Raw genomic sequence first — 56,460 nt, 5'->3', positions numbered from 1 at the left:
ACCCAAGGTAACCTATATCTCCACCCTGGCCCCTGATCGCAGCGACGAGGAAATCCTCGCCTCGAACCTCGCCAATCAGCAGCGGCAGGATGAACGCCGGACGCAGATCGAAGCGGCCGAGCAACGCAAGCGCGAACTTTACCGCGCATTGGGTGCAGCGAGCGGCATGGATGTCGAGGCGATGGAGCGCCAGGCTGCGGCAGATCGCGCGCGAGAGAAGGCCAAAGCCGAAGCTTTCCGCAAGAATGTGCTGAACAATCGCGTGGTGCCCGGCGCGGCTGACGCTGCTTTTCGCGGTTCGGACTGAACAGCATTGCCGGTTGACGCGCGATGGATGGCGGCGGCAGCGCGGGCCGCCGCGCGTGCCCGCCCGATCAGTCGCCCCAACCCCGCTGTCGGTTGCCTGATCCTGCGTGACGGCGTGGTGCTCGCGCGCGGCTGGACCCAGGCTGGCGGGCGCCCGCATGCAGAGGCGCATGCATTGGCCCAACTGCCTTCAGGCGGCGCGTGGGGTGCCACAATATATGTCACGCTCGAGCCCTGCGCGCACCAGTCCGAACGCGGCCCGCCCTGCGCCGAAATCCTCACCCTGGCTGCGCCGGCGCGCGTAGTGATCGGCGTCAAAGACCCTGATCCCCGCACCAGCGGCAAAGGTATCGCACAGCTCGATGCAGCAGGGATCACGGTGAGCGTACTGGATGATCCTGCTGCGCGGGAAAGCCTGGCCGGGTTCCTTACCCGTGAAGAAAAACACCGCCCCTTCGTGACGCTCAAGCTCGCCATGTCGGCAGACGGCTTCATTGCGCGCGAACCGGGCAAGGAGCAGTGGATCACCGGCGAGATTGCCCGTGCGCATGTGCATGCCCGGCGGGCGCAGCAGGATGCGATCCTGGTTGGCGGCGGCACCTGGCGCGCCGACGAACCCCGGCTCGACGTGCGCCTGGAGGGGATCGAACACCTTTCACCCGAACGCTTTGTGCTGACGCGGGGGTCGGCGCCCGCTGGCACGCAGGCGCTTGCCTCATCTGAAGCGATCTTCAACCTTGAAGGTGTGCAATATCTCTATGTCGAAGGCGGCGCCGCGACCGCCGAAGCCTTCCTTGATGCTGGCCTGGTCGACCGGCTCGAGATCTACACCGCCCCTATCACGATCGGCGCCGGCGTGAAGGCACCTGAAAGCCTTGCGTCGGAAATGCTCGCCGCCGAAAATGGCCCATGGCGCCTTGTCGAACAGTGCCAGCTTGGCAGCGACACTTTCGCCGCCTACAGCCGCGTCAGCGCATAGGAGATAGCATGTTTACCGGCATCGTCACCGCCATTGGCACCATCGCGAAGGCTGAGCAGCGCGGCGATCTGCGCCTGCGCATCACCGCCCCGCTTGATCCCGCGCGGATCGAGATTGGCGCTTCGATCGCCTGTTCCGGCGTCTGCCTGACGGTCGTCGATCGCGGGCTTCGACAGGCTCAGTCTGAGCGGGATATGGCATGGTTCGATGTCGATGTTTCGGGCGAAACCACTTCGCGCACCGTGCCCGGCATGTGGGAGGAAGGCGCGCAGCTCAATATCGAGCCGTCCTTGCGCATGGGTGACGAGTTGGGCGGCCATATCGTGACCGGCCATGTCGATGCCGTGGGCGAAGTGACCCGCGCCGAGGCGCAAGGTGGCAGCGTGCAGATCGATATCCGCGCGCCCGCTTCGCTGGCCCCTTTTATCGCGCCCAAGGGGTCGATCACTGTTCATGGCGTGTCGCTGACGGTCAATGACCTCACCGATGAAAGCGATGGAGGCTGCACCTTCATGCTCAACATCATTCCACACACCAGCGAAGTTACCACGCTGGGCGCGCTCAAGCCGGGCGACAGGGTCAATCTCGAGATCGACGTTCTGGCGCGCTACCTCAAGCGGATGCAGGCGCTGACAGGTTAGCGCGCGGTTTTTTTGGGGCCATGCGCGAGTGCGATTGCCCACGAGCGGCCATCGCACTGCCCCGCATTACTGTGTTATGGCTGATCGCATGGCTTCAGACAGCAAGCGCATATCAGCCAGCACCCTCATCCTGCTTCTCTCGGGGATGGCGCTGTTCGGCACTGCCACCCCGCTCAGCAAGATCATCGGCCAGAACTTCCCGATATTCACTGCATCCTTCCTGCGCATGGCGATCGCAAGCCTAGTGCTGGCACCTTTCGTTTGGGCAGCCACCTCGCGCTTCAAGAAGGCCAAGCGAGCCGACATTGCTGTCATCGCCGCGATTGCCGCATTCGGAATGGTCGGGTTCACCGCCACGATGTTGTTCGGCATGCGCATGACCACCGGCGTGATCGGCTCGACCATCATGAGCGCCACGCCTGCCGTTACTGCATTGGCAGCGGTCCTCTTCCTGGGCGCTGCCATGAACTGGCGCAATGCGGGCGCGCTGGCGCTGGCAGTGGCCGGGATCGCAGCCATCAACCTGCTGAACGGCAACGATGGCGGAGGCGGCAACGCGATCGTGCTCGGTGCCGCGCTGGTTGTCGTCGCGGTGTGTTTCGAGGCAGCCTATACGTTGCTATCGCGCAAGCTCTCTATCGGCATTACCTCGATCGAGGCGACACTGGCCGCATCACTGATGGCGGCACCAGTCTTCATTCTGCTGGCGTGGCAGTTCGACCCCGAACCATTCGCGTTCGCCGAGGCAAGCCAGGAAGCCTGGGCGGCACTGATTTTCTGGGGCGCAATGACAGGGGGGCTGGCGCCTGTGCTGTGGTACAAGGGAGTACGCAAGGCACCGGCGGTGCTCTCTGCCGGTGCCATGTCCGTCATGCCGGTGACTTCGCTCGTAACCTCATATCTGCTGCTTGGCGAAACCTTCCAGTGGTCACATCTGATCGGCTTCGGGCTTGTGTTTCTCGGGCTGATCCTGATGATATTCGAGCATGCCGGAGCGCAGGACTAGATCGACGCAGCAGGTAACAAGCCTACCGCGTTGACTCCATTGGCGTTCTGAATCGAGGTGATCTGCGATGCCAGCCTGTCTGCCGCCGCTTCGTGTTGATGCCGCTCCCACACACGGTCCGCGGCAGCCGCCTGGATAAGCATCGCGTTGATGCAGTGAATATAACTCGTTCAAATGCATGGTGATTTAACTTTAGCATATCTGACGCAGCAAAGCATGTCACTTGTCGCCGGCCGGCAACGCTTCACCCCGCGCACGTCGGCAGGGCTTGCGATGTGGGACAGCCTCCCCCTGTCCCGGACCCAACTCGCGCTTCGCTCGTTACTTTCAAGGAGAGGAGAGTGAAGATGATTGTGAAGATACTCGCCCTCGGTGCGCTGGGCCTGCTCGGCTACAGCTTTTTCAGGCACAAGCGCATCGCGGGTAACGCAGCCTATGCCGAGGGCCAACCGCAGCGCAGCCATACCGATGTTCGCGATGCCGGCCCTTCGGCCATGCGCGACAAGACCCAGCGCGAATGGACAGAAACCGACGAAGATCTGGACGAAAGCTTCCCGGCAAGCGATCCGCCCGGAGGCTATTGAGCGTGCCGCATCAGCTTAGCTGGTTACTGCCGCCACCGCACCGATGAACTTGTCGATATTGCCCGCCGTCAAACCGGCAATATTGATGCGGCCAGAACCCGCCATGTAGATGGCGTGCTCTTCGCGTAGCTGCACCACCTGCTCGGGCGAAACCGGAAACGCCGAAAACAGCCCGTCCTACTTGCTCGGTGCTTAGGCCTGGTCGGCCAACGGTCCCTTGGCAAAGTCCGCCCGTTCGATCGAATAGACGACATGCTTCAAGGTCTGGCCCTGATAGATGACGACCTCTTCAAATGTGGTCAGGACCCCGCCGATCTTCTCCATCGCCTTGCGGCTGCGCCAATTGGTGTCACCTACCCGGAATAACACGCGCGGCACACTTTGCAGGGCATGAGCCAGCATGAGCCGCTTCATCCGTGCGTTGATCCCTGTGCCCCACATGGAGGGTGTAAGGAAGGTCCATCCGATCTCCATCGCCACCGGATCGAGCCCTGTTGGCCGGTACTGCGATGACCCGATAATAGCACCGCTGGCCTGTTCGATCACCGCCAACGCCCCGCCTTCATGCAGTGCTTCTTCGAAGAAAGCTGCGAAGACATCCGGCTTCCAGCGGTCGCGCATCGGATGTTGTTCCCAGATCCGGCGATCTCCGGCGATGGCGAAGATCTCCTCGCGGTCAGCCTCGGCCAGTGGCCTCAGCTCGATGCGATCGTCGGCAAGTTGCGGCTGCCGGTCCATGTCAGCTGGTTGCTCCGCCTGTCACATCGGCCACCGCGCCGATGAACTTGTCGATATTGCCCGCCGTCAAACCGGCAATATTGATGCGGCCAGAACCCGCCATGTAGATGGCGTGCTCTTCGCGTAGCTGCACCACCTGCTCGGGCGTGACCGGAAGCGCCGAAAACAGCCCGTTCTGGTGCGCCAGCGGCGCCAAGTTCACGCTGCCCGCGATGCCCGCCTCGCCCAGCCTTTCGCGCACCTGCCGCATGCGCTCGCGCATCTGGGTAAGCTCATCGAGCCAAAGCTCGGTCAGCGCATGATCACGTAACACGATTCGCGCTACCGCGCCGCCGTGATCCGGCGGCATCGACCATACTGCACGCGCCAGCGCATTGGCATTGGAAAACACCTTGTCGAGGTCCCCTGATTCTCGGACCATGGCGTAGAAGGCGCCCACGCGGTCGCGGTAGACGCCGAAATTCTTGTCGCAGCTATAGCCAACGAACGCCTCTGGCACCGCGCCCAGCACGCGGCGCATGCCATAGGCATCTTCTTCCATTCCGTGGCCCAGCCCCTGATAGGCAAGGTCGATGATCGGGAAGGCGCCGCTGGCGACAAAAGCCTCGGCGATCGCGTCCCACTGCTGGGGCGTGTAGTCGATCCCGGTCGGATTGTGGCAGGCACCGTGGAGCAGCACCGCAGCATTCGGCCCGGCGCCGCTGATCGTGTCCAGCACAGCTTCGAGATTGGCGGTGCCATCACTGCGCGCATGTTCGAACCACACGATATCAAGCCCGATATCATTGAGGATCTGCGCGTGGTTGGGCCAGCTCGGCTTGCCCAGGTGCAGCTTCTCCACGCCGGCACGCTGCGCCAGCGCGACTGCAAGCCGCACAGCTCCGGTACCGCCGGGCGTCTGCATTCCGCTGATCCGCCCGCCCATGGTCGCATTCGCGCCGAAGATATGCGGCATCAGCGCATTGACGAAGCCCATATCGCCCTCGGGGCCGAGGTATGACTTGCTGTCCTGCTCGTCCAGCAGCCGCTGTTCGGCCTGCTTGACCGCCGCAAAGATCGGCGTGTCGCCCTGGCCCGTGCGATAAACGCCTACACCAAGGTCGATCTTGTCCGGCCGGGGATCGGCGGCATAGAGCTTGATCAGCGCGAGCAGCGCATCGGGGGCTTGCGGAGTGAGTCGTTCGAGCATGGGCGCGCCATGCAACGGGACGGGAAAGCCCGCAACAGGGAATTCCCTGCCGCAAGCGATTGCATACTTATGCGCCGATTGCGCCGGACAGGATCAGAACGGCAACCAGCGCTGCTTCTTCGAGAATTTCATGTAGCCTGCATTGATGCCCAGCCGCAGGCCGGCACCAACCCGGATCGGGATCAGCACCACATCCTTCCTGCGCATATAGCTGACATGCATGCCGCCCACGAAATAAGCCTGGCCTTCTCCAGCCGGGAAGCGCTCATAAAGTTCCTCGGTATCATAGAGGTTATAGACCAGCACAAAGGTATTCGCGGCATTGGCACCGGCATCGAAACCGATCGAGGGGCCGGTCCAGTAGACTGGCTGGCTGCCTTCAACCTTGTGGTAAAGCGTGCCCGAACCATAGCGCACGCCGATGCCTAGCGCGCCGCCGCCTTCGCGCCCCACGATATAGGCATTGGGTTCGCCCTGTTCGCGCAGCAGGTCTTCGATCACGCCGGCAAGTCCCTTGGCGCCCTTGCCGAACACCCCCTCGGCTGCGCCGATAAGGTCATCCTCGCCATAGGTTGTTTCGCTTCCTGCGAAGGTTGGCTCTCCGGTTTCCGTGGCCGATCCGGCAGCAGCGGTTTCGGCGGGGGCAGGAACGGCGGCGGGTTGTTCGCCTTCCGTTTGCGGAGCCTCCGAACCGAAGGCGACCAGATCATTGCCAGTGTCGGCAGCAGGCGCGGGGGCAGGCGCGGGGGCGGGCGCCGCAAGGTCACCGTCGATCGCGCCGCTTTGCGCTGTATCATAAGCGCTGTCAGGATCGATTGCCTCCAGCTCCTGCGCATGGGCGATGCCCGCGCCCATCGCAAGCGCGGCGCCAAGGGCCAGGGCGGCGTTTCTCAAACGGTATGTGAATGGCGTCATCATGATAGGTTCCCGGTCCGGATGCGGACCCATGCAGTGTTCATCTGAATCGCTTGATCGCGCAGCCACAATTGCGCGGCGGTGAACCGAATCGAAAATGCGGTGAACCGAGTCGCCCGGCCGACCAATCGAGGCAGAGTCGCTTTTTTCTCGTGGTGGGTTGATGCGCGAACGCGGCCCCATTATAGCGCGCCTCTCGCAGCCAGAGGTGCATGCCCGATCAGCGTGTGTCTTGCGGAGACGTGGGTGAGTGGCTGAAACCAGTTCCCTGCTAAGGAACCATACCCGTACCGGGTATCGAGGGTTCGAATCCCTCCGTCTCCGCCACTGTGCCCCGGCGCTAAATCCATCCCGTATTGACTTGAGTTTGCCCGGCGCCTGGCCGCGCCGCTTTGCCCCCGCGCAAACCGCCCCCGATTCCTGCAAGATGGAACACATGGAACACGGTCAAAGGGAAAGAAAATCGCCTGATGCGCAGCGCTGATTTGCACGGGGGCGGCGGAATGTTGCGAGTGGCTGGTCATGCCGCGAGGATAGAGCCGCGCGGCACAGTAGGAAATCGGTGTGATTTGGGTGATCTGGTTAGTCGCTGCCGGATCTGTGCAGTTCTACCATGCGACCTATTGAATATACTGTCCCCGGAATTGCGTTGCTCTGTCCCCGGAATTCGGGCACCCACAGCCGCCCAGCAAGGTTGAAAAGCAGGGTGGCGGACCAAATGCAAATGGGCAGGCGAGCCCTGATTTCGGCTGTGACCCTAGTTCCAGTCGATTGCGGTCCAGCTCGACGGTTTTCCGTAGATTGAGAAGCTCGCCCACATTTTCGGATTGTTGAGATAGGGTTTTCGCCCTTGCTCATCGGTGTAGTTCATCGTCTCGATCTGCGCCTTCTGCAGCGCGATTTCGGGCGCGTCGCCATTTTTCAGATGGTGCATGAAGCGGCTCATCTGCAGCTTGGTTGCATCGTCGCTGACATTCCACAGGCTCGCTACGACCTGCCCCGCGCCCGCCACGGTCCAGCTTTGTGCGACACCGAAGCCGCCGCCATCGAACACCCGCCCAAGTGCGGTCTGGCACGCGCTCATCACCACCAGTGGTTGGCTATCCTCCCATCCCGGGAACCGCTCCTGGCGGATATGGCCGGCGTAGTAATGCCCCCCGGTCATTGCTGCGAAGCCCCTGGTCAGCGGGTTCTTCGGATCGGCCACCGCATGGGTCGCCATATAGACGAGGCCGATATCCTCGGTCCGATTGATCGCCCTGCGCAGCGAAGGCGTGGTCGCCTCTACGCCGATCAGCACCCGTGACGGATGAGCGCCGAGCAGCCGGGCAACTTCGACCGCTTCCGCGCGCGCACCGGGCAGCGGCTCCCAGTCATATTGCGGATCTCTGGACAAATCGGGATCGCCCACGATCACCGCATTGGACAGATCAATATCGTGGTAGTCGAACCGCCCGACGACAGAGCTGATCGTATCGATATCGGGTACCGACACGAACGACCAATTTAGCAGCGCGCGACCATTGCGGAGGAACATTGCGGCATAGGGCGCGGTCGCCGTATCCCGAGTGCCGACAATCAGCAGACGGCCCGAATGCGTGCCCAGTGCATCCTGCACCGCGCCGGGAAGCAACTGATCGCGGGCTTCCGCCAGGCTGGCGAGCCGCTTGGCGACCGCTTCCTTGCTTTGGTCGCGAGCCAGCATTGCCTCGCTCTCGGCGGCGGAGATTGCAGGCACGCCTTCGGCGCGCGGTGCGCGGGCAGAGGCAAGCGCGGTCACGCCAAGCCCGTCGGTCAGGAAACCGGTCCCGTCATAAGGTTTGCTGGAGATGCCCGCGGCGATCCGCTCTCCCGGCGCGATCAGCCAGCTTTTCAGGCGGCCGTCGCCAAGTATTGTGTGGACCAGCACGTAGGTTTCCGGGCCGCCTTCGGACAATTCGGCGAGCGAGCGGTTGATTGCCCGCAAGCGGGTAGCGGCACTCTGGTAATCGAACTCGCCCGTAGCTTCGGTTGCTTCGCCGGTCTCTCCCTTGCGCTGCAACACTGCGGCGATCACGCGCTCTTTCGCGATTGCCCGAAGCAGGTCCGTGTATTCCTCCTGCGGCAGATCTTCCTGGTTGATGAAAGAAGCGGGCGCGGCCTCGGGCAGAGCAACCGAGCTTTCGAACAATTGCTGGCCTGAGGACGTGTCCTCAGTGCTGTCACTACATCCGGCGGCGAACAGGACCAGTGGCGCGAGCAGTAAAACTGCCGTACGGACTGAAACATCAGCCGGATATTGCGATGCCATACCGCCCCCTTGCTACCGATTAAAGCAAAGCCAATAGCACAAGCGGGTCAATTGTTGTAGATGATGGTCTTGCGTGGCCACTGGCTGGCATAATTCGTTGAAAAATGTCAGCATACCGGCGGCCAGGCGGATTTGTTGGGGAACGGATTTTGGACAGCGCAGCGACCGACGATCCATCCCGCGAAGACAAGGCCGCTGCGTCGATTTTTCTCAGCTATTCGCGGGAAGACCGGGCGCAAGTGCTGCCGCTTATCGAGCGGCTGCGCGCTGCCGGCCATGATGTCTGGTGGGACGGTTTGCTGGAAGGCGGCGACCGCTTTTCCCAAGTGACCGAGACTGCTCTCGAAACAAGTAATGTGGTGCTGGTGGTATGGACCGCCCGTTCGATCGATTCCCATTGGGTCCGCGATGAGGCGACCCGCGGCCGGGACCGCGGAAGGATGCTGTCGATTTCGCTCGATGGCACTCAGCCGCCGCTGGGGTTCCGCCAGATTCAATATATTGACCTGTCGCACCGCGGGAATCCAGCGAAGGGGAGTGCTTTTGACGAGGTGCTGGCTGCGCTCGCAAAAATCGATGGAAAGGCTGGAACGCGCCTCACTTTTGCGGATGGGGGAGTGGGGCCGCAGGGCAAGCATCCTATACTCTCGCGCCGGTCGGCGCTGATCCTTGGCGGTGCTGGTGTGCTGGCCGCCTCAGGCGGAGTTGCGATGTGGTGGAGTGAATTGTTCACCGCCGCCCTGTCGAACAGCGTTGCAGTAATGACGTTTGAAAATCTGAGCAATGATCCCGAGCAGGAATATTTCAGCGCCGGATTGTCTGAGGAATTGCGCAGCATCCTCAGCCTCAATCAGCAGCTATTGGTGGCGGCGCAAACATCATCCGACAAGTTCAGCGATGGCAGCGAGACCGCGTCCGCAATCGCTGACGCATTGGGCGTAGCCTACATCCTCGAAGGCAGTGTCCGGCGCTCTGGCGCGACCCTGCGCACGGCGGCGCGGTTGATCGACGGAGCCACCAATCTCAATGTATGGTCGGATGTGTTCGAACGCAAAGCGGACGACATCCTGATCGTGCAGTCGCAGATCGCCACGGCGGTTGTCGACGCGCTGATCGCCAATTTTACGCGGTCGTCCGATGCCGGGACCGTGCGGGTCGGGGGAACCGATAATCCCGATGCGCTTGATCATTATCTGCGCGGAGTGGCTCTTTATGGTCAGGCTTCGGCACAGGAAGGGAAAGACCGCGCCGCGCTGGCCGAGCTGGAATTGGCGATCGGGCGCGATGCCAAATATGCCGCCGCTCATGCCGCGCGCTCGCGGGTGCTGACGGCAATCGGCAATCGCCACGCAACGGGCGAGGAATTGCGCGGGTATTACCAGCGAGCGATGGACGCGGCGCGGACCGCAATCGATCTTGCGCCCGATCTTGCGGAAGGACATGCCGCGCTCGGTTTCGTGCTCACCAATGGCACGCTCGACATCGCGGCAGCTCGCCAGCCCTATGATCAGGCGTTCAAACTTGGCTATGGCAACGCTGAGATTCTGATGGGCTACACCCTGTTTGCCTCGTTTGTCGGGCTGTTCGATGAAGGGCGTGAGGCCATCGCCCGGGCAGAACGGCTCGATCCGCTCAGCGGGCCGGTGCTGCGCGCCGCGGCGGTGCTGGAATTTGCCGCGCGCGATTATGGCCGTGCCGCCGCCGCCGCGCGCCGCGCGATTGCGCTCAAGGATGGTACCAGCATCGTACACCGCATACTTGGCGACATCGCCCGGCTGGATGGCAGGTTTGACGATGCCCGCGCGGCTTATGCGGCCGAACCGAGCGTGCTTTCCCGCATTACCGAGCTGGCAATCCTGGAGGCGAAGGCCGGTCGGCCCGATGCCGCGCAAGGCCACTTTGACGAACTGCTGGAGAATTTCGGTGACAACAGCCTGTACCAGCAAGCGCAGATTTTCGCGCAATGGGGCCGCTCCGAGGACGCGCTCGAAACGCTTGAACGCGCATTTGCCGTCGGCGATTCCGGGCTCGTCCTGTCACATACCGACCACAACCTCGACCCCATTCGACAGGACCCAAGATTTCAGGCATTACAAAGCCGTCTCGGTTTCGTCTGAGACATTTCTGAGGAGGAAAAATATGAGGAAATTTGTTGCTATTGCTGCCGGGATGGGCACCGCCTTGGGTTTGGCTGCATGTACCCCCCCCGCCGAAGAGGCTGCAGAAGCTCCGGCGGAAGCAGCGGTAGAAGCTGCCCCCGCACCGGAAGAAGATCTGCAGGCTATGGACGGCGTGCAAGACGACGGCATGGCGAGCGAAGCGCCGGTTGAAGAAGATGAACGCGGAAATCCTGTCGATCAGTAAAGTTAAGATCATTCTTGCCTCGCATCGAAATCCGGCTTCGGCCTCTTCCATGAAGCGAGCGGGAAACACGAACAGGCACAGGACAGGGGCGATTGCCGCTCTGGGCCTGTGCCTTTTCCCTGTGCCGGTTGCCGCCAACGGGCCTATCACGCTTGCTCCCACCGCCGGGTCCGCTGCCTTTGAGCAGATTTCGGGCGAGCTTTATGACGATGAAGCGGGGCGCTTTCGGGATTTTTACGATTCGCTGAGCGAAGCCGGCAAGGTGATACTGGCCGAAGTAACCGGCCGCCTCGGCGAGGGTCAGCGCGGCACGTTCGTGCTGATGCTGATGGATATGGATACCGGATTGGCGCGCCGGATGCTCGCATTGTTCGCCAGCTTCGACAGTTCGCAGCTAGATTTTGTGGCCGGCCATATGAGCGAGCGCACATACGAAAAATGGCAGTTGATCCCTGAATTGCTCGAGGCCGAGCGGGAAGAAACCGTTCGTGCCGAACTGCTCGGCGATGCAGACCTGAATGCTTGCTATGCAGACGATACTTCGAACGCCGAGATTGCTGATGATCTGGACCCGGCCCAAGCCGCGGAGGGGCAGATATGCAGCGAAGCAGTACTCGGTTTCCGTGGTCAATACTGGCGCACCCCTTACCGCGTGGTCAGAGGCGTTCATGCGGAACCCGATGAGGCGCATTGGCAGGCGCAACTGGCGCTTCACGGGGCGAGCACGAAAGCCTTTCATTCGGCATCCGCGCGCGAATCTCAGCGCGAACAATTCGGCAGAGACCTGCATGATTGGGAAATCAACCACATCTGCGGCGCGGTTTATATTGGCGGACGTTTCCTGCTGACCGCAGCGCATTGTATCGACAGCAACCGGGATGCGGTGTTCTTCGCCGGGCGACGTATGCGGCTCGGGACGCAGCGGATCGACGGGAACCACAATTTGTTGCAGATCAGAACGGTATTTCGCCACAAGGGATACGACAGCCAGACGCACCAGAACGATATCGCGCTGATCGAATTGAAGGATACCCCAAGCTTCAAAAATCTCACCGAGGCGAAATTGCCGCAATCGAGCCGCGCCGGGTTGGACAACGGGGCCCCGCTCCTGCTGACGGGTTGGGGTTATCAGCGTGCTACCGAAAGCGCCGGGAATATCCGCGCGCAGGACGGCCAATATCAGGAACGAGCGATAGCGCGATTGCTCAAAGGCTCAGTGACCCTGCGGCCTGACCCGGAATGCAACAACAATCGCAATTTCCGCATCAGGAAGTACCGGCTGCGCCCGGGGCAATTCTGCGCCGGATCACAATCGGGGATCGACAGTTGCCGCGGCGACAGCGGCGGGCCGCTGGTCGACCGCAGCACCGGAACTCTGGTCGGACTGGTGTCTTTCGGCCCTGGCTGCGGGCTGGCGAAAACTCCCGGCGTCTATGTCGATGTCGGGTATTACACCGACTGGATCGTCCGCGCCAAAGCCGCTGCGAAGCGGGGCCGGGCGAACACGAAATATCTGTTCGAATGAGCGCACAGGGGCGGGCGGGCATGGGTGAGGTTCACCCCGGCTTGTGGATCGGCGCGGGTCTGCCTATCCGGGATGCGGTAACCGAAGCGAAAGGGGCACTGCGCGATTGCTACAACCGTACATGAATTGACCCGTACTGTCCCCGCGCCGCCGCTGCCGCGTCCGTGTTTTGCGTTGGGCGTAACCGGTCACCGCAGTTCACACCCGTCGTTTCCGAGCGATCCCGGGGCACTCGATAATGTCCTCGGTCAAATATTCGATACCGTCGAGCAGGCGCTCGAAAATATCCACGGACAGAGCGGGGCACCAGAAGCCTGCGCGCCGCGTCTGAATACGCTGCTGGCGGACGGGACCGATCACCACGCCGCCCGCCTGGCCCTGGCGCGCGGCTGGGAATTGGTAATCCCGCTGCCCTTCGGCAAGGCGCTCAATGCCGCGATCAATGGCGGAGCGGCGACCCCTGTCGATGCGCGCGCGATACTGGCGGGCGACCCGATCGCTGACCGCGAACTAGCCGAGCGGGTCGAGGCAATCTCTGCCTTGGCGCAGAAAGCGCGGCTGTTCGAACTGGCGGATGACGATCAGCGAGTGCAGCAATTGTTCCTCACCATGCTCAAGCGCCCCGGGGACACTCAGGCGCTCGGCAGCTTCGCCGCGGAGGCGGGCAAGCGCTCGGCGCTCGCCGGTAGAATCCTGATCGAGCAGTCGGATATCGTGGTCGCTGTGTGGGACGGCAATTCGGTCGCCAATGTCGGCGGCACCGGGCACACCGCGCTGATTGCACTCGAAATGGGTTCGCCGGTGTTGTGGATCGACCCCGCGCGGCCCGCCGAGTGGCAGATATTGCTCTCGCCCGAGGCGCTGGCCGGCGTGCACCGCGACAATGCCGGTGACGGTGCAGGGGCTTCGCCGATTGCGCGGGGCGCGGCGCTGAACCGGTTGGTCACCGACGCTGTTGCTCTGGCTCCACCCGAAACCGGCGGCGGGTTTGCGGGTCTGGACGCAATCGGGGCCAACAGTTGGCGCAGCGCAAGCACGCTTCGCGGCCACGCGTTTCGCCGCGTCGAGGCGTTGTTTGGGGAGACGGGACTGGCACGGCGCTTCCGCTCGGTCCGGCAAACCTATGAGCGCCCGGACGAGATCGCTGGAGGAAGTGGCAGGCCGCTGCTCGGTGCGATTGCCTCTCTGCCGCAGGGCGACCCGCGCCTGCGCTCCGCTGTGGAAGCTGAAATCCTCCGCCGCTTTGCCTGGCTGGACGGGATTTCCTCATACCTTTCCGACCATTATCGTTCGGGGATGATCGTCAATTTCCTGCTCGGCGCCATGGCGATCATCGCGGGCATCCTCTATCTGCCGCTGGTCGATGCGGAGCGCAAATGGGTCTTTGCCGCAATCGAGCTGGCCTTGCTGCTGGCGATCGTCGCGAACACCGCCTTCGGGCAAAAATTCCGCCTGCACAGGCGCTGGTTCGAGACCCGGCGGGCGGCGGAATATCTGCGGCATAGCCCGCTGCTCGCCGTGCTTGGCGTTGCCAGACCTCCGGGTGCGTGGCCGCGCGGCACGGACAATTGGTGGCCGGAATGGTATGTCCGGCATGCGCTGCGCGAGATCGGTCTGCCGCAGATGCGGGTCGACAAGCCCTATCTACGGGAGCTGCTGGCGGCATTGCGCGATCATCATGTCGATCCGCAGCGGCACTATCATCGCGAGAAATCCGCACGTCTTGCCCGCGTACATCACCGGATTGACCGGCTCTCGGAACGACTGTTCGTTGCCGCTGTATTGCTGGTGGCGATGTTCCTTGCGCTCGCTGGCTTCTCTGCACTGGGCATGGTCGATCCCGGCTGGGTCGCGGCGAGCGCCAAATGGTTCACCGTCCTCGCGGTCGCCTTGCCGACACTCGGCGGTGCGTTTGCCGGCATTCGCTATTTCGGCGATTTCGAACGCTTTGCCGAGATATCCCAAGTCACCGCAGAAAAGCTCGACAGGGTGGCCCAGCGGATCGCGCTGATCCTTGATGCGCCGCACGAAGCGGTCGATTACAGCTTCGCCGCCGACATCGTCCATGCCGCCGACGAGATCGTGTTTGCCGAAATCCAGAATTGGCAGGCAGTGTTCAGCGCCAAGCGCACGGCGGTCCCTGCATGATCGTGGGGTTTGCCCTGTCGCTGGTGCTGATTGCAGCCACCATCCTGATCCATTACGAGGCGCTCCGCCTGACCTCGCTCGGCCTGGTCGAACTGGCCATCCCGGTGCATGCGCGCATTCTGGTCGTGCTCACGACTTCGATCGCCTCGCATTGCATCCATATCACGCTGTATGCGCTCGCTTATATGGCGCTGCACTGGATCGGAGGATACGGTACGATCGGCGGGGCCGAGCAGCTCAGCTTCCTCGATGCGTTCTACTTCTCGATAACCTCCTACACCACGCTCGGCATTGGCGATTTGTTTCCGCACGGGGCGCTGCGGATCATCTCCGGCTTCGAAGCGCTGAACGGGTTGGTGATGGTGGGCTGGACTGCCTCGATGACCTATCTCGCCATGGAAAAGTTCTGGCGCCTACCCCCGCGAAGATGAGGCGGGACATGAGTGCCCCGTGCTGCCGTTTTCAGTGACAGGCGGGGTTGCTGGTTTGGTCTGAAGCGAAGGCGCATTACTGACATAAAATTGTTCGCAAAATGTCGGGGTACAAAGTGGGGTAAATTTGCAGATAGGCTGACAAATTATTGAGATATTGAAATATTTATAAACGTAAGCTCGCATCCCACCGTCTCCGCCACTGTGCCCCGCCGATAAATCCATCCCGTATTGACTTGAGTTTGCCCGGCGCCTGGCTGCGCCGCTTTGGCCCCGCGCAAGCCGCCCTCGATTCCTGCAAGATGGAACACATGGAACACAGTCAAAGGTAAAGAAAACAGCCTGATCGCAGCAAGCACGGCGAGCCGCTATAGACCATGTTTTCAGCGAGATATATCGAGCAGCCGGCGACATGGTTGCGATTGTAACGAAAGGCCAGCGTGTAGGAAAGCGTCAGGCCTGACTCGCCTCCGAGGCACTAACTCCCGCGTCCGGTACCGCGACAGGCAAGACCGGTAATGCTCGCAAGCGGGCGCGCTATTTCAGGCTGGCGGGACCAAACGCCCTGGGCAGCAGCTTGGACAGGCGCATCTCCACCACCTCGTCCTCGCCCGCGCACCACACCACCGGGTCAGTATCGCCCAGTTCGGCGAGCTCGTTCAGCACCTGGCGGCAGCGGCCACAGGGCGTAACCGGCGCGGCGGTATCTCCGATCACCGCCACTTCCTCCAGCCCGCCGCGATGGCCGTCATCCATCGCTTTGGCCACGGCCACAGTTTCCGCGCACAGCGCGAGGCCATAGCTGGCATTCTCCACATTGGTGCCGGTCACCACCGTGCCATCGGCAAAGCGCAGCGCCGCGCCGACGCGGAAGTTCGAATAGGGCGAATAGCTGTTCTCGAGCGCGCGCCGGGCCGCGGCGATCAGGCTGTCCCGGTTGTTGTCCTCGCTCATCACGCTCTCCCCTTCACGGCTGCACCACCACCCATTCGACCGGCTCGGTCGCCGCTTCGGTATGCCGCGCGCGGTTGGCGGTCCACAGCAGCCACGGGCGCCCGCCGTAACGCGGCACGAACCGGTCACGCGCCAGCCACAGGTCACGCTCGATCCGTGCGGCGATGCCATAGCGTTCTTCGAACTCTTCCGACAGCTTGAGGACCACCGGTTTGCCCGTGTGCATCTCTACCTGGTTGATGAAGGTCAACAATTCGCTTTCGACCGCGGCATCGCTGACGCGCTCAGCGCAGGCATCCGCCGTGACCTCAAGCGCGATCGCGAGCGGCAGCGATGCCTGATCGCGCGGCACCAGGGTGACGAAATTGGCCGATTGCGCATCGGCACCGCTGCAGGGGTCGAATTGATGGACCGCCCCCACCATCAGCCCGGCCCGGCGCGCAGCGGCAAGATTGCGGCCAAAGTGAGCATCCTGTCCCTGTGCACCTGCGCTGGCATAGAGATAGGCAAAGCTTCCGCCCAGCGCGCGGACAGTTTCGAAACCGACCAGGCCGCTATGCTCGCCCACTGCCACGCCCTGCTCTGGAAAGGCATCCTCGTCGGGGGCGAATTGCTGGATATCCCACCAATACCATGCTGCGCCCAGCAGGGCGGCGAGCAGCACCAGCGCCAGCAATCGCAAGCGCCATGGGCGGCGCACCCGCTTTCGTTTGGCGACCACCCCCGTCAGCCCTTGATATGAAGCACGCAGATCAGCGTGAACAGCCGGCGCGCGGTGGGAAAATCGGTTTCGACCTTGCCGTCAAGCCGTTCGAGCAGCAGTTCTGCCGCATGATCATGGATGCCGCGGCGGGCCATGTCGATCGTCTCGATCTCGGACGGTGTGGCCTTGCGGATGGCCTGGTAATAGCTGTCGCAGATGGCAAAATATTCGCGAATCGGACGGCGGAAACGCGCCAGCCCGATAATCAGCGTTTCAAGCAACTGCTCATCATTGTCGCGAATTTCCATCGCCAGCCGCCCGTCCTGCACCGCAAGATGCAAGCGATAAGGGCCTTTCGCACCGCGCTCTACGCTGCGCAGCGGCTTGAAACTGTTTTCTTCGATAAGGTCGAAAATCGCGACGCGTCGCTCCTGCTCGACATCGGCATTGCGCCAGATGATCGTCTCCTCGTCGAGCGAGATGTGGGCAATGCGAAATTCTTCGGCCATGGTCATGGTGCCTTTCGCAGATGCAGCAGGGCCGTTTCAAGCATTTCCATGCGCCATCCCCGCTATCCACAGCCAAGTGCGCCAAATTTGCCAGCATTGGCCCTTGGCTTCAGCCTGTCCGGCGCGCAATAGAGGCGCATGTCCGAAACCAATGTGATTGCCCGGCCCCAGGCGGAAGCCGAAGCTGCAAAGGCCGCAAGGCTACCGTCCAATGTCGAAGCCGAGGCCGCCTTCCTTGGCGCGGTCCTGATCGACAATCGCGTGATCGAGGAATTGCGCACGCCGCTGCGCGCGGAACATTTTTTCGAGCCGCTCCACCAGCGCATCTATGAGCGCATTCTCAAGCTTTTGGAACGCAATGCCACCGCCAGCCCGGTTACGCTGAAGCCCTATTTCGAAAGCGATCAGGCGCTGGGCGAGCTGGGCGGCACCAGCTATCTGGCGCAGTTGACGCAGGACGGCACCGGGCTGCTCGCAGCGGGTGAACTGGCGCAGCAGATCTATGACCTGGCGCTGCTGCGTGAATTGATCAGCGTAGGGCGGCAGCTGGTCCAAGGCGCGCTTGATACCAGCGATGAAGTCTCGCCGATGGACCGCATCGCCGAGGCCGAGGCGCAGCTTTACCAGGTGGCCGATGGCGCCACCACCGGCAGCGAGGCGGAAAGCTTCCGCAGCGCGGCGATGACCGCGATCAAGATGGCCGAAGCGGCGATGAATTCGGGCGGCGGCCTGTCAGGCAAGACCACCGGGCTTGACGTGATCGACCGCAAGACTTCGGGGCTGCATAATTCGGACCTTGTGATCCTGGCCGGGCGGCCGGGCATGGGCAAGACTTCGCTGGCCACCAATATCGCCTTCAATTGCGCCGAAGAGCATCTCAAATGGCAACGCGACGGTGGCGAGTTCAACTATGGCGCGCCGGTGGCTTTCTTCAGCCTGGAAATGAGCGCAGACCAGCTCGCCACGCGTATTCTGGCCGAACAGGCAGAGATCAGTTCAGAGGCGCTGCGCAGCGGCAAGCTGACACGTGACGAGTTTCAGAAACTGTCCTTCGCCAGCCAGCAACTGGCGGAGCTGCCGCTTTATATCGACGATACGCCCGCGCTGACCATCGCGGCGCTGCGCACACGCGCGCGGCGGCTCAAACGGCGCCACGATGTTGGGTTGATCGTGGTCGATTATCTCCAGCTGCTGCAGGGCTCGGGCCGTGCCAATGACAACCGCGTCAACGAGATTTCGGAGATCAGCCGGGGCCTCAAGACGCTGGCCAAGGAACTCAGCGTGCCGGTGATCGCGCTGTCGCAGCTCAGCCGTGCGGTCGAACAGCGCGAAGACAAGCGCCCGCAACTCTCGGACCTGCGCGAATCAGGCTCGATCGAACAGGATGCCGACATGGTGTGGTTCATCTTTCGCGCGGATTATTATCACGAGGCGAGCCGCCCCGACATGCCGACCGAAAACAGCTCGATCGAAGCCACCGATAAATACCGGACTTGGGAAGAACGCTATCTCGAACTCAAGAACAAGGCGACGCTGATCGTGGCCAAGCAGCGTCACGGTTCGACCGGCAATGTCCCGCTGCATTTCCAGAGCGAGATCACCAAGTTCACCAGCCCCAACATGAAGGATTATTCGGACTATGGATTTGAATGATCGCGGGGTTCTGGCCAGCGCTCAAAGCCCGAGGTTGAGCCGCCGCGCCACGGTATAATCGAGCACCGAGACCATGAACCACGCCATCCGCCAGCGGATCCGGCTGAGCACGGTCGATTTGCTGCGATACCATTCGCGCGTGACCGGCATGCTCGATGCCTCGAGGTGATCGATCATTTCCCGCATCCGGTCGGCCAGTTCGGCATCTTCGACCCGCACCATCAGCTCCAGATTCAGCCGGATCGAACGCATGTCCATATTGGCGCTGCCGAAATAGGTCACATCATCAATTACCAGCAACTTGAGGTGCAGTTTGCAGGGCTCGAACTCGGCGATGCGCACGCCTGCCCGCAACAGCCCGCCATAAAGCGCGCGCGAGGCGCCAATGGTGGTCGTATTGTCGGATTTTCCCGCCATCACCAGCCGGGCCGAGCCACGCCGGGCAAGTTTGCGTATCAGGCGCCGCATGCTTCGCGGCGGGCTGAAATAGGCCATTGCCAGGTCCAGCCTGTTGCCGCGGGAAATGTCGCGCTTGACCGTGCGCGCCCACGCACTGGTGATACGCGACGGTCCGCCGAGCAGCAATTGCACCGGCCCCTCGCCGCCGTTCCAGTCGCGAATCAGGCGGCGGATAGCGAAGAACTGCGAGCTTCCACCGGCCAGCCAGCCGCTGAGCTCGCCAAACCATTGCACGAAGCTGTCCACCACGGGGCCCTCGATGCACACGCCGAGATCGCACCAGCCGTTTTCCTGCGGGGTGGCGAAATAGTGATCCGAGACATTGAAGCCGCCGGTCATCACCCGTGCATCATCGGCGATGACGAATTTCTGGTGGTTGCGGATCAAATAGCGCACGTTCCAGCGCGGCGAGAACAGGCTGAAGCGGCCGCCCGCACGCACGACCGGCGCGAAAAAGCCTTCCGGCGCATCGCTGCCGAATGCGTCGATGACAAGATGCAGGTCCACCCCGCGCTGTGCCGCGCGGATGAGCGCGCCGCGCACCACGGTGCCGGAATGGTCGGGCTGAAACATGTAGAAAAAGATCTTGAGCGAGGTTTGGGCGCTGTCGATCACCTCAATCAACGCTGCCAGCCGGTCCAGTCCGCCCGGGAAGAATTGGAAGCGGTGCCCCGCGCTGGCGATCTCGAAGCTCTCGGCATCGTGGAAATCCACGCTCTCATCGAGCGAGTTCAAGGTGCCATCCGGCTCAGCCATGATAGCGCCTTACGCAAGCCCGGCAGGCAGCGCAAATTCTTGACTCGCACCGCTACTCCACCTATCTGGCGCGCTTTCCCGGCAAACCTATTTGCATGAGAGGCCTTCATGGCACGCGTTACCGTTGAAGATTGCGTCGACAAGGTTCCCAACCGTTTCGATCTCGTCCTGCTGGCAGCCCAGCGGGCACGCGAGATTTCGGGCGGTGCCGAAATGACGATTGACCGCGATCGGGACAAGAACCCGGTCGTCGCCCTGCGCGAGATCGCCGAACAGACGGTCAAGCCCAAGGAACTGTACGAAGCGGTGGTCACCAATTTGCAGAAGATCCTGCCCGATGATGAGGACGAGGCCGATGCCATCGGCTCGCTCAGCCAGTCGGCCGAAGCGCTGCGCATCACTGCGTCGGCGCCAACCCGTTCGACTTCGATCGGCGCCGATTTCGACGGCTGAATCGCCTGTTTGCGAACAACACAAGAGGCCGCCCCAACCGGGCGGCCTTTTTGTTTGTGCCAAGTTCGCTTATTGTCCCTGAAGCCACGCGACACGGGGGATTGATGGGCGAAATCGGCGAAGCATTGGGAACGGCGGCTGAAGGCGGCCTGTTTGCACGCGCATTCGGTGGAAAGTCCGGCGCATTGACAGACAAGGCTGAAAGCCCGCTTGAAAAGGGCCATTTCGCCGAGGGCGCCTGCCTCAATTGCGGCACCGAACTGGTTGGCGCGCACTGCCATTCCTGCGGCCAGAAGGCGCATCTCCATCGCACCATCGGAGCGTTCCTGCACGATCTGATCCATGGCGCGCTGCATCTGGACGGCAAGATATGGCGCACCCTGCCGATGCTGGTTGCCCGGCCCGGCAAGCTTACCCGGCGCTATATTGACGGTGAACGGGCGCGGTTTGTCAGCCCGATGGCGATATTCCTGTTCAGCGTGTTCCTGATGTTCGCGGTGTTCCAGGTGACGGGAACTTCGCTGACCAATGTCGGCGTCGAAAACCCGCAGCGTATCTGGGACGTGAACGCAGCGCGGGCAGATATCGTCTCCAATCTCACCGCGTCACAGGCAAGACGCGCCAGGCTGGCAAAGGATTTGGAGGTCATGGCCGCGCAAGGCGCAGAACCTGCTCGACTGGCCGAAATCCGCGCGCAGATCGAGGAAAGCGACCGCCTGATTGCCAGTAACATGGAAGGGCTGAAAGTATTCGACGCCCTGAGCACCGGCGATTCAGAGCCAATTTCCGTCGCTGGAGCCGATACCAGCAGCAAAGCTGTGGCGGCGGAAGCTGAAGGTGCCATCGCTGACGCCGCCTCCACTGTAACTGGTATCGAATTTTTAGACCTGGGCATCATCAAGAAGTGGCAGGAGAATCCCAGCCTGATGCTCTACAAGCTGCAAGCCAATGCCTATAAGTTCAGCTGGCTTCTTGTGCCCCTTTCAGTCCCGTTTGTGTGGCTGTTGTTTTTCTGGAAGCGGCGCTTCAAGGCCTATGATCACGCGATATTCGTTACCTATTCGCTTGCCTTCGTGTCGCTGCTGTTCATTGCGCTATCGCTTCTGGCCATTGCAGGAATCGGCGGTGGATGGGTTTTTGCGGCTCTCGCCATCATTCCGCCGATCCACATGTACAAGCACCTCAAGTATACATACGGACTGAGCCGCTTTTCCACGCTATGGCGGCTATACATACTGCTGGTATTCGAATTAGTTACCCTGGTGCTGTTTCTTCAGCTGCTGCTCGTGCTGGGCGCCTTCTGACCAAGCAAAAGGCGCCCGGATTGACCCCAGGCGCCTTCTGTAATCTTGCGAAACGGACTTGCGGCGCTCAGGCCCCCTGCGGGGCAGTGCCACCTTCGCCGCCGAACTTCTTGCCCGCCTTGGGTACGGCAGGGCCGGATACCGGCTGAACTGCCCCAGCATCGCTGGGCCGGTCGGGCCGGTCGATCTTGCCATCCTTCATCAACTGGTCGATTTCATCGCCAGTGAGCGTTTCGTATTCGAGCATAGCCTGTGCCAGCAGATGCAGCTTGTCTTCCTGCGCGGTGAGAATCTGGTTGGCGCGTTTGAGCCCGCCTTCGACCAGCGCCCTGATCTCGGCATCGATCAGCTTGTTGGTGTCTGCACCTGCCATGGTCCGCGCAGTCTGGCCCATGCCAAGATAACCTTCCTGGCTGGCCTCGTACTGCAAGGGCCCGAGCTTGTCGGACATGCCCCATTTGGTGACCATGTTGCGAGCAAGATCGGTCGCATACTGGATATCGCTCGACGCACCGCTCGATACCTTGTCATGTCCGAAGATGATTTCCTCGGCCACGCGCCCGCCCATGCTGACGGCCAGATTGGCGAGCATCTTGTCGCGGTGATAGGAATAATTGTCGCGTTCGGGCAGGCGCATCACCATGCCCAGCGCGCGGCCGCGCGGAATGATGGTGGCCTTGTGGATCGGATCCGATGCCGGCTCGTTGATGCTGACCAGCGCGTGGCCGGCCTCGTGATAGGCGGTCATCTTCTTCTCGTCATCGGTCATGACCATAGAGCGGCGCTCGCTGCCCATCATGACCTTGTCCTTGGCGTCTTCGAATTCCCGCATCGCGACCAGGCGCTTGTTGCGACGAGCTGCAAGCAGCGCCGCCTCGTTGACCAGGTTGGCGAGGTCCGCACCAGAGAAGCCCGGCGTGCCGCGCGCAATGGTGCGCGGGTTCACATCAGGCGCAAGCGGCACTTTCTTCATGTGCACGCCAAGGATCTTCTCGCGCCCGTCGATATCGGGGATCGGCACCACCACCTGGCGGTCAAACCGGCCGGGGCGCAGCAATGCCGGATCAAGCACATCGGGCCGGTTGGTGGCGGCGATGATGATGATGCCTTCATTGGCTTCGAAACCGTCCATTTCGACAAGCAGCTGGTTCAAGGTCTGCTCGCGCTCGTCGTTCGAATTGCCCAGGCCGTGGCCGCGATGGCGGCCAACCGCGTCGATTTCGTCGATGAAGACGATGCAGGGCGCGTTCTTTTTTGCCTGTTCGAACATGTCGCGCACGCGGCTGGCGCCGACGCCCACGAACATTTCGACAAAGTCGGAACCTGAGATGGTGAAGAAAGGCACGCCCGCCTCGCCGGCGATGGCGCGCGCGAGCAAGGTCTTGCCGGTGCCGGGCGAGCCGACCAGCAGCGCGCCCTTGGGAATCTGGCCGCCCAGCTTGGAGAATCGCTGCGGATCGCGCAGGAATTCGACGATTTCCTCCAGCTCCTCGCGCGCCTCGTCAATGCCCGCCACATCTGCGAAGGTTACCCGGCCCTGGCGCTCTGTCAGCAGCTTGGCCTTCGACTTGCCAAAGCCCATGGCGCCGCCACCGCCGCCCTTCTGCACCTGGCGCAGCGCGAAGAAGGCAATGCCCAGGATCAGGATGAAGGGCAGCGACTGGATCAGGATGTAAAGCAGCAGGTTGGGCTCTTCGGCAGCCTGCCCCGAATAATCAACACCGTTTTCATCGAGCAATTGCGGCAAGCCGGGATCATTCCCGATCGGAACGGTCGAAAACGGGGTGTCGTTCTTCATTGTGCCGGTGATCTTGTCCGGCGCGATCTGGACTTCCTTGACCGTGCCTTCAGCCACCGCATTGCGGAAATCGGAATAACGGATCTGCGTTCCCGCAGTCTGTGAAGGATTGCCGAACATCGACACCGCAAGCAGCAGTGCCATGAACACGCCGCCCCAGATCATCAGGGTCCTGATCATCGGATTGGGCCCTTCGGGGCCGCCTCCGCCATTGGGATCACGCGGATCGCGTTCGTCGTTCATCTTCAGAGTATCCTTTCGTCCCCGCCAATGTAGGCAGCGCAAGGTGAATGGCAAGATAACGCGCGAATGCGGCGGTGCGATCCCTCAATCGGTACATTTGCGCGAATAGGCGCGCAGGAACACCTCGACCGCCCCGGTGATACGCCGCGTATGCTCTGCCTCGACGGGGGTGAAGCCGAAACGGCGCTCGAGATCACCGATGCCTTTGCACATCGACACGAACTGTTCCGCGGCCAGCCCCGGATCGGGAATTTCCAGTTCTCCCTGCTCCTGCGCATGGCTCAGGAATGCAGCGAGAGCAGCCTTCATCCGCCACGGTCCCGCCTCTAGAAATGCGCGCCCGATATCCGGATCATGTTCGGTTTCGGCAGCGATCCGCCGCTCGAACTGCACCATTTCAGGGCGCGACAGAAAAGCGAACATCGCTTCGCCTATGGCTGTGAGCCGCGCGCGGATCGACTGGCCTGCCTCCGGTGCGATTGCGAAATGGCCCCGCACCCGTTCGCATTGATGCTCGACCGCTGCCGCGAACAGCGCGCGCTTGTCACCGAAATGGTTGTAAATGGTAACCTTTGATACACCGGCATCCGCCGCAATCTGCTCGATCGAGGAAGCCGCGTATCCGACATCGAAGAACGAGGCGGTCGCGGCCTTGATGATGGCATCGTGCTTGGCCGCATCAACCGGCCGTCCGCGCGCTTTTTGTGCGCCAAGTGCAGTATCGTGGGAACCTGCTTGCTTAGCGCCAGTTGACAAGCTGAACACCTCCGTTCAATTAAACGATAGCGTTCAATAATGATCGAAACGGGCTGATTCGGCAAGCCCGGCCAAATTGCAGGGTTTCCGATGCTGTGGATCGCCATTCGAATGCTTACGGGAGACAAGACCAAGTTCTACGGGCTTGTGTTCGGCATTGCTTTCTCGACCCTGTTGATCACCCAGCAATTGACGATCTTCGTCAATTTGATCGAGCGCGGCGCCAGCGGCGTTTACAACAATTCCAATGGCGACGTTTATGTCATGGACCCGGTCAGCCGCACCACCGATGTCACCTTTCCCTTGCCCGCGACCGCGCTGGACCAGGTCCGTTCGGTTGCGGGGGTCGAATGGGCCGTGCCGCAGCTGCGCGCCAATGCGGCAGTGCGCACCAGCGAGGGCGATCTTGAGCAGGTGGCGATCATCGGGGTCGACGATGCGACGCTGATCGGGCTGCCCAAGCGCCTGCTCATTGGCAGCAAGGACGACCTTTCGATCCCCGACACAGTGATTATCGACGATGTCGGGGCGAGCCGGATGTTCCCCGCGACCGACGCGGTGGGCCAGCGGCTCGAACTCAATGACCAACGCGCAATCATTCGCGGCATGGCCGATGCCATCCCCAGCTTCACCAGCACTGCCGTGCTCTACACCACCTACTCACAGGCGCTCCGCTACGTCCCCGGCACGCGCAACCGGATGAGCCTGGTGATCGCGGGGAGCACGCCGGATGTATCCTCGCGCCAGCTAGCCCGGCGGATCGAACGGCAGACCGGCCTCAAGGCGCGCACGCACGAGGAATTTGCCCGGGACGGGATCGATTTCATCATCGAGAATACCGGCATCCCGTTCAATTTCGGGATCACCGTTGCTTTGGGCTTTATCGTCGGCGTAGCGATTGTCGGGCTCACCTTCAGCCTGTTTATCCGCGACAACATCCGCCAATTCGGCGCGCTCAAGGCAATCGGCGTTACCAACGCCAAGATCAGCCGCATGGTCGCGGTGCAAGCCGGGGTGGTGGGCGCAATCGGCTATGCCCTGGGCGTGATCGGCACTGCGGTGTTCATCTGGGGCTTCGCAAGCAATCCGACCTTCAAGGGTTTCTATGTGCCCTGGCAGATCCCGCTCATTAGCCTGGTGGCGGTGGTCCTGATCCTTGCGTTCACAGGCTGGCTAAGCCTGCGCAGCGTCCTCAAGACCGAACCGGCGGCGGTGTTCAGATGATGCTCGACACCAGCCAGATCGGGGGCTGCGACCCCAATGCGGCGATCTGCGCGCGGCGAATATCGCGTGATTTCCTGTCGGGACAGCAAACGATCCGCGTGCTCCACGGGATCGATGTCAATATCCATCCGGGCGCGCTCACCTATCTCGTCGGCGAGAGCGGATCGGGCAAAACCACACTGATCTCGATCATGTGCGGAATCCTGTGGCCGACCGAGGGTGACGTGCGCATATTCGGAACCGATATTTACGCGCTGGGCGATACGGAGTTGGTCAATTTCCGGCTCCAGAATATCGGTTTTATCTTCCAGCAGTACAATTTGATCCCGTCGATCGATGCCGCTTCCAACGCTGCGGTGCCGCTGATCGCGCGCGGCATGAACCGGCACGAGGCGCGCGAGAGGGCGGTCGCGATGCTCTCCAGGCTCAATATTGCCGATCAGGCTGACAAGCTGCCCAGCCAGCTATCGGGCGGGCAGCAGCAACGCGTCGCGATTGCACGCGCGCTGGTGCATGAACCGCGCCTGGTCGTGTGCGACGAACCCACCGCCGCGCTTGATGCGCGCTCCGGCCGGCGCGTGATGGACCTGCTGCGCGAGGTGGCGGTGGCCGAAGACCGCGCCTGCATCATCGTTACCCACGACAACCGTATCTTCGATCTCGCCGACCGCATCCTCGTGCTCGAGGATGGCCGGATTACGCATGATGGCACCGATATGCCAGAGGACCATTGAGATGGCATTCCTTCCCCAGGACTTAAGCTTTTCCCGCAAGCTATTGCCCGCCTTGGCGGCGCTCGGACTGATCGGCGCAGTGCTGTTCATCTGGCTCGGCACGCCTGACCGATCGCTCAGCGAACCTGACGAGACACCGCTCACCGCTGGTGAGGAATTCGCCAAGGTAGCGCGAGTGTCTGGCGCGGGCATTGTCGAGCCATCGAGCGAGATCATCGACATCGGAACCGCGCTGGCCGGTCTGGTGACCGAGGTGTATGTCCAACCGGGCGAGTTCGTCGAGAAGGGTGCGCCGCTGTTCGTCGTCGATGACCGCGCTGCCCGGGCCCGGCTGCAGGAGGCCAATGCCGCGACCGGCGAGGCGCGGGCGGCGATCGAAGAGGCATCGACCGCCAGCAGCACCGCCCGCCAGCAGCTTGATCTCTACACCGCAATCGATGACCCGGCAGCCGTCAGCCGCAGCGAAGTGATCCGCGCCGAAGGCGAGGCCAAGGCCGCTTCCACCCGGCTCCAGCTGGCGCGCGCGCGCCTGGCCGCAGCGCAGGCTGCTGCGCAGAGCGCCCGCACCGAGCTTGAGCGCTTGACCGTACGCGCACCGATCGCGGGCGAAATCCTGGCGGTGAATATCCGGCCAGGCGAATTTGTTTCAACCACCGGCGGCAACAGCGAACCCTTGATCCGTATGGGCGAGACCCGCCCGCTGCATATCCGCATCGATATTGACGAGGATGACGCGTCGCGCGTCGCGCTTGGCAAGCCGGCAATAGTCTCACCGCGCGGTGCCGCCGAACGCCGCGTCAAAGCCAGCTTCGTACGCGCCGAACCATTGGTCGTGCCCAAACGCTCGCTGACCAACTCGTCTGCCGAGCGGGTCGATGTGCGCGTGCTCCAGGTGATCTACGCCCTGCCCGAGGAAGCGCGTGGCACCTTCCTTGTCGGTCAGCAGGTTGACGCATTCATCCCCGCGCGCGGAGGCGCGAACAAATGAAACCGCCTCGTTCGCTTGCCGCGCTTGCGGTGCTGGCGCTGGGCGCCTGTGTAGCCGGTCCGCCGCCCGAAATCGCGACGCCGGCACCTGAGCTGCCTGCCGAGTTCCTCTATGCGCCCAATGTCGATGAAAGCGCCGCATTGGCGCAGCTCCTGCCAAGCGATGATCCAGCCTTTGCCGAGCTCGCCCGCCGCGCGCTGGCCGACTCGCCCAGCCTGGCCGAAGCACTTGCCCGGGTCGATGCAGCAAGGGCTGCCGCCAAGGGTGCGGGCGCCGCGCGGCTTCCGGCAATCGGCGCCAATGCGTCGGTGGAAACGCGCCGCAGCAATCCCGCCCAGTTTGGCGGCGATGTGTCCTCGGCGCTTCCGTTCGATACTGAACAGACTGCCTATGCGGCGAATCTCACGGCCAGTTGGGAAGTGGACCTGTTCGGGCGCCTCAAGGCCTCCGAACGCGCCGCTCTTGCCCGGCTTGACGCGGCAGATGCCTCAGCCGAAGCGGTGCGCATTGCCTTGCTGGCGGAAATTGCCGGTGCTCTGATTGATTGGCGCAGCAATGCGGGCCGCGAGGCCGCGCTGGCACAGGACCTTGAGGCCGCCGGGCGGCTCGCCAATCTCGCCGGCAAGCGCGAGGAGGCCGGGCTTGCTCCCGGTTTCGATCGCGTGCGCGCCGAGGCAGCTGCCAGCCAGTCGCGCTCGCGCCTCGTCGCACTTGAAAGTGAGCGCGCGCAGATCATCGGGCGACTGGTCGCGTTGACCGCGCAGGATGCCGCGACCCTGGACAGCCTGCTTTCCGCAGATGCTGGCCCCGCCGGTCTTCCCCCCGCCCCGCAGGCGCTCCCTTCGCTGCTGCTCACCGCGCGGCCCGATGTCCGCGCCGCTGCCGCCGAACTTGCGGCGAGCGATGCCGAGCTCGCCGCCGCCGCGCGCCAGCGGTTTCCGCGGCTGACCTTGTCAGGGACGCTTGGCTTGCTCGCGTTCGACCTCGGCAAGCTGTTCGATGACCAGTCGCAAATCTATTCCGCCAGCGGCGGAATCCTCGCTCCGCTGCTGGATTTCGGCCGAATCCAGGCGCAAATCGATGGTGCTGCGGCAGGCAAGCGCGCTGCCTTCGCCGCCTATCGCGGAGCTGTTTTCCAGGCTTTGGGCGAAGCTGAAAGCGCCTATGGCGTGGTGGCGGGCGCCGATGCGCAGGCCGCCGCCGCCGCTCAGGAAAGCATGGCTCTCGAACGCGCGGCAGAGCTTGCCGAAGTGCGCTTCCGCGCCGGGCTGGCTGATTTCCTAACCGTGCTGGAGGCCCGCCGTGCCGCCGATGCCAGCGGCGAACGGGCAGCTGCCGCGGCAGGCCGGGCGAAGCGCGCGCGGGTGCTGTTGTGGCAGGCATTGGGCGGCGACGCTCAGCCGACCAGCCGGTCCACCACCCAATAGGCCGCGGTGATCCCGATCGCATAGGTCGCCGCCTTCACCGCCGGGGCCTCCGCCTTGGGTTCGAGCCGCCTGACAGCGGCGCGCAGCGCCAGTACCGCAGCGATGACCAGCAGCTGGCCTGCCTCGACGCCAAGATTGAATGCCAGCAATGCGGCTGGCACTTCGCCTTCAGGCAGACCGATTTCGCGTAGCGCCCCGGCAAAGCCGAAGCCATGCAGCAGGCCGAAACCGAAAGCAACCAGCCACGGCCAGCGCCGCGTCCAGGTTTCGTGATCGGTACGCGTCAGCTCGACCGCGAGAAACACAATCGAGAGCGCGATCAGCGCCTCAACCGGGCGCTGCGGCAGTCCGGCATAGCCCAGCGTCACCGCCACCAGCGTTATCGAATGCGCCAGTGTGAATGCCGTCGCCGCCTTCACCACGGCCCAGCCGCCCTGCACCAGCAGCAGCAAGGCAATCACGAACAGCAAGTGATCCCAGCCCATCAGGATATGCTCGGTGCCGATCTTGAAATAGTCGGCGAAGACTTGCCAGGTGCTGGCGCGCGCCACGATTACCGCCTGCGGCTGGCTGGCGGTCAGGCGATGAGTCTGGACCGGGCGCGCCAACGGAGCCACCATCAGCAACGCATCCGCATTACCGGCCAGCCCGGCAAGCGTGATGGCGCCTCCCGAAACATCGCCATCGCACGTCACTTCCGCATGTCCGATCACCGCCATCGCGGCGGAGCGGGTGACAGGATCGCCCCGGAACCGGCAATTGCCCGGGATTTGCGGAACGGCCAGCACGCCCGTTTCGGGCGATGTCAGCGGCTGTTTCCAGTCAAGCGTCCATTCGCCCTGCGCGCGTTCGGTGAAATCGATCGAGAATGGCCGGATTTCGTCCGCGGCGGCTGGCCCAGCCATGAGCAGCATCACCAGCAATGCTGCGAGCCATCTCACCGCTCAATCTTCACATTATAGGCGCCGCGCAACAACTCGTATGCGGCTTCCTTGCGCGCGGCGATGGTGGCGGTGCGCCAGTCATTTTCGACCTGTTCGCGGATGTCCTCGAATGGCGGCACCTTGCCCGGTTCACGCCGCTCAAGCCGCACCAGGTGCCAGCCAAGGCCGGATGGCACTGGCCCTTGCCAATCATTCGAAGGCTCAAGCCGGTCGAGCCCCACCAGGAACAATTCGCCGAAACTGGCAAGCACTTCGCGCCGCGATTTCGCATTGATGCTCGCCGGCAGGCTGATCGCGCCTCCCGACCGGCGCCAGTCCGAGCCGCTCCGCAACCGGGCGAGGCCCGCTTGCGCTTCACCATCTGTCTCGAACCAGAGCTGGTCGAGCGTATAATGCACTTCATCGGCGAAACGCTGGCGGTTTTCGCGATACCATTTGCGCATTTGTGCCTCGTCAGGGCGAGCCGTCTCGGCGCGGGCACTGGCGATCATGTCCATCTTCTGGGCCATGCGCCGGCGCACCACCGCATCGCCCTGGTCGAGCCCCAGCCTGAGCGCCTCGCGATAGAGCACCTCGTCGCGAATGTAGTTTTCGATCTGCTGGTCAAGCTCGGCATCTGTCGGCGCGCGGCCCATGGTCCGCTCAAACACCAGCGAAAGCTGTGCCAGTTGCTCGCGGTCGACATCAATCGTACGGCTTGCCGGATCGACCTCTTCACCGCGCAGCGAGAACAGGCCGAAGATCAATATTCCCGCAAGCAGGAAATGGACCAGCGGTTCGCGGGTCCAGCCAGGTAAATTCACTTGAACCCCGTCACTTGGCTGCTGGCTTGATCCAGATCGGCGAGGAATAGGCGCGTTCCTGCGCCACCGCATCGGCCATGGCATCTGCAGGCAGCTTGATGCCGAACCGCACAGCATCATAGAGCGTCCAGCGCGGAGTGGGGATTTCGATCACGCGCACGTAATAGAATGCCCGCTGGCCGGCGCGATAATCGGGATCGGTCCACACGCTGCGCAGCTCGGCGGCGCCAATGGTATTGGTATAGGTTGCTGCTTTGCGGTCCACCGTGTCGCCCACGGCGCGTATCTTGCCGCCAGCCGCGCGGCGTCGTTTCATGTCCGACCAGACCACGTCATAGACGCGTTCCTGCAAATTGCCCGATGCATCGACCCAGCCCTTGACCACTTGCACACGGTCGAGATTGGCGCCGTCCGGATCTTTCATCGCCGAAATCAGGAAGCTCGGCGCCTTGCCGCTATCGGTCAGTTCGCCGCCCATCGGCACGCCCCGGCTATACCCCGCGCGGACCCAGTCACCGCCCCAGTCCTTTTCGGTAAAGTCAAAGCCGCCGAAGATACGCACCACCATGCGCGGCCCGGTGGTGGCATAGACTTCGCGCCGCTTGAAGGCATCGAAGATTTCGGCGCGCGTGTTGCCTCGCGCCCATGCCGCGGCATAGCCACCGGCAAGATAGTGCCAGCCGAACCGCCCTTCGCGAGTGCCGAGGTTCTGCGTCTGGAGCGCGCGATCCTTGATCGCCGGTTCGTTGCCGGTGTGTTTGCCAAAGAAATTGTCTTCATCGGCGGTCGCCAGCGCCGTGTGGCTGTCGGTCGAGCCGACCAGGCCGAAGGCATAGGGATTTACCCCCAGCTGCTGTTCCAGCGACAGGCCACGCTTCAATGCCTCGCGGATATAGCTGCCACCGAACATGTCGGGCGTGGCCCGGCGGGTAAGCGGCAGATTACCCAGTTCCCAGCCCTTCACGCCGAATCCGGCAAATTCGTCATTGGGCGACAGGAAAGGATGCGTTTCGCTGTCGCCCTTGATCTGGGTCACTTCGACCACCGGCTCATGCCTTGCCCTGCGTCGCGCATATTCGGCGGTCATCGGACCGCCATCGGCAAGAGTCAGTTCGAACATCAGGCCGTTGGAGACATTGGAATTATGCGGGATAGCCAGCACCTGGCCGCCGGTTTTCTTTGCATAGGCATCCATATAATCCCACAGCCCCTCCACCTTGGTTTCCAGCCCGGGATAGGGGATGGTCTGCTTGGTCTTGTCGCTGCCGTCGCGGAACATCACCACGCGGTGGAGATTGTTGCCGTCCGGCATCAGCGTGTATTCGAATCCCGCCAGCGCGGTGAACTTACCCGGCTTGTTGTAGCGGTCGAGCGTGTCGAGATGGTTGGACCAGATATCCAGCGTATCCTCGTCCTGAGCCTCCTGGTCGGCGGTCAGGGCTGCAGGCAATTCGTCGTTTGCCGCCGCATTGATCAGTTCGGCTACGGCGCGCTGCGACTGCTGGGGGCTTTCGTGCATCATGTCATGCCAGCGCAGCAGCGTCTCGTCGCGGATCAGCATGCGCGGGGCGTCATAAAGCCGCTTGGTCGCGCCCAACCCGTCTGAATGGTCGGCAATGACAAGGAAATCGAGCGGCCGCGCCAACCTGGCCTTCACGCCAGTGGTCGAAGTCACTTCCTCGCCCGAGGCAAAGCGCAGCGCCTCTTCCGGGCCAAGCCGCACGCCAAAGCCGAAAGCATCGATGGAATTGTCTGTGTGGAGGTGCGTGTCACCCCAATAGGGGCGATCGGGAAATTCGGCGAGTTCGATTGTACCCTCGCCATTGCCGCGCTGCTCCTCGCTGGCCGTGCTGCCGCACGATGCCAGGAACAAGGCTGCCCCCAAGACAACAAGACTTGCAGATATTTGGCGCATCGAACCCACTCCCATCGGCTCACCGCACACAAACCTGCGCCCTGCCGCAGGGCTGCGTCAAGAGCGAACGATCGAACCGGCGATGCCGTAGCGTTACGCGGGCATTCTCTTGAGCAGCGCGCTGCGTTCGCAGCGGCAAACCACCTCGCCGCGCTGGTTGAGCGCCTCGTGCACGAAGGTGACGATTCCCGCATCAGGGCGCGATTTGCTGCCCCGCAGTTCCTTCACCTCGGTGGTTGCGCGCAGCGTATCGCCGATGAATACCGGCTTGGGCATCACAAGCTTGTCATAGCCAAGGTTGGCTACCAGCGTGCCAAGCGTGGTGTCACCTACCGAAAGGCCCACCATCAGCGCGAAGGTGAAGGTGCCGTTGACCAGGATCTGGCCGAACTCGCTCGCCCTGGCCGCTTCGACATCAAGGTGAAGCGGCTGCGGGTTATGCGTCATGGTTGTGAACAGCAGATTATCGGTTTCTGTCACGGTGCGGCGGATCTCGTGCTCGATCCGCTCACCCACCTGCCACTCGTCGAAATACTTGCCAGCCATCGAATTCAGTCCTCCCGTGCCCACCGCGCGACGACATCGGCGCCGTCCATCCCGCTGTCACGGATCGTACCCGGTGTGCGGCTGAAGCGCGGCGCGGGCGCGGTATGCCACACGCCGTCACGCTCTACATAGGCTTCGCGCGCCTTCAGATGCGGATGCTCGCGTGCTTCGTCGAGCGGCAGAACTGCAGCGACGCAGGCATCGCTACCTTCAAGGATTTCGCACCATTCGGCCTGCGTCTTCGTCTTGAACAGCGCAGTGAGCCGATCAGCCATATCGCCCCAATTGGCCGGGTTGTCGCGCCCTTCGGCCAATTCGGTCGCACCGATCTTTTCCAGCAGTTCGGCATAGAATTGCGGTTCAAGCGCGCCCACTGAAATCTCGCGCCCGTCGGCGCATTCGTAGCAGCGATAGTAATGTGCTGCTCCGCCCAGCAAGCCATCGCCACGTTCGGTCTTGATGAAGCCGATCTGGCGGATACCGAAGAAGAAGCTCATCAGGCTGGTCGTGCCATCGACAATCGCGGCATCGACCACCTGCCCCTTGCCCGATCGCTCGCGTTCGTAAAGCGCGGCCATGATCCCGAAGGCGCAATACATCGACCCGCCGCCGAAATCGCCGACCAGATTCTGCGGCGGGATCGCCGGTTCTCCCTTCTTGCCCACCGCCGCAAGCGCGCCGGTGATCGCGATATAGTTGATGTCATGGCCTGCAGCATGGGCAAGCGGCCCCTGCTGGCCCCAGCCGGTCATGCGTGCGTAAACCAACCGCGGGTTGAGCGCGAGCAATTCGTCCGGCCCAAGCCCCAGCCGTTCCATCACGCCTGGACGGAACCCTTCCAGCAAGACGTCGGCATGTGCCGCCGCATCGCGGCAGAATTGCCGGCCTTCATCGCTTTTGACGTCCACCGCCACGCGGTGCCGGGCGCGCTCGACCACGGGATTGAGGATTCGCCCTCCCTGGCGTTCGATCCGCACGACTTCCGCACCAAGATCAGCGAGCAGCATGGCGACATGCGGACCCGGGCCGATCCCGACAAATTCGACGACTTTCAAACCTGTCAACGGACCGTTCGATTGCGGCATGTTCCTTCTCCCTGATCTCGGCTGATTCTGCATGGCGCGCCCGCACCGCTGTTGCAAGCCTATACAGACCGCTGCGGGAGGGCCGAAAAAGATAGGAAAACGCGGGCGGGCGCTTGCGCTCCGCGCGGCCTCTTGATACGCATAAATACAAAGTAAAATAACGAGAAAAGTAAAACGGGTCTGCTTTACATTGTTTCCCATGAAGGGGCCGCAAGGGGGCTTGATTTCGGACTGCCAGGCACTTGCGCTGGCGGTTACCGGTGAGAATTGCCGTATTCGGGCTTGGCTATGTGGGCAGTGTGGCCGTGGGCTGCCTTGCCAGCCAGGGGCACAGCGTCATCGGTTTCGACATTGACGAAACCAAGGTCGCGGCGATCAATGCGGGCAACTCGCCGATAATCGAGCCGGGTCTCGATAGGCTGATTGCCGAAGCCGCGCGATCGGGCAAATTGTCTGCCGCGACCGGAGCCGAAGGCAAGCTCGACAGCTACGACATTGCCTTTGTATGCGTTGGCACGCCAAGCGCCGATGACGGGCAGGGTAATGCGCAGGAAAGAATGATCCTGTGAACAGACCCCGCATCCTTGTCACCTTTGGAACAAGGCCCGAAGCGATCAAGATGTTTCCGGTGATCGAGGAATTGCGCAAGCTGGACTGCTTCGACTTGCGCGTGGCGGTGACCGCTCAGCACCGCGAATTGCTCGACCAGGTGCTCGCGCTGGCGGGCATCGTGCCGGACATCGACCTTGATCTGATGGAGGAGGCGCAAAGCCTTGACCGGCTGGCCGCCCGGATCATCAGCGAATTCTCTACTGTGCTTGACCAGATCCGTCCTGATCGCGTGCTGGTCCATGGCGACACACTGACCACGGCGATGGCGACACTCGCCTGCTATTTCCGGCAGATTCCGGTCGGGCATGTCGAGGCCGGGCTACGCAGCGGGAACATCTACTCGCCCTGGCCCGAAGAGGCGAACCGCAAGCTCACCGGGGTCATCGCCGATTTGCATTTCGCCCCCACAGTTCGTGCTGCCGAAGCGCTGCGCAGCGAGAGCGTGGATCCGGCACGGATCCATGTGACCGGAAATACCGCCATCGATGCCTTGCTGCGCTGCCGGGCGATCATGGCCCAGCAGCCAGAGGGGGCAAGCCCGATCGATGGACTGCGCAAGCGGTTCGCCGACAAGCGCATCATAGCCGTCACCGCGCACCGGCGCGAGAATTTCGGCCCTGCCATGCACCAGATCGCGGCGGCTCTGCGTATTCTTGCCGCGCGCGGCGACGTAGCGATCATCTACCCCGTTCACCCCAATCCGCATGTCCAGCAGCTTATGCGGGAGGTGCTATCGGGCGTGTCCAACGTCGCGCTGCTGGACCCGCTCGACTACGCGAATTTCGTGCGGATGATGGAGCTTAGCCATCTTGTACTGACCGACAGCGGCGGAATACAGGAAGAAGCGCCAAGCCTAGGCAAGCCGGTGCTCATCATGCGCCGCGAGACCGAGCGAACTGAAGCGGTGGAGGCTGGAACCGCGCGGCTTGTCGGCACGGATACCGACACCATCGTAAGAGAAGCAACCCGCCTGCTAGATGACGAGTCGGCCTATGCCGCCATGGCAAGGGCCACCAATCCCTTCGGCGACGGACAGGCTGCGCAGCGCATTGCCCGCATCCTTGCTGAATACCACCGCGCTTGCTGTTCCCCGACGACACATTCCTAGCGATTGGCGCGCCTGATACCTGCACCAGCATTCGCCGACACGCTCGGGCGCGCAGGCGCGGCAGGTGCCCGGTTCGATTGCATGCGGCTGCGGCGCAGCTTGCCCGCAAGCGAGGGTCAGATCATGCCGCGCGCGTGCCAGTGATCCTCGCCTGCGGCCCTGGTTTCGTCGGCCCGCATCAGACTGGTGATGGCGCGGTCCTGCGACAGGAAGACTTCGCCGTGCAGATCATCGAGGAAGTGGGATTTGTGCAACCGGTCCATCACCGGCCCCTTCACTTCTGACAGGTGCAGGCTGATCCCGGCATCGCACAGCCGGTGATTGATCGCCTCAAGGCTTTCGAGCCCCGATGCGTCGATCGCATTCACCGCCGAACACATCAGCACCACGTGGCGCAGTTCGGGCTTCTCGGCAACGCGTTCGAGCACATATTCCTCCAGCCAGCGCGCGTTGAGATAGCTCAGGCTTTCATCGATCCGGATCGAAAGGATATGCGGCCAGGTGATGACCTTGTGCCGATCGACATTGCGGAAATGTTCGGTGTCAGGCACGCGCCCGACAATTGCGGCATGCGGGCGCGAAGCCTTCCACAGGTAGAGCAGCAGGCCAGTCGCGACACCCGCGATGACACCCGTCTCCACGCCCATTGCCAGCGTCACCGATATGGTCGCAGCATGGGCGCTGAAGTCGCTTTTGGAATAGCGCCACAATTGCACCGGCGTGCGCAAATCGACCAGGCTCAACACCGCAACGATGATCGTCGCCGCCAGCGTTGCCACAGGCAGCGAAAACAGCAGCGGGGTCAGGAAGACAGAGGCCAGCGCAATTCCAACGGCCGTATAGGCGCCCGCCGCCGGGGTCTGCGCGCCAGCGTCAAAATTGACCACCGAACGGGCAAAGCCGCCGGTTACCGGATAGCCGCCGGAGAAGGCCGAGGCGATATTCGCGGCGCCCAGCCCGATCAATTCCTGATCGGGCGCAATGCGCTGGCGCCGCTTGGCCGCAAGGGTTTGTGCAACGGAAACAGACTCGACGAAACCGATGATCGAGATCAGCAGTGCGGGCACCCACAGCTGGCTCCACAGGTCCAGATCGACGCCGGGAACAGCCAGAGGCGGCAAACCGCTGGGTATCGCACCGACAATGGCGACGCCGCGTTGCTCAAGATTGCCCCAGATGACCGCCAGTATCGTCGCAAACACGGCCAAGACAGGCCCTGCCTTGGCCAGCAGGTCAGCCATGCGCGGCCCCAGCCCTGCGCGCATCAGCAGCGGGCGGGCACCCTTGCGCACCCAGAACAGGAAGGCGATGCTCAACCCGCCGATCGCCAGTGTGGGCGCGTTCCAGCCCATGATGTTCGAAGCCAGTGTGCGGGCAAGCTCGGGCAGATTGTCACCGCCTCCCTTGATGCCCAGGATGTGGCGCAGCTGGCTGGTCGCGATCAAAATGCCGCTGGCGGTAATGAAGCCGGATATGACCGGGTGCGACAGCAAATTGGCGAGAAAGCCCAACCGCAGTAAGCCCAGCAGCGCCAGCATCAGGCCCGAGAGCATCGCCAGCGCCATTGCCGCCTCAAGATATTCTGCGCTACCCTGTGCGGCCACGCTGCCCGCTGCGGACGCTGTCATCAGCGAGATCACCGCCACCGGCCCCACGGCCAGCGTGCGGCTGGTGCCGAGCAGCGCATAGGCGACCAACGGCAGGATCGAGGCGTAGAGCCCCACCACCGGCGGCAGCCCCGCCAGCAAGGCGTAGGCCAGGCTTTGCGGGATCAGCATGATGGTGACGATTACCGCCGCCATCATGTCGCTGCCCAGCATGGCGCGATCATACTGCTTGCCCCATTCGAGGATGGGGAGATACCGCGCCAGCCCGCTCACCGCATTTTTCCCTTGCTTCACGCGGCCATAATTCGGCGCTGATTGAAGTCGGTGAACTGGCGCTGCATCCACATGCCCGCCAGCATGGCAGCGACCAGCACGAATGGCTGCCAATCACCCAGCGCCATGCCCGCGATAGCGGGCCCGGGGCAATATCCGGCAAGCCCCCATCCGGCACCGAATATGGCGCCGCCAATCAGCAATTGCCGGTCTATCGTTTGGTTTTCCGGGATGAAGAACTGGGTGCCGAGCACAGGGTGCCGCATCCGCCGGGTGAACCAGTATGCGATCGACGAAGGGATGATCGCGCCAATCATGACAAAGGCAAGTGCCGGGTCCCACGCACCGAAAATGTCGAGAAAGGCCAGCACGCGCGCCGGGTTGACCATGTCGGAAAGCGCCAGCCCGGCTCCGAACACCAAGCCGGTCAACAGGGCAATGACGATCTGTTTCATGGCCTCAACCTCCAACCATCATTCGCGCGGTGCCAACCACCAGGAAGCCGACCAGCATGAAGCTGGCGGTTGCGGCAATCGAGCGCGGGGAAAGTCGCGACACGCCGCACACGCCGTGTCCGCTGGTGCAGCCATTGCCCATGCGGGTGCCGAAACCAACCAGAAGGCCAGCCACGATCAGCAGCGGGATGGAAGTCGTCACGCCGATGTCAGGCGTGCGCACCCAGTTGCTGACCAGCACGGCGCCGATTGGCAGCCCGGCAACGAAGGCCAGCGCCTGTCCGCGGGGAATGCCGGTATCGGCTATGCCCACTGCGCGCGCGACCATGCCGCTGATCCCGGCGATGCGGCCCGAGAATACCAGCAGCAGCGCGGCAGCAAGCCCGATCAACAGGCCTCCTGCCAGCGCTACCAGCGGATCGAGCGGTGCAATATCTGTCATGGCTGCAATCCTTTCCTTACAAAGTGTTTAGCGGAAGCTTGAGGTAACGGGTACCGTTGCTTTCGGGCTCGGGCAGGTGCCCAGCGCGCATGTTGATCTGGATCGAAGGCAGGATCAGCTGCGGCATACCCAGCGTGCCGTCGCGTGCCTCGCGCATGGCGACGAAGGCCTCCTCGTCAACACCCTCGTGCACATGCACATTGCCACTGCGCTGCGCACCGATGGTCGTTTCCCAGGCAAAGGTATGGCGGTTCGGTGCCTTGTAGTCGTGACACAGGAATACGCGGGCCTCATCCGGCAGTGCCAGCAGGCGGTGGATTGAACGATAGAGCGTGCGCGCATCGCCCCCGGGAAAGTCAGCCCGGGCGGTGCCATAATCGGGCATGAACATGGTGTCGCCGACGAACACCGCGTCACCGATGACATATGCGAGGTCCGCCGGGGTATGGCCCGGCACGTGCAGCGCGATGATCGCGATCTCGCCCAGTTCGAGGCGATCGCCATCCTTCAGCAGGATATCGAACTGCGAGCCGTCGCGGGCGAAATCCGATCCCTCGTTGAAGACCTTGCCGAATACTTGCTGCACGGTCAGGATTTCGTGTCCGATCACGATCTTCCCGCCGAGCTTTTCCTGCAGATAGGGCGCCGCCGAAAGGTGATCGGCATGGGCATGCGTTTCGAGCAGATAGGCCGCGCTGAGGCCGTTTTCGCGCACATATTCGATGATGGCATCGGCCGAGGGCGTGCTGGTGCGGCCCGAAGGCTGGTCGAAATCGAGTACCGAATCGACAATCGCCGCCTGTCGGGTCGCCGGGTCATGCACCACATAGCTGGCGGTAAAGGTGGGCTCGTGAAAGAAGCTCTGCACTATTGGCGCACGGGCTGGCACTGCGATCACTGCTTCGACCTCGCCGATGGCAGTTTGAAGATGGGTGTCGGTTGGCATGTCTGTCGCTCCTCAGTCTTTGGTGTCATTCCGCAGCATTCGGCATCGGCTGGCGCGTATCAGGCTCGCAAAAGATTACGTGTAGCGTGCCAAGAAGGCGCTCCGCACGCGGATCTTCGATGCGATAGAACACCATCTGTGCCTGTTTGCGGAACGCCACCAGGCCCTGCGCCCGAAGCTTTGCCAGATGCTGCGACAGTGCCGACTGGCTGAGGCCGACCCGCTCGACCAGCTCGCCAACGGGCAGCTCGCCCGCCTCGAGAAGGTGGCAAAGGATCAGCAGTCTCGGCTCGCTCGACAGCATCGCCAGGAAATCGGCTGCCCTGCCGGCATTGGCGCGCATGGCGCTCAGTTCAAAGGGCTGCGGAACAGTCATGCGATTAATATATTAGACATTTCTACTTTATCAAGTACTAATATATTATGGCGCCCTTTTCCAGATAGGAGGCGGACAATTGGCGGCCCGCTTGTGCAAGCCCCGTGGCGAAGCTATTGGCGCAGTACTGAGCCAAGTCGCATCTCAACCAAAGCCCAAGGCAAAACGTGAACACCAATCCGCTCGACATCTATGGCGCCTGGATTGCCGAAACTCCGGACAACTGGCCACAGGACGCGAGGGACTGGGCGCATCGCGAATTCGTCGACACCGTAGCCGTGATGGTGCCCGGCGCGATCGAGCCGGTGGCCGAGAAACTGTTCGGTGTGGTTGCACCATGGGGTGAGGGGCCGTGCACGGTGTTCGGCAGGCCAGTCAAACTTGCCGCGCCGTGGGCCGCGCTGGTCAACGGCACCATCGCCCATGCGCTTGACTTCGATGACAATTTCGATCCGCCCAAGGCGCACCCCACCACTGTGCTGCTGCCCGCAATCATGGCGATTGCCGAGCAACAAAGGCTTTCGGGCGCGGCCTGCATCGATGCCTATATCGTCGGCCTGCAGATCCTTGGGCGCATCGGGCAGGGCCTCAACCCTACGCATCGCAATCGCGGCTGGCACGCGACTGCGACGGTCGGGGTTATGGGCGCTACGGCGGCAGTTTCGCGGCTGCTGAAACTCGACGCCGGGGCATGCGCGCGGGCACTGTCGATCGCCACCAGCATGTCGTCGGGCTTCATGAGCCAGTTCGGCTCGGAGATGAAGCCGGTGCACGCCGGGCTCGCCGCCAAGGGCGGGATAATGGCGGCCACCATGGCGCAGGCGGGGATCACCGCCGGACGCGATACGCTGGACGGGCGCACTGGCATGAACCGGCTGATGGTGGGCCCCGATTACGAACAACTGCGCGATACCATCACCCATATCGAACACGGGCAGAACCTGCGGTTCGAACTGGAAAATGTCGGTGAGCCGCTGCTGATCACCGAGCACAAGTTCCGCGTGAAGCGCTTCCCCACCTGCGGCGCGATCCACCGCGCGATGGATGGCGTTCTCGAACTGATGGCCGTGCATGGCTTTGATGCGGGCGAGGTAGCAGCCGTTGATCTTCACATGCCGCGCGTCCATTTCAATAACGTGTTCTACACCGATCCGCAGGAACCGCTCGAAGCCAAGTTCTCAGCCGAATATGCAGTCGGCTGCGTGCTGGCGCGGGGTGATTGCACTTTGGCAGATTTCACCCCTGAGCGGGTCATGGGGGATGACGTGCGCAGCCTGTTCCCGCTCATCCACCGTCATCCGGTCGACAAGCTGGAAGGCGAATTCCCGACCGAGGTACACATCACCCTGAAAGACGGGCGGCAACTGAAATCGGTGCACGAATGGCCCAAAGGGAGCAAGGCCGCACCTTTCAGCTGGGCGGAATACTGGGCCAAGTTCGATGCCTGCTGTGATGGCGTGATCGATGCAGAGACCCGCGCGGGCCTGCGCGAAACGCTCGAGAGCTTCCCGTCCCTCGACGATGCCGGTGCGCTGATGCGCCATGCCGGCCTGGCTTTCGCGCAGCAGCCGTGATCCACCTGGAATATAGGAAGCGATAGAGATGCAGGCAGGCGAACAGGCAACCCCCGAAGGTTACAAGCCAGCAGTGCTGGTGATGGCCGCCAGCCGCCGCGGCGTGGAAGATCCGGTGGCGAAACTGCAGGGCAAGGCGCACAAATGCCTGGTCGAGCTTGACGGCCAGGTGATGCTCGAGCGCGTGCTCGAAGCGCTGGTCGACAGCGGCTGTTTCGACAAGATCCATGTCTCGCTCGACAGCCCCGATGTGCTCGAAGCGACTCCGCGGATGAAGGCCTGGGTCGAAAGCGGCACGACGGTATTTGTCCAGGCCAGCGGCAATCTGGCGGATAGCGTGCTGGCTGCGGTGGAAGAGATCGACAACCCGCTGCCGCTGGTGATCACCACGGGCGACAATGCGCTGCATACGCCCGAATTGGTACGCGATTTTGTCGAGGGATTTCTGGCTTGCGATGAAGATGTGGCGCTGGGCTTGTCGAGCGAGGAAGTGGTGCTGCGCGAATTCGCCAATTCGGGCCTTGCCTTCCACCAGCTGAAGGATGGCGGATCATCTTCGTGCAATCTCTATGGACTGCGCAACCGGCGCGCGCTCACTGCGGTCAAGGTGTTTGAAGGCGGCGGCCAGTTCGGCAAGCGTCACTGGCGCATCCTCAAGGCTTTCGGGCTGTGGCCCTTCATGCTCTACAAGCTCAAGCTCACCACCATGCGCGGGCTAGTGGATGCAATCGGGCGCCGATTGGGCGTCAGCATTGCACCGGTGATGCTCGACTATCCCTACGGGCCGATCGATGTCGATCACAAGCACAGCTTCGACATTACCGAGGCAGCGCTGATCCGCCGGCGTGAGGCAGCGCAGGGCTAGATTCTATAACCGCTGATCCGATGCATCGAGCGGCAGCGCGGACTTGACATCGTAAAGCACCGCGCCCGGCTTGCCCAGCGCGCGGATGCTTTCAGCCCCCATGGCGACGATGTCATCATGCGCCACGGCCAGAATGATCCCGTCGTATTTGCCGGCTTCTAGTGTGCTCACCGGACGGATGCCATATTCGTGCGCGCATTCGTCCGCATCCACCCAGCTGTCATAGACATCCACCGCAATGTCGAATTCATTCAGATGGGTGACGATGCTGGCGACCTTGGTGTTGCGGTGATCCGGGCAGTTTTCCTTGAACGCAAAGCCCAGCACCAGCACGCGCAATTCATCCTTAAGCAGGCCCTTGCGGCCCATCAGGCGGACGAACTGGTTCACCACATATTTGCCCACCCGGTCATTGATCCGGCGCCCGGCCAGGATCACTTCGGGATGGTGGCCGATCTCCTCGGCCTTGTGGGTAAGGTAATAGGGGTCAACGCCGATACAGTGCCCGCCAACCAGGCCGGGGCGCACGGGCATGAAGTTCCACTTCGTCCCCGCCGCCTCAAGCACTTCGGTGGTATCGATCCCCAGCGAATTGCAGATCATCGCCAGTTCATTGGCCAATGCGATGTTGAGATCGCGCTGGGTATTCTCCATCACCTTTGCCGCCTCTGCCACACGGATCGAGCTGGCGCGATGCGTGCCTGCAGTCACTACTGTGCGATATAGCGCATCGACGAAATCAGCCGCTTCCGGCGTAGAGCCACTGGTGATCTTCTGGATATCGGGGAGCTTGCGCAGCTTGTCGCCAGGATTGATTCGTTCGGGGCTGTAGCCGCAATAGAAATCCCGATTGTAAGATAGCCCTGACACCTCCTCCAGGATCGGCACGCAGAATTCATCCGTGCACCCGGGATAGACGGTGCTTTCGTAGATCACCACGTCGCCGCGCGTTAGCACCTTGCCAATCGCGCGGGTGGCACTTTCGAGCGGGCCCAGATCGGGATGATTGTGGCTGTCGAGCGGAGTGGGAACGGTGACGATGAATATATTGCAGCCTGCCGCGTCGGCCCAGTCCAGGGTAAATTCCAGCTGACTGGCCGCAGCCAGTTCCTCTGCCGTAGCTTCCTTGGTTTCGTCATATCCCGCCTTGAGGTTGGCGACTCGCTGCGGCCGGACATCAATGCCCACGGTGGGGAAACGCTGGCCGAAATTGACCGCCACCGGCAAGCCGACATAACCGAGGCCGACCACGCAAATGCGGGCATCCTCAAGCTTGAGCGGGAATTTTTGCGACTCGATCTGGCTCATGGGGGGCTTAACGCTCGGTCGTCTGAAGCGGCCAGTAGCCAGACAGGATCCGCTCGCCACCCTCGCCGCGCTCGACTTCGGCGATCACGCGCTTGCCGATCCCTGAAAGATTGCCTTCATGCATCCGGTAGCTGAACAGCGGCTCGGCAATGTGGCGGCCGTTCCAGCCATTGGCGACGATGCGCTTCCACTTGTGGTGCTTGGTGCCCTTGCGGATCGTCTCGTCATAGGGCCCGGCTTCCAGCACCGGTGCGGCCAGGCACATGGCCGGTTCGGGAATGAAGGAATAGCGTTCGAGCAGCGCCGGATCGAACGCGGCCGACTTGCCCCGGTCAAGCGCCTCCCCGGTGGCGGAAATCAGCATGCAATCGGTATAGATGATCGCGATGCTGGGATCTTCGGCGCGCGCCGCTTCGAGTTCGGCGATCGTGCGTTCTACATATCCGGGCGACAGCAGATCGTCCGAATCGTGGATCACGAAATAGCGGCCGCGCACATATTCGAGAGCGCGGTTGAGCGCGCCCAGCTTCCCGACATTTTCTTCCAGCGCGATGAGCCGCGTGCTGATTAGATTGTCAGCCTTGTCCAGCGCCTCGCGGATCGCCTCAAGCGAATTGTCCGTGCTCGCATCATCGACCACGATCAGTTCGATCGGGGCATAGGTTTGCGCCGCGATGCTGGCGATCGCCTCGCCAACGAATGCGCCATAGTTATAGTTGGGGATGACCACGCTGAGCAGGCCTTCGGGGGTAACGTCGGTCAATGGTTGTTCCAATTGTACGGTTCGTGTGTCTGGTGGGGGTGCTTTTGCGCGGCTGGCTTTAGCCCGATTGGCCGGATAATGCCAAGGATTGCGTACGGGGAAAGAGATTGGCTGGCGAAGAGTCCAGCTTTTCCATCAGCCCGTCGCAGATCCGCGCGACCAGCGCGCGATCACGCTCAGGGATGGAGGCGCGCTTTTCCGCGCTGTCGGACTTGAACTGCTGCTGGTTGTTATCGTCCTTGGAATGGAACTGGAACTGTTCGAGCATCAGCGCCAATTCCTCCTCCGCAGGCTTGAAATCGAGCCCGCGCGCCAGGATGTGGGCGAAGTTTTCCGGCTTGATATCGCGATAGTTGAGCAGTCCCACCCGCTCACCCATCTGCGCGGCAAAGCCCAGATAGCGGGCAAAGCAATGGGCAAGATACTCGACCTCGTCCATCTCCGCTGTTGCGCGCCAATCGAGCCCCGAAAGAAAACCGGCTTGCGGCCGCCCCTTGGCCCACACCACCGCCGAGGTTTCCTTGAGCACCGAGGCGATCACCTCCACCGGCTCACGATAGAGGAACAGCGCCGGCATCTGCGGAAACGCGGCCAGCGCGAAATCCATATACAGCGCATTCCACGAGATGAATTTGATGAAGGCGCGTTCCTCCTGCGGGAACCGGCGGCGGGTCATCGCCAGCACCAGGTTGCGGAACGCCTTGAGGTTTTCAGGGCTGGCCTGCGCTTCCTGCGACCAGTCGCGGGTGATGGTAGCCCAGAAGCCCCGCTGTAGCGGCGCGCCCTGGTTGATCACCAGATGCCGCGGGCTGCGCGCCAGCGCCTTGCCCGTAAGTGTCGAGCCGCAGCGCGAGATATGGAACATGAAACCGCTTGGCATGATCGGATCGGCGAGGATGCGATCATCCTGCAGGATCGCGAAATCGGTGACGAAGGATTCGCCGATTTTGCCCTGTTCCGCCAGCGTGCTGATGGTGAAGATATGCTGCCATTCGCGATAGGGATAATCGCCAATATCGGCCCACAGCACCTTGCCGGAGCCGCCGATGTCTGTCTCGGGGTCGATCGCGACCGGGATCATCCCGGGCGTGGAATGGATCCTGGCAATCGCCTCCTCCGCGCCGAGGTGGCGGCTCCCGATATCGGGGATCAGGCCTGAAACCACTTCATGGTCTGGCAGGGCATAGAGCGCCGTCAAAGTGACTCCGTAGCATGCATGGCTGGGCCCGTATCCGCACGGACGCGCGGCTCCTAAGGCTGCTGGCCACGCGCTGTCAACCGCCCCCTTCAGTCAGGTTGAAACGGAATATTCGCGGCTGCGGCTTGGCAAGCCATGGCAAAATGGGCACAGCGGCACTTCAATTGCACGGTGAAATTCGCACACTGGCGAGACAGGCCCAAGGGAACATCCAAGGCGACATGAACATCATTTCCTCCATCCTCAATCCCGACGCGCTTGACGATTCCGGCGGCATGGCAGTGGCCAACCCGGCAACGGGCGAAGAATTGGCCAGGGTGCGGACCTATACCGCGCAGGAAGTGGACGGGATGATCCGCGCGGCCGAAGCTGCACGGCGCGATTGGGCCGCCGAAACCGCGAAATTCCGTGCCGACAAGCTGCGCGACTGGTTCAACCTCATCATTGCCCACCGCGAGCAGCTGGCCGAAATCTGCACGCTCGAATGCGGCAAACCATTGGCCGAAGCGCGGGCAGAACTCGATTACGCGGCAAGCTTTGTCGAATGGTTCGCGGAAGAGGCGCGCCGCGCCTATGGCGAGACGATTCCCAGCTTCGCAGCAGGCAAGGAAATCCTCGTGCGCAAGGAACCCGTGGGCACCTGCGCCGCGATCACCCCGTGGAATTTCCCGCTGGCGATGATCACGCGCAAATCGGCCCCGGCGCTGGCAGCGGGCTGTGCGATGGTGATGAAGCCTTCCGAGGCAACTCCGCTTTCGGCCCTCGCGCTGGAGGCGCTGGCGGTGAAAGCGGGCATTCCTGCGGCGATTCTGCGGATCGTGCCTAGCGCAGACCCGGCAGAGACTGGCAGGCTGTTCTGCACCCATCCGGTGATCCGCAAGATCAGCTTCACCGGCTCTACCGCAGTGGGCAAGCTGCTGCTCGAACAGGCGGGCAGCACAGTCAAGAAGGCATGCATGGAGCTGGGCGGTAACGCCCCTTTCATCGTGTTCGAGGATGCCGATATCGATGCGGCGGTCGATGGCGCGATGATCGCGAAGTTTCGCAATGCCGGGCAGGCCTGCATCGGCGCCAACCGGCTGCTGGTGCAGCAGGGCGTGCATGATCGCTTCGTCGGCGCGCTGGCTGAACGTGCGGCTGCGCTGAAGGTGGGCAACGGGATGGACCCCGAAAGCCAGATCGGCCCGCTGATCAATGACCGCGCGCTGGAAAAGGTCGAGCGGCTGACCGATGCCGCGTTGGGCGATGGCGCAACGCGGGTGTGCGGCGGCGGGCGGCACAATGCCGGGGCGCAGTTCTATACCCCCACCGTGCTGACCGGCGTCAGGCAAGACATGGGAATCGCGCAGCAGGAGATTTTCGGCCCGGTCGCATCAATCATCCCCTTTGCCGACGAGGCCGAGGCGATCCGCATCGCCAATGACACCCGCTCAGGCCTGGCGAGCTATTGCTATACCGGCGATCTTGGCCGCGCCTGGCGGGTGATGGGCGCGCTCGAATATGGCATGGTCGCGATCAATGAGGGGCTGCTGGGCACCGAAGTCGCGCCGTTTGGCGGGATCAAGGAATCGGGCATTGGCCGCGAAGGCTCGCGCCACGGCATGGACGAGTATCTCGAGCTCAAATACGTGCTGATGGGTGGTTTGCGCGGTTAACCTCAGAATTGCACGGCGGTAGATCACATTTGGCTTTTTGCCCTGCGCGGGGTAAACCGTTTCCATGAAGACAACCCCCTGGCATGCCCGCCTCGCGCTGACCCTCGCCCTGCTCCTGCCGCTATATTTTGCAGTGGCTGCGCTGGGCACCAAATTCGGCCTGTGGGATTGGAAAACGGGCCTGCTGACGCTGACCATGAGTGCGGGACCGATCGTGCTTGGTGCAGTTGCACTGTTCGCGCTGATCTCGCTGGTCGTCACGCTGTGGCGCAAGCCGCGAACCGGCTGGAAACTGGCGTTGCTCGCCCTGCTGGTACCGGTCGCAATTGTTGGAATGCTGGGCTATATCCGCAGCGAGGCGGCACAAATCCCGCCGATCCACGATATTGCGACAGACCTGTCTGATCCGCCGCGCTTCTCGGATGAAGTGCTGGCCGCGCGGCAGGCAGCAAGCGCCAATCCGCTCAATGATTACCAGGTTCCGCTTGGCGAGCTGGAACCCTGGCGCGGGCGTGCAGCCGAACTGGCGAAGCTTTCCCATGCCGAAATCATCGCGCAGTCCTATCCTGACCTGGCACCGCTTCCGCTTGGTGCCGCCAGCCCGGCTGAAGGCGTGGCAGCAGTCGCTGCGGCGATGCGCGAGATGGGGCTGTCAGATGTCACCACCGATCCAGCGACTGGCCATGTCGAAGGCGTGGCAGAAACCTTCTGGTTCGGCTTCAAGGATGATGTCGTGGCGCGGGTGGGCGATGACCGGATCGACTTCCGCTCTGTATCCCGGGTTGGCCTGAGCGATCTGGGGGCCAATGCCGCGCGCATAGCCGAACTGCGCAGCAAGGTGCAGCAGCGGCTCGATCACTGATCGCAGCCGGAGCGGATATCGCAACCACTCGCTCCGCAATCCGGGTTCTGACCCGATCGTATGGCACATATCGAAATGGCGGGTTCTGACCCTTGTATTGACCGATCGTTCCAAACTAACTATACGGCGCCAATGCCCTGGGAAAAGCGCTTCGATGTGGATGAGACACTCACCCGGGTGATGCATGCCTTCTGGACGCATGGCTACGAGGCAACATCGATGCAGAGCCTGGTGGATGCAACGGGCGTCAACCGCGCGAGCCTCTATGCAACCTATGGCGACAAGCACGATCTGTTTCTGGCCGCTCTGCGGAAATACGACAGGGAAGTCAGGGGCCGGCTGCTGGAAGAACTCGGCGCGAGTGAACCGCCGGCACGGGCCATTTCAGCGGTTTTCGACAAATTCATCGGCCAGGTGCGATTGCCACAGGGCAATTGGGGGTGCTTCCTGATCAATTCCGCACTGGAGCTGGCTCCGCACGAGCCTGAGATCGCCGCCATCGTCAACGATGCGCAAGATGATATCGAGGCATTTTTCCTCGCCATGATCCGCAAGGGCCAGCAGACGGGTGCCTTCAGCGCCAGCCTCGATGCCGCCGACCTCGCGCGGGAAGCCCTTGTCACTCTTTTGGGCCTGGTGGTCATGATCCGCAGCAGGCCAGAGGAAGGCTATCTTCTTGCGGTTCGTGACAGCTTCTTGAAACGCCTCGCCTGACGCCGCCATTTTTTTACCCAATATGGAACGATCATTCCAACGACATCCCTCCCCCCACCGAAAGGAAATGATGATGAGTAAAGTTTTCAGGACCAGCCTGCCGCTGCGCACCGCGGAAGATACAGATCCGGCTGTCAGCGCCCCGCTCAAGGAGACGCAGGCCAAGATGGGCATGGTGCCCAATATGTACGGGGCAATGGTCAATCTGCCCGCGCTGCTCGACACCTACAGCCATGCTTATGGGAAGTTTCGCGCCGAATCCGGGTTCTCACCGGTCGAGCAGGAAGTGGTCTTCCTCGCCATCAGCCGGGCCAATGGGTGCCATTACTGCATGGCCGCCCACAGCTTCGTGGGCGACATGATGACCAAGGTTCCGGCCGAAGTGACCGATGCCATCCGCGACGGCCGGCCGGTTGCCGATGCAAAACTGGAAGCGCTGCGTGCCTTTGCCCATGTGATGACCGAGAGCCGCGGCAATCCCACGCCAGAGCAGGCCCAGGCCTTTCTTGATGCCGGTTTCGAAGAAACACATATCCTCGGCATCATCCTTGCCCTGAGCGCCAAGGTTATCTCGAACTATTCGAACCACATCTTCCACACCGAAGTCGATCCGGCCTTCGCCAGCCGGGCATGGACGCCGTCCGAGTAAAAGTGACCCCGGATTCAGCCGTGATCGTCCGACCGGTGTTGGAAAACCCGCCGGGCGATCACGGTGCGCTGGATCACTGTCAGAATACAAGCCGCTGAATATATCCACGCAATGAGGGCAAACGCCGCCGGCCACAGGCACATGGCCACGAATGCCGCGATCGTTTCGGTCCCTTCGGCAAGGCCTGTATTGTAGAAGAAGCTCTTCTTGCCATGGGCGTCGGTCTCAATGCCCTGCTTGGCTGCGAGCGTGGCGAAGGCGAGGAAGCTGACGCCGGTGAGTGTAAAGCTGGCAATCAGCACCGCAGCCGGCAGGGCATTTGCTGGCGTGGCCAGGGCGAAGCCCAGCGGCACCGCCACATAGAACACGAAATCGCCGACAATATCGAGATACCCACCGAAGTCGGTCAGGCGGGTGGCACGCGCGACCGCTCCGTCAAGCCCGTCAAGCAACCGGTTGGCAAGCACAAGTGCAAGCCCGGCAATGAAGTATCCGTGCGCAATCGCGCCGCCCGCTGCCAGGCCCAGCGCAATGCCGGACAGTGTCAGCATATTGGCGCTGAGCCCTGCACGTGCAAGCCGCCGCCCCAAGGCATTGAGCGGCGGATCGATCAGCGAGCGCAAGCGGGCATCCAGCACCGGAAAGCTCCCTATGTCCAGGTGACCAGGCCGATCACGGCCCCGGTCATCATCGAAGCCATATTGCCCGCAATCCAGCTCTTCATGCCCAGGCCGGCAACTTCCGCCCGCCGCTCTGGCGCAAGGGTGGAAATGGCCGATACGATCAAACCGACACTGGCCAGATTGGCGACCCCGCACAGGGCATAGGTTACGATCAGCAGGCTACGCGCATCAAGCGTGCCCGGATCAAGTGCGGCCAGATCAAGGAAGGCGACATATTCATTGAGGATCGCTTTCGTACCCATCAGCGCCCCGGCAGCGCCTGCCTGTTCCCATGGTATTCCGATCGCCCACATGAACGGGGAAAACAGCCAGCCGAACACAGCGCGCAAAGTCAGTGGTTCATTCAATCCGGTGGGCAGCAGCGCCAGAATCTGGTCGACCAGATTGACCAGCGCGAACACCACGATGATCACCCCGATCACCGCCAGCATCAGCTGAACCCCCTCCATCGTCCCGCGCACCGCGGCGTCCATGCTGCTTTCATATTTCAGATCGGGTTCGATGGATTCGCTTTCCTCTTCGCCTTGTTCAGCCGGTGGCACCATCAGCCGCGCCAGCAGCACCGCCGCCGGAAGCGAAATCAGCGAAGCAACGATCATGTGCCCCACGGCATTGGGCACCGTCTTGGACAGCGAGGTGGCATATAGCACCAGGATCGCACCCGAGATCGTCGCCATGATCAGCACCATGATCATGAACAGGTCAGACCGGCTCATCCGGCCAAACCATGCGCGCAGCACCAGCGGGCTTTCGACCACGCCGAGAAAGATCGTCGCCCCGCCGCCCAGTCCGACCACACCGCTGACACCAAGTGTCCGCTGGAGCGCCCATGACAGCCCACGCACCGCCGCACGCAGGATACCCCAGTGCCACAGCAGCGCCGAAAGCGCGGAAAAGACGATCACGAGCGGCAGGATCTGGAAAGCAATGACAAGCGGCGGGGTCGCGCCTTCCTTCAATTCGAAGGGCAGCGGCGCCCCGCCGATATAACCGAACATATAGCTCGATCCGACCAGGGTCGCCGCCTCGATAGCGGACACCGCCCGATTGGCCAGGCCCACCACTTCCCAAACAAAGGGAACACGCGTGACGACCAGCGCGATCGCGATTTGCAGCACCAGCGCGCCCGCAATCCAGCGCCAGCCGGGCCGGGCGGCGCGGTTCTCTGAAACGAGCCAGGCCAGCAGGACCAGAGCGGCGAGCCCGATCAGCCCCTGCAAATTATGCATCGCCGCCATTGCGCGGTTACTCCTGCCCTAGAATTTCAACGCCGCACCGAACTGGAACTGGCGCGGCGGCCCGGCATTGCGCTGCACAAAAGGTGCCCCGCCGCCGAACTGCACCTGATTGGACGTTGTCGCCGCATTGGCAAAGCCCGATTCATTATTAGTGTTGAAAAGGTTGAACACATCCGCACTCAATTCCAGCCCGGCAAGCCCCGGAACGGCATAGCGCAACCCGACATCGACCGTGGCCGACCACGGGAGCCGCCCGGAATTCCGGCTTTCCCCCGGATAGCGGTCGGAATTGCCGACGAAGTTCTCTCCAAAGCTGGCACCATCGCCGTTGAGATCCTGGGTTCCGAAAATGCGCGCATCGGGCACCAGATTGACTGGCTGGCCTGACTGGAACAGCCCGGCGACGCTCATTGTCAGACCATCGAGCGGATAGAGGAATCCAACCGCCGAGATGACGTGCCGCCGATCGTTCGCCGATGGACCCCATTCGGTGCTGAAATCATTGCCGTTGGCAGCGCGGAAATTGATGTCATCGGTGTCGTTCTTGAGGCTCGAGAGCGTGTAGGCGAGCCGGAAGGCATAGAAATCCCCACCACGCGCCTTGTTCGCCTGAAGGATCAGCGCCTTGTATTCGGCCTCGCCCTCGGTTTCCGACACGGTGATCTGCCGCGCCCCGCCCGCCACCGGCGCGACCGGACGCGAGGCATCGGCATCGGCCTGGCTGCGCACCAGGCCGAGCGATTGCGCCAGCGCGAACCGCGCGGCGTTGTCAGGCTGGCCTTGCAGCAAAGCGATATTGGCCGCCGTCAGATTGGCGAGGTTGGGAGTGAAGGGTGAAGGTGCATTGAGATCGCGCAACCGCACCAGATTGTGCGAACGGCTGTAGATAAGGTCGGCCGAAAGCGTGATCGTGTCGGTTGCCTGATACTGGTAGCTGCCGCTCAATTGTACGCTGTAGGGGCTGTCATAGCCGTCAGGGCTGAGGATACGCGCTTCGTTGATGGTCGCCGTGTCGCGCAGGTTCTGCACCTCATCAGGCGAAGGGCATTCGGCCACTGTCGCACAGGCAGGCGAGACAGTTAGGTTGCCGTCAAAAGTCGCCGCAGCAAGATCGGCATCGGCGCGGATGATCCCCAGCGATTGCAGCTGGCCCAGCTGCGCGAGGAAGCCGGGCGAGGTGGTGTTGCGCTGCAGCGCGTCCGAAATCACCGAATAGCTAAGCTTGCCATAGAACAGGCCCGCGCCGAAGCGCAGGCTCGATCGGGCATCGGGGCGATAGTTGAGCGAAAAGCGCGGGGCGAAATTGTCATAATCGCCGCCGGTTCCGCCCTTTGCAGTGAGGCTGTCATAGTCCCAGCGCACGCCCAGCGTGGCGGTAAGCTGCGAGGAAAGCTGCCATTCGTCCTCAAGATAGAAGGCCAGCTGCGTCTGCGCGGTGCCGAAACTTTGCGGGCGTAGTTCGACCGAATAATTGGCCACCGCGGGATTCAGCGCGAGCACGTCCTGCGCGGTAAGGCCAAGGCCCGCGCCGCTGCCTGCAAGCGTCGCCAATTGCTGCGCAGTCAGATCGACGGTGAAATTGCCATCGGGATTGCCCCCGCCCAGCAGCGCAAAATCGGAACGGATCACATCTGCCCCGACAGTCAGCTTGTGGCTATCCAGCTTGCGCTGCAAGCGGTGCGTGGTCTGCCAGGTTTCTTCCAGATCGTCGAACACGAAACCGGGGTGCCCCACTACGCCGACCGTCAGGCCGGATGGGTCGCGAACCGTCACTTGCGGCCCGGGCCCGGCCACAGGCTCGCCATAGTCCCAGCGGAAGCGGCTATATTGCACCGCCCCATCATAACTCCACTCGTCACCCGCATAGCTGGCGGTAGCCGCAACCAGGGTTGAAAAGCGGTCCTGATCGGAACCCGCCGAAGGGAAGCTTGCGTTGCCGCCGCCCAGGGCGCCGCCGGGCCGCTCGATCGTCACCCGCCCGATATTGGCGCGCAGGCCCAGCGTCCAGTCGTCCGTCAGCCTGTGGTCGAGCCTTACCGAGCCGAGGTAGAATTCATTGTTGCCGGTGACGGTGTCGACCACGCCCAGCGCCGGGGCATCGACCACCTGCAGATTACGGTCGCGAGTATATTCGAAATTGGCGTAGAAGAAGGTCTTGTCACGCGCGATCGGGCCGCCAAGGCTGGCGCCTGCCTGATAGCGTTCGAAGCTTTCGCCCACCACATTGCCCGACAGATCGCGGCGCGGGAACGGCGAATTGGCATCGAGCGGTTGCCCAGGGCGAACCAGCGCATAAACCTCGCCATGATACTCATTGCTGCCCGATGGCGAGGTGTAGTTGACCACGCCATTGGCGGTGCGCCCGTATTCGACCGAATAGGAATTGGCGAGCACTGTCACCTCGCGGGTGAAGCCCAGCGGCACGGGGAACTTGATCCCGCCGAGGAAATTCTCGTTATTGTCGAGCCCGTCGAGCAGGTAATTGGTGTCGAGCCCGTTCGACCCGTTGATCGAGATTGATGGAGCCTCGGGGAAGAAGCCGGTCGATGGCACGACATTGGGCAGGCGGATCAGCGCACCGATCACATCGCGCCCCTCGATCGGCAGCGCGGCCAGTTCCCTGGCGTCGAGCGAGGCAGACACCTCGGCATTGACGGTGTTGATCCCGGTGACCGCTGGCCTGCCAGTGACCACAATGCCGCCGGTTCCGCTGGGGATCAGGCGCAAGGTCACGCTGCTGGTGAAATTGGCGCGCAGGTTGACGCTGGCCTGCTGATCGGACTGATACTGCCCCCCCTGTGCAACCGACACCTGCCAGGTTCCTGCAGTGGTCAGGCCTTCGAGCCTGACAAACCCGCGCTCATCCGAACGCAGGGCGCGCGAAAAGCCGATTTGCGCGTTCTCTACCTTGACCTCGACATTCGCTGCCGGCTCCCCGGTATCGGCATCGACAAGCGCAATCTGGATACCGGCCTGCTGGGCGTAGGCAGGCGAAGAAACTGCAACCAGGGCAAGTGCTGTGGCTGCCAGCGTCTGACGAGAAAGAAACAAGCGTATACTCCAAGGTTTGGCTTTGATGGGGAAATTTCGGCTATTTTCGCAATCTGTCGTAATGAGATCGAAATTCTTACACTTCCGCCCAAAAATTTCCCGAGCGAACAATTGTAATCATATCTGCGGGCATGGCGAACCCCTCGTGAAAGAGGTTGTTTCATGGGCAACCCAACAGACGAAGCGGCAATCGCACCTCTCCTGCGCCAGGGCGTTAGGATCGGATCCCGCCAAGAAGCGCCTGGCCGCGGCTAACAAATAGGCTGATCGTGTAACCCGGCTGCGCTTGGCCGCGAATATCTCATAGGGGCGACCGACTGGAGAGCTACCATGAAGATTGCCACGATTGTCGGCCGCAAGGGCAACGCAATGGTTGTCGGTATCGTGTCGCTCGGCGATCTGGTGGCGGCTCTGCTGGAAGAGGCCAAGCTGGAGGCAGGCGTTTTGCGCGACATGGCCCGATCACGCATCATGGCCCTGTCGGCATAAGGCGTGGGGGCGCTATCGGCCATCGGGCGTGTCATCGCGAAGTTCCTCAGCAAGCCCTCGCGAGCGCCCTATGCCAATGCGCCAAGCGACGAAGCGGCTTTGGCCAGGATCATCAAGCCAGGTGACGTATTGCTGGTTGACGGGCGGCAGCGGATCAGCTCGGCGATAAAATACCTGACCCAATCGACCTGGTCACACGCAGCGCTGTGCATTGCCGCAGCAGACACCAGAACCGGCGCCTTGCCCCAGCTCGTCGAAGCTGACGCTGTCGATGGCGTTCGCCAGATTTCGAGCGATGCGTTTGCCGGCCTGCATATCCGAATCTGTCGGCCGATAGGGCTGACCGAAGCCGATGTCGCTGGCATCATTGCATTCGCGACGAGCCGTATCGGCGACGAATACGATCTGGCAAATGTTATCGACCTGGCGCGTTATCTGTTCCCGACCCCGCCGGTTCCGGCAGCCTGGCGACGGCGCATGATTGCGCTGGGCAGCGGCGAACCTACGAAAGCGATCTGCTCGACCTTGATCGCCATGGCCTTTCAGTCGGTCCATTATCCGATCTTGCCGGAAATAACCCAGGAACTGATCGACGATCCCGATTGCCGGGGGTGCCTGCGCGATATTCTGCACATCAGGCATCACAGCCTGTTCACACCGCGCGATTTCGATGTCTCGCCATATTTCAAGATCATCAAACCATCGCTGGAACAGGGCTTCGATCCTTACTGCTTACGCTGGAGCGCGGACACAGCTCAACCGGCGATCACCAATGCCTGACCTGGTAACCCCGATTGCCCCGGTCAGCCAGCCCCGCCATCCGATCGCGCGCCGCCGCGCATGTGATCGAGCGACAACCTGTCTTCGTCGAGAAAGGCCAGCAAAACTAGCGATGCCGCAGCCATGCCGAGCGACGGAAAGAACAGGATCTGGCTGCTGGCCCGATCGAGCAACCACATCCCGAACGGATCGAGCAAATATTTCCAGATCGACAAGGCTCCGGTGACCAGCACCACCGCCTGCGCGGCATAAGAGTATCGACGCCATAGCCCGGCAATCACCAACGCTCCGACTACCAGCAAGATCGCGCCCCAACCCAGCTGGATTGCATGCGCAGACCCCAGGCCGGAATAGTATTTGTCGCTGACATGGGCACCCACATCGGGCTTCATGACCCTGACGAGCCCCCAGACTACCAGCAGCAGTCCGGTCGAAATGCGCA

Annotated in this window: 56 protein-coding genes, 1 tRNA gene and 1 pseudogene (2 of these 58 only partly in view); 29 read left to right on the top strand and 29 right to left on the bottom strand. The window is 62.3% G+C overall.

What is annotated here, in order from left to right:
- The 4 genes from ACX3VQ_RS08610 to ACX3VQ_RS08595 form a co-directional block, all read left to right on the top strand.
- Positions 1-307 carry the 3' portion of a hypothetical protein gene (locus ACX3VQ_RS08610; RefSeq protein ID WP_462580472.1) on the top strand. It extends 167 nt beyond the left edge of the window, so only the last 307 of its 474 coding nucleotides appear in the window; the start codon falls outside the window, past its left edge; the stop codon is at positions 305-307.
- Between the two features lie 27 nt (positions 308-334).
- Positions 335-1,285: a bifunctional diaminohydroxyphosphoribosylaminopyrimidine deaminase/5-amino-6-(5-phosphoribosylamino)uracil reductase RibD gene (ribD, locus tag ACX3VQ_RS08605; protein WP_462580470.1), complete on the top strand. Its 951-nt coding sequence runs from the start codon at positions 335-337 to the stop codon at positions 1,283-1,285.
- A gap of 8 nt (positions 1,286-1,293) precedes the next feature.
- Positions 1,294-1,926, top strand: coding sequence for a riboflavin synthase (locus tag ACX3VQ_RS08600; protein WP_462580469.1), 633 nt, complete (start codon positions 1,294-1,296; stop codon positions 1,924-1,926).
- 88 nt (positions 1,927-2,014) lie between these two features.
- Complete coding sequence (locus tag ACX3VQ_RS08595) at positions 2,015-2,932, top strand: DMT family transporter (protein WP_462580467.1); 918 nt, start codon at positions 2,015-2,017, stop codon at positions 2,930-2,932.
- Here ACX3VQ_RS08595 and ACX3VQ_RS08590 read toward each other — a convergent pair.
- Positions 2,929-3,075 carry a hypothetical protein gene (locus ACX3VQ_RS08590; protein WP_462580466.1) on the bottom strand — a complete coding sequence of 49 codons (147 nt, stop codon included), beginning with the start codon at positions 3,073-3,075 and terminating at the stop codon, positions 2,929-2,931. The genes ACX3VQ_RS08595 and ACX3VQ_RS08590 overlap by 4 nt on opposite strands.
- 198 nt (positions 3,076-3,273) lie before the next feature.
- Here ACX3VQ_RS08590 and ACX3VQ_RS08585 point away from each other — a divergent pair, with 198 nt between their 5' ends.
- Positions 3,274-3,516, top strand: coding sequence for a hypothetical protein (locus tag ACX3VQ_RS08585; RefSeq protein WP_462580464.1), 243 nt, complete (start codon positions 3,274-3,276; stop codon positions 3,514-3,516).
- Positions 3,517-3,531: 15 nt separating this feature from the next.
- Here ACX3VQ_RS08585 and ACX3VQ_RS08580 read toward each other — a convergent pair.
- From ACX3VQ_RS08580 to ACX3VQ_RS08565, 4 genes and pseudogenes are all read right to left on the bottom strand, one after another.
- A pseudogene (locus ACX3VQ_RS08580) lies at positions 3,532-3,693 on the bottom strand (aromatic amino acid aminotransferase); the annotation flags it as partial.
- A gap of 15 nt (positions 3,694-3,708) precedes the next feature.
- Positions 3,709-4,254, bottom strand: coding sequence for a GNAT family N-acetyltransferase (locus ACX3VQ_RS08575; protein ID WP_462580462.1), 546 nt, complete (start codon positions 4,252-4,254; stop codon positions 3,709-3,711).
- A gap of 1 nt (position 4,255) precedes the next feature.
- Positions 4,256-5,443 (bottom strand): amino acid aminotransferase, encoded by a 1,188-nt coding sequence (locus ACX3VQ_RS08570; protein WP_462580460.1) that lies wholly within the window; start codon positions 5,441-5,443, stop codon positions 4,256-4,258.
- Between the two features lie 93 nt (positions 5,444-5,536).
- Positions 5,537-6,358 (bottom strand): DUF1134 domain-containing protein, encoded by an 822-nt coding sequence (locus tag ACX3VQ_RS08565; RefSeq protein ID WP_462580736.1) that lies wholly within the window; start codon positions 6,356-6,358, stop codon positions 5,537-5,539.
- Positions 6,359-6,594: 236 nt separating this feature from the next.
- Here ACX3VQ_RS08565 and ACX3VQ_RS08560 point away from each other — a divergent pair.
- A tRNA-Ser gene (locus tag ACX3VQ_RS08560) sits at positions 6,595-6,685 on the top strand.
- 430 nt (positions 6,686-7,115) lie between these two features.
- On the opposite strand, the gene ACX3VQ_RS08555 is transcribed toward ACX3VQ_RS08560, so the two are convergent.
- Positions 7,116-8,648, bottom strand: coding sequence for a CHAT domain-containing protein (locus ACX3VQ_RS08555; protein WP_462580458.1), 1,533 nt, complete (start codon positions 8,646-8,648; stop codon positions 7,116-7,118).
- A gap of 149 nt (positions 8,649-8,797) precedes the next feature.
- Between ACX3VQ_RS08555 and ACX3VQ_RS08550 the strand changes: the two genes are divergently transcribed.
- The 6 genes from ACX3VQ_RS08550 to ACX3VQ_RS08525 are packed head-to-tail and all read left to right on the top strand — an operon-like array spanning position 8,798 to position 15,116.
- Positions 8,798-10,765, top strand: coding sequence for a TIR domain-containing protein (locus tag ACX3VQ_RS08550; protein ID WP_462580457.1), 1,968 nt, complete (start codon positions 8,798-8,800; stop codon positions 10,763-10,765).
- 22 nt (positions 10,766-10,787) lie between these two features.
- On the top strand, positions 10,788-11,012 hold the full coding sequence (locus ACX3VQ_RS08545; protein WP_462580455.1) for a hypothetical protein: 225 nt from the start codon (positions 10,788-10,790) through the stop codon (positions 11,010-11,012).
- Between the two features lie 49 nt (positions 11,013-11,061).
- Complete coding sequence (locus tag ACX3VQ_RS08540; RefSeq protein WP_462580452.1) at positions 11,062-12,537, top strand: S1 family serine peptidase; 1,476 nt, start codon at positions 11,062-11,064, stop codon at positions 12,535-12,537.
- Complete coding sequence (locus ACX3VQ_RS08535; protein WP_462580450.1) at positions 12,534-12,662, top strand: hypothetical protein; 129 nt, start codon at positions 12,534-12,536, stop codon at positions 12,660-12,662. Before ACX3VQ_RS08540 ends, ACX3VQ_RS08535 begins: the two co-directional genes overlap by 4 nt.
- A 1-nt stretch (position 12,663) precedes the next feature.
- A complete protein-coding gene (locus ACX3VQ_RS08530; RefSeq protein WP_462580448.1) occupies positions 12,664-14,685 on the top strand; it encodes a hypothetical protein in 2,022 nt (673 codons plus the stop codon).
- The gene (locus ACX3VQ_RS08525) at positions 14,682-15,116 is read left to right on the top strand and encodes a potassium channel family protein (RefSeq protein ID WP_462570426.1); all 435 of its coding nucleotides are present in this window, start codon (positions 14,682-14,684) and stop codon (positions 15,114-15,116) included. The genes ACX3VQ_RS08530 and ACX3VQ_RS08525 overlap by 4 nt, the downstream gene beginning before the upstream one ends.
- A gap of 537 nt (positions 15,117-15,653) precedes the next feature.
- Here the strand turns inward: ACX3VQ_RS08525 and ACX3VQ_RS08520 are convergent.
- The 3 genes from ACX3VQ_RS08520 to ACX3VQ_RS08510 are packed head-to-tail and all read right to left on the bottom strand — an operon-like array spanning position 15,654 to position 17,282.
- Positions 15,654-16,070, bottom strand: a complete 417-nt coding sequence (locus ACX3VQ_RS08520; protein WP_462580447.1) for a cytidine deaminase — start codon at positions 16,068-16,070, stop codon at positions 15,654-15,656.
- A 13-nt stretch (positions 16,071-16,083) separates the two neighbouring features.
- Positions 16,084-16,791 (bottom strand): glycoside hydrolase family 25 protein, encoded by a 708-nt coding sequence (locus ACX3VQ_RS08515; protein WP_462580446.1) that lies wholly within the window; start codon positions 16,789-16,791, stop codon positions 16,084-16,086.
- A 5-nt stretch (positions 16,792-16,796) separates the two neighbouring features.
- Positions 16,797-17,282: a UPF0262 family protein gene (locus ACX3VQ_RS08510; protein ID WP_462580444.1), complete on the bottom strand. Its 486-nt coding sequence runs from the start codon at positions 17,280-17,282 to the stop codon at positions 16,797-16,799.
- Positions 17,283-17,420: 138 nt separating this feature from the next.
- On the opposite strand from ACX3VQ_RS08510, the gene ACX3VQ_RS08505 reads away from it, so the two are divergent.
- Entirely contained in the window at positions 17,421-18,935 is a 1,515-nt protein-coding gene (locus ACX3VQ_RS08505) for a replicative DNA helicase (RefSeq protein WP_462570430.1), read from the top strand.
- Positions 18,936-18,956: 21 nt separating this feature from the next.
- Here ACX3VQ_RS08505 and ACX3VQ_RS08500 read toward each other — a convergent pair whose 3' ends face one another.
- Entirely contained in the window at positions 18,957-20,150 is a 1,194-nt protein-coding gene (locus ACX3VQ_RS08500) for a phospholipase D-like domain-containing protein (protein ID WP_462580442.1), read from the bottom strand.
- Between the two features lie 108 nt (positions 20,151-20,258).
- Here ACX3VQ_RS08500 and rpoZ point away from each other — a divergent pair, with 108 nt between their 5' ends.
- The gene (gene rpoZ, locus ACX3VQ_RS08495) at positions 20,259-20,603 is read left to right on the top strand and encodes a DNA-directed RNA polymerase subunit omega (protein ID WP_462570432.1); all 345 of its coding nucleotides are present in this window, start codon (positions 20,259-20,261) and stop codon (positions 20,601-20,603) included.
- Between the two features lie 104 nt (positions 20,604-20,707).
- Positions 20,708-21,907 (top strand): DUF3667 domain-containing protein, encoded by a 1,200-nt coding sequence (locus tag ACX3VQ_RS08490; RefSeq protein ID WP_462580440.1) that lies wholly within the window; start codon positions 20,708-20,710, stop codon positions 21,905-21,907.
- A gap of 67 nt (positions 21,908-21,974) precedes the next feature.
- Here ACX3VQ_RS08490 and ftsH read toward each other — a convergent pair whose 3' ends face one another.
- Together ftsH and ACX3VQ_RS08480 are read right to left on the bottom strand one after the other, a co-directional pair.
- A complete protein-coding gene (ftsH, locus tag ACX3VQ_RS08485) occupies positions 21,975-23,948 on the bottom strand; it encodes an ATP-dependent zinc metalloprotease FtsH (RefSeq protein ID WP_462580438.1) in 1,974 nt (657 codons plus the stop codon).
- Positions 23,949-24,032: 84 nt separating this feature from the next.
- A complete protein-coding gene (locus tag ACX3VQ_RS08480) occupies positions 24,033-24,704 on the bottom strand; it encodes a TetR/AcrR family transcriptional regulator (RefSeq protein ID WP_462580436.1) in 672 nt (223 codons plus the stop codon).
- Positions 24,705-24,815: 111 nt separating this feature from the next.
- On the opposite strand from ACX3VQ_RS08480, the gene ACX3VQ_RS08475 reads away from it, so the two are divergent.
- The 4 genes from ACX3VQ_RS08475 to ACX3VQ_RS08460 are packed head-to-tail and all read left to right on the top strand — an operon-like array spanning position 24,816 to position 29,077.
- The gene (locus ACX3VQ_RS08475; RefSeq protein WP_462580434.1) at positions 24,816-25,928 is read left to right on the top strand and encodes an ABC transporter permease; all 1,113 of its coding nucleotides are present in this window, start codon (positions 24,816-24,818) and stop codon (positions 25,926-25,928) included.
- Positions 25,925-26,662, top strand: coding sequence for an ABC transporter ATP-binding protein (locus ACX3VQ_RS08470; protein WP_462580432.1), 738 nt, complete (start codon positions 25,925-25,927; stop codon positions 26,660-26,662). The genes ACX3VQ_RS08475 and ACX3VQ_RS08470 overlap by 4 nt, the downstream gene beginning before the upstream one ends.
- Position 26,663: 1 nt before the next feature.
- Positions 26,664-27,650 carry an HlyD family secretion protein gene (locus ACX3VQ_RS08465; RefSeq protein ID WP_462580430.1) on the top strand — a complete coding sequence of 329 codons (987 nt, stop codon included), beginning with the start codon at positions 26,664-26,666 and terminating at the stop codon, positions 27,648-27,650.
- Positions 27,647-29,077, top strand: a complete 1,431-nt coding sequence (locus tag ACX3VQ_RS08460) for an efflux transporter outer membrane subunit (protein ID WP_462580427.1) — start codon at positions 27,647-27,649, stop codon at positions 29,075-29,077. Before ACX3VQ_RS08465 ends, ACX3VQ_RS08460 begins: the two co-directional genes overlap by 4 nt.
- On the opposite strand, the gene ACX3VQ_RS08455 is transcribed toward ACX3VQ_RS08460, so the two are convergent.
- The 5 genes from ACX3VQ_RS08455 to ACX3VQ_RS08435 all read right to left on the bottom strand — a co-directional run bounded on the left by ACX3VQ_RS08455 (position 29,047) and on the right by ACX3VQ_RS08435 (position 34,370).
- Complete coding sequence (locus tag ACX3VQ_RS08455) at positions 29,047-30,018, bottom strand: HupE/UreJ family protein (RefSeq protein ID WP_462580426.1); 972 nt, start codon at positions 30,016-30,018, stop codon at positions 29,047-29,049. The genes ACX3VQ_RS08460 and ACX3VQ_RS08455 overlap by 31 nt on opposite strands.
- Positions 30,015-30,824, bottom strand: a complete 810-nt coding sequence (locus ACX3VQ_RS08450; RefSeq protein ID WP_462580424.1) for a peptidyl-prolyl cis-trans isomerase — start codon at positions 30,822-30,824, stop codon at positions 30,015-30,017. Before ACX3VQ_RS08450 ends, ACX3VQ_RS08455 begins: the two co-directional genes overlap by 4 nt.
- A gap of 10 nt (positions 30,825-30,834) precedes the next feature.
- Positions 30,835-32,739, bottom strand: a complete 1,905-nt coding sequence (locus ACX3VQ_RS08445; protein WP_462580422.1) for a DUF3604 domain-containing protein — start codon at positions 32,737-32,739, stop codon at positions 30,835-30,837.
- A gap of 93 nt (positions 32,740-32,832) precedes the next feature.
- On the bottom strand, positions 32,833-33,285 hold the full coding sequence (locus ACX3VQ_RS08440) for a MaoC family dehydratase (protein ID WP_462580421.1): 453 nt from the start codon (positions 33,283-33,285) through the stop codon (positions 32,833-32,835).
- 5 nt (positions 33,286-33,290) lie between these two features.
- Positions 33,291-34,370, bottom strand: a complete 1,080-nt coding sequence (locus ACX3VQ_RS08435) for a CaiB/BaiF CoA transferase family protein (protein ID WP_462580420.1) — start codon at positions 34,368-34,370, stop codon at positions 33,291-33,293.
- Between the two features lie 260 nt (positions 34,371-34,630).
- Between ACX3VQ_RS08435 and ACX3VQ_RS08430 the strand changes: the two genes are divergently transcribed.
- Positions 34,631-34,939: a hypothetical protein gene (locus tag ACX3VQ_RS08430; protein ID WP_462580419.1), complete on the top strand. Its 309-nt coding sequence runs from the start codon at positions 34,631-34,633 to the stop codon at positions 34,937-34,939.
- The gene (wecB, locus tag ACX3VQ_RS08425; protein ID WP_462580418.1) at positions 34,936-36,090 is read left to right on the top strand and encodes a non-hydrolyzing UDP-N-acetylglucosamine 2-epimerase; all 1,155 of its coding nucleotides are present in this window, start codon (positions 34,936-34,938) and stop codon (positions 36,088-36,090) included. The genes ACX3VQ_RS08430 and wecB overlap by 4 nt, the downstream gene beginning before the upstream one ends.
- Positions 36,091-36,206: 116 nt before the next feature.
- Here wecB and ACX3VQ_RS08420 read toward each other — a convergent pair whose 3' ends face one another.
- From ACX3VQ_RS08420 to ACX3VQ_RS08400, 5 genes are read right to left on the bottom strand one after another with little or no spacing between them, the layout of a single operon-like run.
- The gene (locus ACX3VQ_RS08420) at positions 36,207-37,970 is read right to left on the bottom strand and encodes a SulP family inorganic anion transporter (protein WP_462580417.1); all 1,764 of its coding nucleotides are present in this window, start codon (positions 37,968-37,970) and stop codon (positions 36,207-36,209) included.
- 17 nt (positions 37,971-37,987) lie between these two features.
- Positions 37,988-38,425, bottom strand: a complete 438-nt coding sequence (locus ACX3VQ_RS08415; protein WP_462580415.1) for a DUF6691 family protein — start codon at positions 38,423-38,425, stop codon at positions 37,988-37,990.
- A 4-nt stretch (positions 38,426-38,429) separates the two neighbouring features.
- On the bottom strand, positions 38,430-38,867 hold the full coding sequence (locus tag ACX3VQ_RS08410) for a YeeE/YedE family protein (RefSeq protein ID WP_462580413.1): 438 nt from the start codon (positions 38,865-38,867) through the stop codon (positions 38,430-38,432).
- Between the two features lie 16 nt (positions 38,868-38,883).
- Complete coding sequence (locus ACX3VQ_RS08405; protein ID WP_462580411.1) at positions 38,884-39,813, bottom strand: MBL fold metallo-hydrolase; 930 nt, start codon at positions 39,811-39,813, stop codon at positions 38,884-38,886.
- A gap of 25 nt (positions 39,814-39,838) precedes the next feature.
- Entirely contained in the window at positions 39,839-40,189 is a 351-nt protein-coding gene (locus ACX3VQ_RS08400; RefSeq protein WP_462570477.1) for an ArsR/SmtB family transcription factor, read from the bottom strand.
- A 167-nt stretch (positions 40,190-40,356) separates the two neighbouring features.
- Between ACX3VQ_RS08400 and ACX3VQ_RS08395 the strand changes: the two genes are divergently transcribed.
- Positions 40,357-41,763, top strand: coding sequence for an MmgE/PrpD family protein (locus tag ACX3VQ_RS08395; protein ID WP_462580409.1), 1,407 nt, complete (start codon positions 40,357-40,359; stop codon positions 41,761-41,763).
- Between the two features lie 28 nt (positions 41,764-41,791).
- On the top strand, positions 41,792-42,628 hold the full coding sequence (locus ACX3VQ_RS08390) for an NTP transferase domain-containing protein (protein ID WP_462580408.1): 837 nt from the start codon (positions 41,792-41,794) through the stop codon (positions 42,626-42,628).
- A gap of 3 nt (positions 42,629-42,631) precedes the next feature.
- Here ACX3VQ_RS08390 and ACX3VQ_RS08385 read toward each other — a convergent pair whose 3' ends face one another.
- From ACX3VQ_RS08385 to ACX3VQ_RS08375, 3 genes are read right to left on the bottom strand one after another with little or no spacing between them, the layout of a single operon-like run.
- Positions 42,632-43,936 (bottom strand): nucleotide sugar dehydrogenase, encoded by a 1,305-nt coding sequence (locus ACX3VQ_RS08385; protein ID WP_462570480.1) that lies wholly within the window; start codon positions 43,934-43,936, stop codon positions 42,632-42,634.
- Positions 43,937-43,943: 7 nt separating this feature from the next.
- Positions 43,944-44,699, bottom strand: a complete 756-nt coding sequence (locus tag ACX3VQ_RS08380) for a glycosyltransferase family 2 protein (protein ID WP_462580407.1) — start codon at positions 44,697-44,699, stop codon at positions 43,944-43,946.
- Between the two features lie 58 nt (positions 44,700-44,757).
- The gene (locus ACX3VQ_RS08375; RefSeq protein ID WP_462580404.1) at positions 44,758-45,897 is read right to left on the bottom strand and encodes a hypothetical protein; all 1,140 of its coding nucleotides are present in this window, start codon (positions 45,895-45,897) and stop codon (positions 44,758-44,760) included.
- Positions 45,898-46,118: 221 nt separating this feature from the next.
- On the opposite strand from ACX3VQ_RS08375, the gene ACX3VQ_RS08370 reads away from it, so the two are divergent.
- The 4 genes from ACX3VQ_RS08370 to ACX3VQ_RS08355 all read left to right on the top strand — a co-directional run bounded on the left by ACX3VQ_RS08370 (position 46,119) and on the right by ACX3VQ_RS08355 (position 49,777).
- Entirely contained in the window at positions 46,119-47,552 is a 1,434-nt protein-coding gene (locus ACX3VQ_RS08370) for an NAD-dependent succinate-semialdehyde dehydrogenase (protein ID WP_462580402.1), read from the top strand.
- Between the two features lie 64 nt (positions 47,553-47,616).
- Complete coding sequence (locus ACX3VQ_RS08365; protein WP_462580400.1) at positions 47,617-48,414, top strand: DUF1499 domain-containing protein; 798 nt, start codon at positions 47,617-47,619, stop codon at positions 48,412-48,414.
- Between the two features lie 132 nt (positions 48,415-48,546).
- A complete protein-coding gene (locus ACX3VQ_RS08360) occupies positions 48,547-49,128 on the top strand; it encodes a TetR/AcrR family transcriptional regulator (protein WP_462570485.1) in 582 nt (193 codons plus the stop codon).
- Positions 49,129-49,201: 73 nt separating this feature from the next.
- Positions 49,202-49,777, top strand: a complete 576-nt coding sequence (locus ACX3VQ_RS08355) for a carboxymuconolactone decarboxylase family protein (protein WP_462570486.1) — start codon at positions 49,202-49,204, stop codon at positions 49,775-49,777.
- Positions 49,778-49,791: 14 nt separating this feature from the next.
- Here ACX3VQ_RS08355 and ACX3VQ_RS08350 read toward each other — a convergent pair whose 3' ends face one another.
- The 3 genes from ACX3VQ_RS08350 to ACX3VQ_RS08340 are packed head-to-tail and all read right to left on the bottom strand — an operon-like array spanning position 49,792 to position 54,749.
- On the bottom strand, positions 49,792-50,415 hold the full coding sequence (locus tag ACX3VQ_RS08350; protein ID WP_462580397.1) for a CDP-alcohol phosphatidyltransferase family protein: 624 nt from the start codon (positions 50,413-50,415) through the stop codon (positions 49,792-49,794).
- An 11-nt stretch (positions 50,416-50,426) separates the two neighbouring features.
- Positions 50,427-51,698 (bottom strand): NupC/NupG family nucleoside CNT transporter, encoded by a 1,272-nt coding sequence (locus ACX3VQ_RS08345; protein WP_462580396.1) that lies wholly within the window; start codon positions 51,696-51,698, stop codon positions 50,427-50,429.
- An 18-nt stretch (positions 51,699-51,716) separates the two neighbouring features.
- Entirely contained in the window at positions 51,717-54,749 is a 3,033-nt protein-coding gene (locus ACX3VQ_RS08340; protein ID WP_462580394.1) for a TonB-dependent receptor domain-containing protein, read from the bottom strand.
- A gap of 330 nt (positions 54,750-55,079) precedes the next feature.
- On the opposite strand from ACX3VQ_RS08340, the gene ACX3VQ_RS08335 reads away from it, so the two are divergent.
- Positions 55,080-55,238 (top strand): hypothetical protein, encoded by a 159-nt coding sequence (locus ACX3VQ_RS08335; protein ID WP_462580393.1) that lies wholly within the window; start codon positions 55,080-55,082, stop codon positions 55,236-55,238.
- A 3-nt stretch (positions 55,239-55,241) separates the two neighbouring features.
- On the top strand, positions 55,242-56,018 hold the full coding sequence (locus tag ACX3VQ_RS08330) for a YiiX/YebB-like N1pC/P60 family cysteine hydrolase (RefSeq protein ID WP_462580392.1): 777 nt from the start codon (positions 55,242-55,244) through the stop codon (positions 56,016-56,018).
- 23 nt (positions 56,019-56,041) lie between these two features.
- Here the strand turns inward: ACX3VQ_RS08330 and ACX3VQ_RS08325 are convergent, their stop codons facing one another.
- A protein-coding gene (locus ACX3VQ_RS08325; RefSeq protein ID WP_462570494.1) for a hypothetical protein crosses the window boundary here: on the bottom strand, positions 56,042-56,460 show its 3' portion. Its footprint extends 25 nt past the window's final position; only the last 419 of its 444 coding nucleotides appear in the window; the start codon falls outside the window, past its right edge — the gene reads right to left on this strand; it ends in the stop codon at positions 56,042-56,044.

The sequence above is a fragment of the Altererythrobacter chaiwopuensis genome (assembly GCF_054957735.1).
The sequence above is the reverse complement of the archived record's forward strand: the minus strand, read 5'-3'. Positions and strand labels throughout refer to the sequence as shown.

Coding starts and splice junctions, on each gene's coding strand:
- rpoZ (WP_462570432.1), top strand. CDS start 20,259: ATGGCACGCGTTACCGTTGAAGATTGCGTCGACAAGGTTCCCAACCGT.
- ACX3VQ_RS08400 (WP_462570477.1), bottom strand. CDS start 40,189: ATGACTGTTCCGCAGCCCTTTGAACTGAGCGCCATGCGCGCCAATGCC.
- ribD (WP_462580470.1), top strand. CDS start 335: ATGGCGGCGGCAGCGCGGGCCGCCGCGCGTGCCCGCCCGATCAGTCGC.
- ACX3VQ_RS08555 (WP_462580458.1), bottom strand. CDS start 8,648: ATGGCATCGCAATATCCGGCTGATGTTTCAGTCCGTACGGCAGTTTTA.
- ACX3VQ_RS08535 (WP_462580450.1), top strand. CDS start 12,534: ATGAGCGCACAGGGGCGGGCGGGCATGGGTGAGGTTCACCCCGGCTTG.
- ACX3VQ_RS08345 (WP_462580396.1), bottom strand. CDS start 51,698: ATGGCGGCGATGCATAATTTGCAGGGGCTGATCGGGCTCGCCGCTCTG.
- ACX3VQ_RS08520 (WP_462580447.1), bottom strand. CDS start 16,070: ATGAGCGAGGACAACAACCGGGACAGCCTGATCGCCGCGGCCCGGCGC.
- ACX3VQ_RS08590 (WP_462580466.1), bottom strand. CDS start 3,075: ATGCTTATCCAGGCGGCTGCCGCGGACCGTGTGTGGGAGCGGCATCAA.
- ACX3VQ_RS08355 (WP_462570486.1), top strand. CDS start 49,202: ATGAGTAAAGTTTTCAGGACCAGCCTGCCGCTGCGCACCGCGGAAGAT.
- ACX3VQ_RS08445 (WP_462580422.1), bottom strand. CDS start 32,739: ATGCGCCAAATATCTGCAAGTCTTGTTGTCTTGGGGGCAGCCTTGTTC.
- ACX3VQ_RS08565 (WP_462580736.1), bottom strand. CDS start 6,358: ATGACGCCATTCACATACCGTTTGAGAAACGCCGCCCTGGCCCTTGGC.
- ACX3VQ_RS08410 (WP_462580413.1), bottom strand. CDS start 38,867: ATGACAGATATTGCACCGCTCGATCCGCTGGTAGCGCTGGCAGGAGGC.
- ACX3VQ_RS08545 (WP_462580455.1), top strand. CDS start 10,788: ATGAGGAAATTTGTTGCTATTGCTGCCGGGATGGGCACCGCCTTGGGT.
- ACX3VQ_RS08415 (WP_462580415.1), bottom strand. CDS start 38,425: ATGAAACAGATCGTCATTGCCCTGTTGACCGGCTTGGTGTTCGGAGCC.
- ACX3VQ_RS08470 (WP_462580432.1), top strand. CDS start 25,925: ATGATGCTCGACACCAGCCAGATCGGGGGCTGCGACCCCAATGCGGCG.
- ACX3VQ_RS08595 (WP_462580467.1), top strand. CDS start 2,015: ATGGCTTCAGACAGCAAGCGCATATCAGCCAGCACCCTCATCCTGCTT.
- ACX3VQ_RS08540 (WP_462580452.1), top strand. CDS start 11,062: ATGAAGCGAGCGGGAAACACGAACAGGCACAGGACAGGGGCGATTGCC.
- ACX3VQ_RS08435 (WP_462580420.1), bottom strand. CDS start 34,370: ATGCCGCAATCGAACGGTCCGTTGACAGGTTTGAAAGTCGTCGAATTT.
- ACX3VQ_RS08460 (WP_462580427.1), top strand. CDS start 27,647: ATGAAACCGCCTCGTTCGCTTGCCGCGCTTGCGGTGCTGGCGCTGGGC.
- ftsH (WP_462580438.1), bottom strand. CDS start 23,948: ATGAACGACGAACGCGATCCGCGTGATCCCAATGGCGGAGGCGGCCCC.
- ACX3VQ_RS08475 (WP_462580434.1), top strand. CDS start 24,816: ATGCTTACGGGAGACAAGACCAAGTTCTACGGGCTTGTGTTCGGCATT.
- ACX3VQ_RS08440 (WP_462580421.1), bottom strand. CDS start 33,285: ATGGCTGGCAAGTATTTCGACGAGTGGCAGGTGGGTGAGCGGATCGAG.
- ACX3VQ_RS08600 (WP_462580469.1), top strand. CDS start 1,294: ATGTTTACCGGCATCGTCACCGCCATTGGCACCATCGCGAAGGCTGAG.
- ACX3VQ_RS08570 (WP_462580460.1), bottom strand. CDS start 5,443: ATGCTCGAACGACTCACTCCGCAAGCCCCCGATGCGCTGCTCGCGCTG.
- ACX3VQ_RS08360 (WP_462570485.1), top strand. CDS start 48,547: ATGCCCTGGGAAAAGCGCTTCGATGTGGATGAGACACTCACCCGGGTG.
- ACX3VQ_RS08390 (WP_462580408.1), top strand. CDS start 41,792: ATGCAGGCAGGCGAACAGGCAACCCCCGAAGGTTACAAGCCAGCAGTG.
- ACX3VQ_RS08575 (WP_462580462.1), bottom strand. CDS start 4,254: ATGGACCGGCAGCCGCAACTTGCCGACGATCGCATCGAGCTGAGGCCA.
- ACX3VQ_RS08335 (WP_462580393.1), top strand. CDS start 55,080: ATGAAGATTGCCACGATTGTCGGCCGCAAGGGCAACGCAATGGTTGTC.
- ACX3VQ_RS08510 (WP_462580444.1), bottom strand. CDS start 17,282: ATGGCCGAAGAATTTCGCATTGCCCACATCTCGCTCGACGAGGAGACG.
- ACX3VQ_RS08405 (WP_462580411.1), bottom strand. CDS start 39,813: ATGCCAACCGACACCCATCTTCAAACTGCCATCGGCGAGGTCGAAGCA.
- ACX3VQ_RS08490 (WP_462580440.1), top strand. CDS start 20,708: ATGGGCGAAATCGGCGAAGCATTGGGAACGGCGGCTGAAGGCGGCCTG.
- ACX3VQ_RS08370 (WP_462580402.1), top strand. CDS start 46,119: ATGAACATCATTTCCTCCATCCTCAATCCCGACGCGCTTGACGATTCC.
- ACX3VQ_RS08365 (WP_462580400.1), top strand. CDS start 47,617: ATGAAGACAACCCCCTGGCATGCCCGCCTCGCGCTGACCCTCGCCCTG.
- ACX3VQ_RS08385 (WP_462570480.1), bottom strand. CDS start 43,936: ATGAGCCAGATCGAGTCGCAAAAATTCCCGCTCAAGCTTGAGGATGCC.
- ACX3VQ_RS08465 (WP_462580430.1), top strand. CDS start 26,664: ATGGCATTCCTTCCCCAGGACTTAAGCTTTTCCCGCAAGCTATTGCCC.
- ACX3VQ_RS08525 (WP_462570426.1), top strand. CDS start 14,682: ATGATCGTGGGGTTTGCCCTGTCGCTGGTGCTGATTGCAGCCACCATC.
- ACX3VQ_RS08500 (WP_462580442.1), bottom strand. CDS start 20,150: ATGGCTGAGCCGGATGGCACCTTGAACTCGCTCGATGAGAGCGTGGAT.
- ACX3VQ_RS08505 (WP_462570430.1), top strand. CDS start 17,421: ATGTCCGAAACCAATGTGATTGCCCGGCCCCAGGCGGAAGCCGAAGCT.